Below are 44,200 nucleotides of genomic sequence, written 5' to 3'. Positions count from 1 at the left end.
CTGGGGGACCCCCCCTTCCCTCACCCCCCACCCAAACCGCCTGCCCGACGAACGGCACTGGGGGGAAAACGCCCTTCTTCCCCCCCCCTCCCCCCGTCCGTGCGGGCGTATCGGTGTCAGCGGATCTGCTCGTCGACCGGGGTGGTCTCCTCGGCGGTCCGCGGAGCCGGCACGGCCACGGGCTCCGGCGTCTTCATCGGGAAGAGCCGCTGAGCGAGCGGCTGCGTGTACCGCGCGGTGAGCGGTCCGATGATGACGAGGATCAGTACGTACGCGGTCGCCAGCGGGCCGAGCCGGGGCTCGATGCCCGACGTCACGGCGAGGCCGGCGATGACGATCGAGAACTCGCCGCGCGCCACGAGCGCGCCGCCGGCCCGCCACCGGCCCTTCAGCGAGATACCGGCCCGCCGTGCGGCCCAGTACCCGGTGAAGATCTTCGTGCAGGCCGTCACCACGGCCAGCAGCAGCGCGGGCAGCAGCACCGGCGGAATGCTCGCCGGATCGGTGTGCAGTCCGAAGAAGACGAAGAAGACGGCCGCGAACAGGTCGCGCAGCGGCAGCAGCAACTGGTGCGCGCCCTCGGCCACTTCACCGGACAGTGCGATACCCACGAGGAAGGCGCCCACGGCGGCGGACACCTGCAACTGCTGGGCGAGACCGGCCACGAGAATGGTCAGACCGAGGACGACCAGGAGCAGCTTCTCCGGATCGTCGCTCGACACGAACCGCGATATCTGCCGGCCGAACCGTACGGCGACGAACAGCACCAGGCCCGCCGCGCCCAGCGCGATCGCGAGGGTGACTCCGCCGGTCGCCCAGCCGACTCCGGCCAGCAGGGCGGTGATGATGGGCAGATACACGGCCATCGCCAGGTCCTCGAGCACGAGAATGCTCAGGATCACCGGCGTCTCACGGTTGCCGAGCCGTCCGAGGTCGCCGAGCACCTTGGCGATGACGCCGCTCGACGAGATCCAGGTGACACCGGCGAGCACCACGGCCGCGACCGGCCCCCAGCCCATGATGAGCGCGGCGGCCGCGCCGGGCAGGGCGTTGAACGTCATGTCGACGAGGCCCGCCGGGTACTGCGTCTTGAGATTGTTGACGAGGTCGCTCGCCGTGTACTCGAGCCCGAGCATCAGCAGCAGGAGGATGACCCCGATCTCGGAGCCGATCTCCACGAACTCCTCGCTCGCGCCGAGCGGCAGCAGCCCGCCCTCGCCGAACGCGAGACCGGCCAGCAGATAGAGCGGGATCGGCGAGAAGCTCAGCCGGCCGGCCAGCCTCCCGAGCAGCCCGAGGGCCAGGATGATCGCACCGAACTCGATGAGGAAAACAGCGGAATGCATCCGATCACTCCCGACCCAGGATCGCGGCCGCCGCCTCGACACCCTCACGGGTACCGATGACGATGACGGTGTCCCCGCCGGCGAGCCGGAAGTCCGGGGCCGGCGACGGTATCGCCTCGGCGCGGCGCAGCACGGCCACGATCGACGCGCCGGTCTCGGTCCGCATCGCCGTCTCACCGAGCAGGCGGCCGTTCCAGTGCGAGGCCCCCGGTATCTCGATACGTTCGGCGACCAGACCCAGATCGGTGGTGTGGAGCAGATTCGGGCTGTGGTGCGAGGGCATCAGCGCATCGATGAGATACGCCGCTTCACCCGAGGTCAGCTTCATCGACAGGGCGCACGCGTCCGGGTCGTCGGCCTGGTACGCGCTGAGCGTACGGCCCCCGTTCCGGTGCGCGACGATCGACAGAAGCCGCTGTTCGCGGGTGGTGAGGTCGTAGCGATGGCCGATCCCTGGCAGTGGTGTCCGGCTGAGCCGTGAAGCGGGCACGTCTCTCCCCTTGTCCGTGCGTGCATCGTGTCCGGGCTGCGCCCCCGGCGCCCATTAATTGGCGAATGCATCTTTCAATGTCGCAGTCACCTTATACGGCTCATCTTTTGGCAAAGAAAAAGTCAGGTGTGCCTGGTCCGCCGTGGGCGTCAGGGGACGAGACGCGGGTGCGCGGCGAGCACGGTGTCGACCGTGTCGGCCTCCCCGGCCGTCTTGTCGTCGCGGTAGCGCAGGACGCGCGCGAACCGCAGGGTGACCCCCGCCGGGTAGCGCGTCGACCGCTGCAACCCGTCGTAGGCGATCTCGACGACCAGTTCCGGGCGCACGGTGACGACATGACCGTCGTCGCCGACGGCCAGCTCTTGCAGCCGCACGGTCTGCCACGCCAGCAGCGCGTCCGTGAGCCCCTTGAACGTCTTGCCGAGCATCGCGTACGAGCCGTCCTCGCGCCGGGCCCCCAGGTGCAGGTTGGAGAGCTTGCCGGTGCGCCGTCCGTGCCCCCACTCGGCGGCGAGCACCACCAGGTCCAGGGTGTGCACCGGCTTCACCTTCAGCCAGGAAGCGCCCCGGCGGCCCGCGCTGTACGGGGCGTCCACCCCTTTGACCACGACACCCTCGTGCCCCCGGTCGATGGTGTCGGCGAAGAACTGTTCGGCCGCGGCGCGCTGTCGCCCGTCGGAGCCGTCCTCGACGACGTACCGGCGCACCCGCATCGGCTCCGGCACCAGCCGCACCAGGTGCGCGTGCCGCTCGGTGAACGGCAGGTCCAGCAGATCGGGCCCGCCCGTCCCGTCCTGGCCGGCCCCTTCCGCGTAGAGCACGTCGAAGAAGACGGGGGAGAGGGGGAGCGCCTCGGCGGCGCGGGCCACGTCGACCCGCGAGCCGACCCGCCCGGCCACTTCCTGGAAGGCGCGCGGTCTTCCCGTGTCGTCGAGGGCGATGACCTCGCCGTCGAGAATGAACCGCTCACCCGCGAACTCCCGTACCGCGGACGTCACTTCGGGCAGCCGCTCAGTGATGTCGTCGAGCGTGCGGGTGTACACGTGGACGTCGTCCCCGTCCCGGTGCACCTGGACCCGGATGCCGTCGAGCTTCTCCTCGACGGCGCACGTCCCGAGCTTGTCGAGCGCGTCCCCGACCGCGGCCGCGGTGTGCGCGAGCATCGGCAGCACCGGTCGGCCCACGGTCAGCCGGAACCCGTCGAGCGCGCCGGGGCCGCCCGCGAGCAGCGCCTGCGCCACCGGCTGGAGTCCGCCCGCGAGCATCGCCGCGCGCCGCACGTCCGCCGGGGGCGTGTCCGTCGCCCGGGCGAGCCCTTCGAGCGCCACCGCCTCCAGCGCGCCCTGGCGCACCTCACCGGTGACCAGACCGACGAGGAACCGCTGCTCGTCCGCGGTGGCCGCGCCCATCAACTCCGCGACCAGGCGCTTGCGTTCGGCCTGTGAGCCGGAACCGGAGACGTCTCCGACGGCGCTCAGCGCGGCGTCCACGTCCTGCACGCTCAGTCGCGGCCGCTCGGCGGGCGCCACCGGGTCGGCGAGCACCCGCCAGCCGATCCCGAGCCGTCCCTGCGGCAGGCGTCCCGCCAGATAGGGGATGACGATCGGTACGTCGTCGGGCGAGGCGTCCCGGAACAACTCGGCGAGCAGCGCGATCTTCCGCGTCCGAGCCGAGGTGGCGGCGACGTCCTGGGACACCTGAGCGAGCCGGGCGAAGAGCATGGAGCCATCGTGCAACGAGGGACGGAGCGGCGCATCGCGCGCGCGGAGCCTTACCGGGGCAGGGCTGCCATCAGGTGCCAGAGGGATTTTGTGACGGTGGGCGACTTATGCCGGATGATGGAGGGGTGAGTGGCACAGGTCACACCGCTTTTTGTGCAACGCCGTAACGCGTCTCCCGGCGCCCCGTCGAACCGGCATCAGGGACACGCAGCGCAGCAGCAGAAAGGGAGCCCGCCATGCCGACCACCCTGCCCGTCACGCTGGAACAACCGACCCGCGCCCGGCTCGTCACCGCCGGGCCCACCGCACCGGAACGCGCCCTCACCGTCGCTCTCCGGTACGCCTCGGCCGACCCACTGGCGATCAGCCTGGTGTTCCCGGCCGCGGTCACGCTCACCGGCACCGAGGTGACCTGGGCCTTCGCCCGCTCGCTCCTGGACGAGGGCCTGCGCACGCCCGCGGGCGCCGGCGACGTCCATGTCTGGCCGTGCGGCCGGTCCCGCACCGTCATTGAGCTGCACGCGCCGGAGGGGCTGGCGGTGGTCCAGTTCGGCACCTCGCCCCTGCGGCGCTTCCTGCGTCGTACGTACGCGCTCGTGCCGCCCGGCGACGAGGACCTGACGGATCAGGTCCATCGCGCGCTCATGGCGTTTTTCGGCCCCGACGTCGGCGAGGACGTCACCTGAGGCCGACGCGGGTGAAGAGAGTCAGGCGGCGTCGAGTTCCTTCTCGATGGCGGCGATGACCTCGGGCGCGTCCGGGACGGTCTGCGGGGAGAAACGGGCCACGACATCACCGGACCGGCCGACGAGGAACTTCTCGAAGTTCCAGCGGATGTCACCGCTGTGCCCCTCGGCGTCCGCGGCCTGCACCAGGTTCGCGTACAGCGGGTGCCGGTCCGCGCCGTTGACGTCGACCTTCTCCGTCATCGGGAACGTGACGCCGTACGTCGCCGAGCAGAACTCGGCGATCTCGTCGGCACTGCCGGGCTCCTGCCCCATGAACTGGTTGCTGGGCACACCGAGCACGCTGAAGCCCCGCGCCGCGTACTGCTTCTGGAGTTCTTCGAGCGCGGTGTACTGCGGGGTGAGGCCGCACTTGGAAGCGACGTTGACGATCAGGACGGCCTGGCCCTCGTACCGCGCGAGGCCGGCGTCGCCGCCCTGTAGCGAAGCGATCTGGATGCTCTCGTAGACAGACATGATCGGAGCGTACGCCGTCGTGTCCGGGTGATCGCTTCCCGGCCCGGCGGTGGCCTCGGCAGGGCGACGTCGCCGGGCGGACTCAGCCGGTGCGGTCGGTCAGGTACACCGAGCGCAGTGTGAGCCGGTCCGTGGCGGCGGTCCCGTGCGGACGCAGGGTCCAGGAGTCGCCGGTGCAGTCGGGCTCGCTGAACACCATGACCCAGGTGTCGGTGTCGTTGTGCGGTGCGAAGGCGGGCTCGGAGGAGTCCGGGTCCACCGTCTCCGGCAGAGTGATGCAGGCGGGGCTCTCCGGGTCGTGCAGCGTGATCGACTGCGGATGGCCGTCGAGGCCGACGAACTTGTACGAGAAGTCGCCGGTGGCGGCGCTCGCGGACGCCGACTGTGTGCAGACGAGAGCGAGCGCGCCGAGTGCGGCGGCAGCGGTGTGGCGAAGGCGCATGAGACCCATTTCTTGCTGATGGCCGGGATCTGTTGTCTGTCGCGCTCTCCCCGGGCGTCCGTGCCCTGACGCGCGCCGTCACCCGCGTGTGGGCTGATGTATCGATCCTCCTTGCGCTGTGTGGGTCAACCGGGTCCTGCTCATGACGGCGCTCCGCCCCGCCTCCCCAGGTGGACGACCGCGCTGCGCGTCGGCTTGCACGGAAAATCGAACACGTGCTCTATTGAGGGTATGCGGAACTCCGTCACCGATGACCTTGTCCAGACACAGCGGGAGTGGACCGAGACCTACGAGCGACTCGCGCGGGAGCCCGGCCGTACCGCGTTGCGGCGGCGACTGCTGTACCTGTCCCGGGTGCTGGCCGGTGAGCGGCTCAGCCCGGGGGAGCAGGCCGAGCTGCGGCGCCGGGCGCGGCAGGGAACCGGTCGTTCATGACGGGGGCGGGGGCCGACAGCCTTGGCGGCGGTGCGGCGGACGACGGGTATCCCGAGATAGTCGTGCAGCGGCCGGCGCCGGGCGGGGGCCGCGGGGTCACCGTCGGTGCCGTGCGGCTCGGGCTCGCGCACAGCGACCGCGACGTGATCGAGTTCCTGCGGCGCGCCGGGCTCGACGACGCCGATCAGCTCGTGCTCGGGGACTCGCCGGTCGTCCAGTGGCGCGGCGGGCGCGCACACGAGTACGGGGCGGCCTGACGGGGCCTCCCGCTCCCGGAACCGCAACGTCGATTCCGCGGTGAGCGTCTGCCCGTCGGCCGCGAAGGGGTAGGCCCAGCGGAACGTCACCAGGGGTGGGCTCGGGCGGCCGGCGAATTCCGGTGTCGGGCTACGCGGCCGCCGGGCGTCGCAGCCGGCCCCGCGCGACCAGCTCCACCGTCGTCGCCACCGCGATCGCCTGCACCGCCATCAGGGCCACCAGCACGAACAGTTGCACCGCGCCCGCCATCACCGGCGACGCACCGCCCAGGAGCATGCCGACGAACGCGCCGGGCAGCGTGACCAGGCCCACCGTGCGCGTCTGGTCGAGACCGGGGAGCAGCGCGTCCGACGCCGCCGGGCGGGCTATCTCCAGGCGTGCCTCCTGCGGGAGCAGCCCGAGGGCCAGACACGCCTCCACCTCGCCCTTGCGGGCCGTCAGCTCGTCGAGGGCGCGCCGGCCCGCCAGAACCGTCGCCGTGAGCGCGCCGCCGATGAGGATGCCGGTGATCGGGATCAGCGCGATTCCCTGCACCGGGACAAGTCCGCAGACGACCAGGGCGCCGACGACGGGCGCCACCGGCACCGCGATCGGCAGCGCCGCCCAGGCCCAGCCGCGGCCCGCGGTGATGCGGCGCCCCGCCGTGCGCGCGGCCACCGCGAACATGAGCAGAACGAAACCGATCAGCGCCGCGCCGTGCTGCACCACCCAGCCGATCACCAGCGACACCACACCCAGCTGCACGGCGGCCCGCACCCCCGCGACCGCGATGTCGCGCGCGCGGCGCCACGAGGCGTCGGGCGCGAGCCGGAAGACCGCGGCCACCGTGACGGCGACCAGCATCAGGGCGACGAGGACCACCGCCAAGGTGGCGTTGACGGGCAGCAGCGTGGACGCGGCGAGGGCGGGGGCAGACAGCACTTGGGCGGCCTAGAACGGCCGTGCCCGCGCACCGGAACTGTGCCGCATCATGATCATGGGTGAGGATGGGGGACGTAAGAACGTGTGCGGGAACCGCGAAGAGAAAGAAGGCTGACCGTCATGGCGCAGCAGGTGCAGGGCGTGATCGCACGGACGAAGGGTGCTCCGGTGACGATCGAGACGATCACCGTGCCGGACCCCGGGCCCGGCGAGGCCGTGGTGAAGGTCCAGGCGTGCGGGGTCTGCCACACCGACCTGCACTACCGGGAGGGCGGGATCAACGACGAGTTCCCGTTCCTCCTCGGGCACGAGGCGGCGGGCGTCGTCGAATCGGTGGGGGAGGGAGTGACCGAGGTCGAGCCCGGTGACTTCGTGATCCTCAACTGGCGTGCGGTGTGCGGGCAGTGCCGGGCCTGTCTGCGGGGCCGCCCGCAGTACTGCTTCAACACCCACAACGCGAAGCAGAAGATGACCCTCGCGGACGGCACCGAGCTCAGCCCGGCGCTCGGCATCGGCGCCTTCGCCGAGAAGACCCTGGTCGCCGCGGGCCAGTGCACCAAGGTCGACCCGTCCGCCTCGCCCGCGGCCGCGGGACTGCTCGGCTGCGGCGTGATGGCCGGGATCGGCGCCGCCATCAACACCGGCAACGTCGGCCGCGGTGACTCCGTCGCCGTCATCGGCTGCGGCGGCGTGGGCAACGCGTCGGTGGTCGGCTCCCAGCTGGCCGGTGCCTCGAAGATCATCGCCGTCGACGTCGACGACAAGAAGCTGGAGACGGCCCGCAAGCTCGGCGCCACGCACACCGTGAACTCGCGCACCACCGATGCGGTCGAGGCCGTGCGCCAGCTCACCGGCGGCTTCGGCGCGGACGTCGTCATCGAGGCGGTCGGCCGCCCCGAGACGTACGAACAGGCCTTCTACGCGCGCGACCTGGCGGGCACCGTGGTCCTCGTCGGCGTGCCCACCCCCGAGATGCGCATCGACCTTCCCCTGCTGGACGTGTTCGGGCGCGGCGGCGCGCTCAAGTCGTCCTGGTACGGCGACTGTCTGCCCTCGCGCGACTTCCCGATGCTCATCGACCTGTATCTGCAGGGCCGCCTCGACCTGGACGCGTTCGTCACCGAGACCATCGCGCTCGAGGACGTGGAGAAGGCGTTCGAGCGGATGCACCACGGTGACGTGCTGCGCTCGGTGGTGGTGTTCTGATGGCCGACGGCAACGCCACCGGCGCGCGCATCGAGCACCTGGTCACCTCGGGGACGTTCTCCCTGGACGGCGGGACCTGGGACGTCGACAACAACGTATGGCTCGTGGGTGACGACGAGGAGGTCCTCGTCGTCGACGCCGCGCACGACGCCGACGCCATCGCCAATGCGGTCGGCGACCGGCGACTCGTCGCCGTCGTGTGCACGCACGCCCACGACGACCACATCGACGCCGCGCCCGCACTGGCCGAGCGCACCGGCGCCCCGATCCTGCTGCACCCCGCGGACACCGAGCTGTGGAAGCGCACGCACCCGGATCGCGGCCCCGACGGCGACCTCGCCGACGGTCAGCAACTCACCGTCGCGGGCGTCGAGTTGACTGTCCTGCACACCCCGGGGCACTGCCACGGCGCGGTCAGCCTGTACGCGCCGGCGCTCGGCACGGTCTTCACCGGCGACACCCTCTTCAAGGGCGGACCGGGAGCGACGGGCCGTACGTTCAGCGACTTCCCGACGATCGTCGACTCGATCCGCGAGCGGCTGCTCACACTGCCGCCCGAGACCGTCGTCCGCACCGGACACGGTGACAGCACGACGATCGGGGCGGAGGCGCCCGACCTCGACGACTGGATCACGCGAGGTCACTGAGGGGCCGGTCGCACAGAAGGCGACGTCCGCGGGCGGTGCTCAGCAGGGTGCGAGTACCGCCCGCACCGTCTTGCCGCCCTGCGGATGCGGCTCCACGCTCCAGCGCCGCGCCAGCGCCCGCACCAGCGTGATCCCGCGGCCCGACTCGGCGGACTGCGACGCGGGCTTCATGCGGGGCAGCCCCGGCCCGTCGTCGTGCACCGCCACCGTCAGCTCGTCCGCGTCGATGCGCAGGCTCATCCGGCAGCACCCGTCGGAGGCCCGGGTGGCGTTGGTGACCAGTTCAGAGACCACCAGTTCCGCGTCCGCCGCCGTGTCGTCGGTGCGTCCGGCCAGGAACGACCGGGTCAGCCGCCGGGCCAGACGAGGGGCTCCGGACCCCTGCGGCATCAGATACTCCACGCGTGCGGTACGCCCCTGGGCGTCCGTGAACGCACGCATGACGATCACTCCCTTTCTCTACGAGCCTTTGTAGGCCTCTATGTCTTCTTCTGCGGCTTTTTCTGCGTCTTCTTCGGGGCCGTCTTCTGTGCCCCCTGCCGCGTCTTCTGCTGGGTTTTCTTCTGGGTTTTCTTCTGCGGTTTCTGCTGTGTCTTCTTCTGTCCTGCCGGGGCCTTGCCCGCCTGCGGCCTGCTCCGGTAACGAGGCCCATTCCCCGGGAACTTGATCCCCATGCCGGTTCGTTTCGAAGGCTCGGCCAAGGTGTGGTAGCGGCGCCCGATGAGACGGCCGATCAAGGCGTACGCGATGAGGGCGCCCGCCGTGTTGAGCAGGACGTCGTCCACGTCGAAGGCCCGGCCCTCCACCAGCGCGCCCTGCGCCAGCTCCACCAGCACCATGACGAGCGCCGTCACGACGAGCACCCGCAGCATCCGCATGCGGCGCTCCACCAGGACCGGCAGCAGCAGACCGAACGGTGCGCCGAGCAGAAGGTTTCCGCCGACCTGTTTGCAGGCACCCGCGAAGCTGTACGTGTCCGCGTACTGCCTGAGGCTGGCGCCCGGCCGCAGATTCGACCCCGCGATCCCCTCGGACGCCGGGGACGGGGTGAGCGTCAGCCGGGCCAGCACCGCGGAGAACGCCACCAGGGCGAGGAAGGCGACGATCGCCATCAACGCGCGTACACCCACCCGCCACCATCGGCCGGTCGGCTGCTTGCTGCGTCGTGTCGTCGCCGTTGTCATGTACGTCCACTGCCCCGGTCACGGGGAATCAGACGGCGTCACCCGCCCTCGGTGGGGTGGGCCAGCGCGTCGAGGAAACGCTCCAGGGCCGGCGAGGACGCGCCGTCACCGCAGCGGGCCCGCTCCACCTGCGGTATCGACGGCTTGCCCAGCTGGAGGGCCTGCGCCTCGATGGCCTCGGTCAGGTGCAGCCGCTCCAGGGCCCGTTCCGCGGCCGAGCGGCGAACGTACTCGATGACTGTCACACCCAGATGATCCGCGTGTCTGCTGACCGCGTCGTACTCGTCGGGCGTGAAGAGCTCCCGCAGGAGCGCGGTACCGTCCATGGCGGCATGATGCCGGTCAGGTTCCGGCCGTGTGGGCGGATGGCATATTCACCCCCCGTTCGCGTGGAGTTGGTGCATCCCGGTGGCGCGCGGGATCAGAACCGGTCGGGGTCGGCGACCGCCCAGTCGGACGCCCAGGCCGGGGGCGGTCCCGCGGTCAGCTCGTGCGGTTCCAGCCAGTCGTAGAGATCCGCGTAGGGGAGCAGTTCGTGGGGCGCGATGCGCCGGATCAGCTGGTGCGGTCCGAGCCCGCTCGGGTCGCGTACGCCCATCGCGGCCATGATCTGGCTCGCACTGCGCACGGTGGCCCGCTGGAAGTGGTGGACCCGCACCGACTTGTCGGCCACGTCCAGCGCGCGGGCCCGGCGCGGGTCCTGGGTCGCCACGCCGACCGGGCAGGTGTTGGTGTGGCAGCGCTGGGCCTGGATGCAGCCGACGGCGAACATCATGGCGCGGGCCGCGTTCGTGAAGTCCGCGCCCTGGATCAGTCGTTTGACGATGTCGGCGCCCGTGGCGACCTTGCCGCTCGCGCCGATCCGGACCCGGTCGCGCAGACCCGTGCCGACGAGGGCGTTGTGCACGGTGATCAGACCCTCCGTGAGGGGCATGCCGAGGTGATCGGCGAACTCCAGCGGGGCCGCGCCCGTGCCGCCCTCCGCACCGTCCACGATCACGAAGTCCGGGGTGACCCCCTCGGCGAGCATCGCCTTGCAGACCGCGAGGAACTGCGTCCGCGAGCCCACGCACAGCTTGAAACCGACCGGCTTGCCGCCCGCGAGTGTCCGCAACTCGGCCAGGAAAAGCACCAGTTGGCGTGGCGTGTCGAACGCACGGTGGTACGGCGGAGACACCACCGTCTCGCCCTCGGGCACCTCGCGCACGCGGGCGATCTCCGCGTTCACCTTGCTGCCCGGCAACACCCCGCCGATGCCCGGCTTCGCCCCCTGCGACAGCTTCACGGACACACACTTGACCTGTTCACGCGCGGCCTTGTCGGCGAACTCGCCGCGGTCGAAGCCGCCGTCGCCGGTGCGGCAGCCGAAGTAGCCGGTGCCGATCTCCCACACCAGGTCGCCGCCGTGCACGAGATGGTGCTCGGACAGGCCGCCCTCACCGGTGTCGTGCGCGAAACCGCCGAGCGCCGCCCCCTTGTTGAGCGCGCGGATCGCGGGCCCCGACAGGGCGCCGAAGCTCATCGCGGAGACGTTCAGGAGCGCCATGTCGTACGGGCGTGAGCAGTCGGGGCCGCCGATGCTCACCGTCGGCGGACGCTCGGGCGGGTCCATGGGCCGCAGCGACGGCACCAGGAACTCGTAGCCCTGCTCGTACACGTCCCGCTCGGTGCCGAACGGCTCCTCGGCCGAACGGTTCTCCGCGTACTTCGCCCGCTGGTAGACGATGTCGCGCACATCGCGGTCGTAGGGGCGCCCGTCGTAGTTGCGCTCGATGAAGTACTGCTGCATCTCCGGCCGCAGCGCCTCCATGAGGAAGCGGAGGTGCCCCAGGATCGGATAGTTGCGCAGGACGGAGTGACGGGCCTGGACGAGGTCCCACGCGCCCAGCGCGGCGAGCGCGAGCAGCGGGCCCGCCGCGCACCACCACCAGGGGGAGACGAGCAGCGACAGAGCCAGGGCCCCGGCCGCACCGGCGGCGACGAGGACGAACAGGAGGTAACGGCGCACGGTCCGAGTCAAACGCACGCGACGCCGATCCGGCCGCGCCGACACAGCGCGGTGGGGTGGACCCTCGGCGACGATCTCCGCTAAGTTAGGTGAGGCTTACCTAAGGGAGGTTCGGATGGGTGTCCGACAGATCGCTACCGCCGTCCCCACCGCGGCGGCCCGCGCGCGCTCCGTGCTCGCCGCCGCGTGGACCTGCGGTGTCACCACCGATGTGGGGCAGGACGACCTCGTCGGCGCCCATCGCGTCGCCGAGACGGACGGCACGGTGCGGATCAGCCCGCCGCCGGACAGCGTGCTCGCCGCGGCCGTGCTGTGCGCACCGCACGGACGGCCCACGACCCTCCTGGAGTTCGCCGACGCGGCCCCCGTCCCGGTCCGCGACCGGGTCCGCGCCCGCCTCTGGCTCTCCGGCGAGCTGGTCCCGGACGGCGAGGAGTTGCTGCTGCGCCCCGAACGGGCGGTCCTGCAGACCCGCTCCGAACGCATCGGCATCGACCTCGCCGACCTCGCCGCGACCGCCCCCGACCCCCTCGCCCTCGCCGAGCCGCGCCTGCTCACCCATCTCGCCGAGTCCCACCCCGAGGCCGTCGAACAGCTCACCCGGCTGATCGAGCCCGACAGTCTGCACGGTGTCGTGCGCGTGCAGCCTCTCGCCGTCGACCGGCACGGACTGACGCTGCGTCTGGAGCGGGCGCGCGGCCAGGCCGACGTGCGCATCCCCTTCCACACCCCCGCCGACGACATGGGCGCGCTCACCGAGCGCATGCACTGCCTGCTCGCCTCGGCGCAGTCCGTCAGCCGCCGGATGAGGTGACCCGCTCGCGCGGGGTCTGCTGACCGGGCGGAGCCTTCGGCCGGGGCCTGCGGAACGCCCACTCCATGCGCGGCTCGACGACGGGCCGGAACACACGCCGCACCGGCTCCGTGCAGAGCACGGTGATCAGGGCGACGGCCGCCACGGTGACGGCCAGTTCACCCACCGGGGTGTGCAGCCGCGGGTGGGCGTACCAGTCCCCGAACCGGGAGGCCTTGATGACGAACCCGTGCAGCAGGTACGCGTAGATCGTCCCGGTGCCGAGCGTCGTGAACCACAGACGGCGGCCCGGCACCCAGGCCAGGAAGCAGACGGTGAGGACGAGCGCGAGGACGAACAGGGCGGGCGTCGCCCACAGGCCCGCCCACGCGGGCACCCCGCGTCCCACCACGCTGCCGCGGTGGTAGAACCAGCCCGCGTCGAACCACGGCGCCACCCAGTACGCCGCCACCACGGCCGCGAGCAGCACCGGCAAGGCGGCCAGCCGGACCCGCCAGGTGCGCACCCACGAGAAGTGCTCGGGCCGCAGCACCAGGCCCACCACGAAGAACGGCAGGAACTGCAGCACCCGTTGCAGCGCCAGGTCGCCGCCCGCACCCGGCCACATCGACACGGCCGTGCCCACGGCCAGCGCGACCGGCACCGGATGGCGCAGTTGCAGCCAGAGCGGCGTGGACAGCCGCCAGATGAACAGCGCGGCCAGGAACCACATCAGATACCAGGGATCCAGCAGGCTGATCGGATATCCCGGATCGTCCTGCGCCCACCGGTAGAACAGCGTGTACGCGACCTCGAACACGACGTACGGCACGACGACCCCGGTGACCAGCCGTTTCAGACGCCGGGGCGCCATGTCGAAACTGCGCGAGAAATAGCCGGAGATCAGTGCGAACGCCGGCATGTGGAAGGCGTACACGGTGAGGTAGAGCGCCGTGACCGCCCGGGAGCCGTAGGTCAGGGGTTCCCAGGCGTGCCCGCACACGACGAGCACGATCGTCAGGTACTTCACGTTGTCGAAGTACGACTCGCGCGCCCTGCCTCCGGTGGCTGTGGCCTGTGCTGCCTGCTGTCGCATCGCGGTCCCGCGCCCCTCCTGCCGCATGGGTCAAGTCCCCCGCCTGCCCAGCAGGGACCGTTCCATGACTGCGGACGGGCCGGGACATGGAAAGGGCCCCCGGCGACGAGAGACGGAAAACGTCGCCGGGGGCCCTGCACAGGGGGTGGTGCCGCGGGATCAGACGGCGGTGTAGGCGCCGTCGACCAGGTGGTAGCTGCCCGCGATGAACGAGGCGCGGTCCGACAGCAGGAACACGATCAGCTCCGCGACCTCCTCGGACGTGCCCAGGCGGCCCACCGGGTGCAGCGCGACCAGACCGTCGTGGGCGGCCTTGTCCATCTGCGCGAGCAGCGGGGTCTCGATGAAGCCCGGGCCCACCGCGTTGACCCGGATGCCCTTGGCGGAGTACTCGGCCGCGGCCGTCTTCGTCAGACCCACGACACCGTGCTTCGCCGCCACGTAGGCGGGGGAGCCGGCGAAGCCGACCGAGCCGAGGATCGACGCGACGTTCACGATCGCGCCGCCCTTTCCGGCCGCCTCGATGACGGGCAGCTCGTAACGCAGCGAGTAGAAGACGCCGTCCAGGTTCGTGCGGATCACGCGGTTGTACGCGTCGATGTCGTACGTGCCCGTGGGGGTGCTCGGGCCGCCGATGCCGGCGTTGTTCACGGCCAGGTCGAGTCCGCCGAAGGTGTCGACGGTGAACTGGACGGCGGCCTCGACGGACGCGGGCTGCGTCACGTCCAGGGCGACGGCGGCGGCCTCGATGCCCTCGGCGACGAGGGTCTCGGCGGCCTCCTTGGCGCCCTGCTCGTTGAAGTCGGCGATGACGACACTGGCGCCGCCACGGCCCAGACGGCGGGCGGTGGCCAGACCGATGCCCGAGGCGGAGCCGGTGACCAGGGCGGTCTTCCCGGCGAACTCGGTGGCGTAGTCGGTCGATGCGGAGGCGGGGGTGGTGCTCATGGTGCGTGTCACTCTCTGGTTGCTTCCTCGGAGGTCGCCGCCGATCGGGCGGCCTCCCCTGTGAGGGCGTCGTAGGCCCGCGCCACCAGATCGGCGAGGTCCTCGGCGTCCGTGCCGTCGTCGCGTGCCCAGGTGCGCAGCGCGGCGGTCAGCACGCCGGCCGCGGCGCCGACCACGACCTCGGGGCGCAGGTCCCGGGCCGGATCGGTGCCGAGCCGGTCGGCGATGATGCGTACGGACTCGTCCTGGGCGTCGACCCGGATCCGCTCGTACGCGGCGAACAGGGCGGGCTCGCGGTCCACGGCCGCGTACAGCAGGCGCTGCTCGGGCCGGTGGTGCCAGCCCGGGACCGCCCGGTCGGCGAGCCAGTCGGCGACCGCCCTGCGGTAGGCGAGCAGCGGGGGCTCGGACGCGGGGCGCTCGCGCAGCGCCGCGTTGATCCTGGCGCCGTCGGCGCGGGTGAAGTCGAGCGCCGCGTCCTCCTTGCCGGAGAAGTGCCGGCTGAAGGTGCGGCGCGTGACGTCCGCGCGCTCGGCGATCGCCTCGACGGTGACCTCCGCGAGGCCCCGCTCGAGCACCAGGGCCACGGCCGCCTCGGCAAGCGCCTCGCGGGTCCGCCGGGCCTTCAGCTGCCGGCGGTCCGCGGGGGGCGGGGTGGTGGGCTCGTTCGCCTTCATGCCTCCGAGGGTACACCTTCATGTCCCGATGGGACATGAGTCCCGGAGGGACATCTTTGGGCCGCAGGGGTCACTCGTGCCAGTGGCCGTGGAGAGCGGCGGTGGTGAAGCCGGGACCGTAGGCGACCATCGTGCCTCGGGCGCCGGCGGGTGGGGGCTCCGCGTGGGTGCGCTCCAGGACGCGGAGCACGCTCACTCCGCCCAGGTTGCCCTCTTCGCTGAGGGTGTCCGTGGAGTGCCGGGCGTCCTCGGCTTCGAGGCCGAGCAGGTCGACGGTGTCCGAGATGATGCGGGGGCTGCCCGGGTGGATCACGGCGAAGTCCGAGGAGCGGGAACCCAGCCAGTCGCGCAGCACCGGGACGACTTCGACGCTGGAGTTGCGGCCGCGTTTGGTGGCGTCGAAGTGCAGTCCGTCGGCCCCGACGCGCCCTGCGAGGCGCTCCGCCGTCCCGGGGAGCACGTACTCGAAGTCGTCCTCGATCACGAATCCGGGGCTCAGCGGTTCGTCGCTGACCACTGCCGCTGCCGCCGAGTCGCCGAACAGCGCTTTGTAGATCATCGACTCGATGCCGGTGTCGCTGTGGTGATAGACGGTGGAGAGGATTTCCGCGGCGACGACGAGCACCTTGCTGCCCGGCCGCGCGGCCACCATCTCGGTGGCTCGGATCAGGGCCTTCACCCCGCCGGTGCAGGCGGCCGAGGTGATGGCCAGGCCGCGGGCCGACGGGCTCATGCCGAGCCGTGTCATGAGGTGCACATCCAGGTTGGGCACCGCCCAGCCGGTGGAGTGAGTGGTGACGATGCCGTCGAGGTCCGTGGCGTCGAGACCCGCCGATCTCAGCGCGTCGAGCGCGGCCTGGCCGCCGAGTTCGGCGGCGTCTGCGAAGTCGGTGCGAACCCGCTCCTCGATGCCGGCCTCACCCGCGACGGACGCGTCGCCGAGCGGACGGCTGAAGTACCGCGTGTCCACGCCGCATCCGGCTACGGCGCGGACGAGGGCGTTGAGCCGGGGGTGGTGCGCGTGATGGGTGCGTATGTCGTCGACTATCTCGGCCGTTGTGACCTTGTGGGCACCGAGGGCCGTTCTGGGCAAGGAGACATGAGCAGGCATGTGGAGGCTCCCACGGAGGCTTAGGGGGGCTGTGGGGGGCCGCTCCAACCTATGTCACCGGCATGTCTCCCAGAAGAGCGGAACGTCAGCCCGCGCGCAGTGCGGCCATGCGGGGATGGGCCTCTCGGGCGCCCAGATGAAAGACGATGATCATCAGTCGTGCCCCGGGAGTCGTGAGTGGCTGCGCCGCGCACATCGTGGCCCAGCCGCGTCCCAACCGGTGGTGATGCAGGGGCCGTTCGTCGCCGTCCGGATGCATCGCGGTGCCGCCCGCTTCGTAGAGCGTGGCACTCTCGCGCTCCGCCAGAACCTCCTTCTCGATCTGCCGCAGCGTCTCGTCGTCCGGCCGGGCGGCCAGTGCCGCGCGCAACTGGGGCATCACCAAAGGCGCCCACGATCCGTGCCAGTCCGCCAGGACGGTCCGTGCCTCGGGATCCAGAAGCATCCAGCGCATGGTGTTCTCCGGCGGCCTGCCGCTCGGGAAGAGATCGACGAACTCCTGGTTCCATGCCAGGAGATCCCACGAGGCGTCCGACACATAGGCGATGTGCCGCATACCGTCGACGGCCTCCTGCCAGATGCCCGGTACGGCCTTGCCCGACGACGAGTACAGCGGCCCCGGCGGATCCTGCAACAGCGCGTACCGGCACAACAGCACCCACTCCTGCTCATTGAGCCCGAACAACCGGGCCACATCGCGCAGCAGTTCGGCCGGCGGGTTCGGGTAACTCCCCGATTCCAGCCGGTGATACGTCCCCAGCGTCCGGTGCAGCAGCTGATCGACCTGGTGCTGGGAGAGGCCGGGGGCGCGGCGGCCCTGGCCCGTGGGGCGGGTGAAGCCGTGGGACTCGGGGGCTATGAGGGCGCGCCGTTCACGGAGCAGGGCGCGGAGCGCCTTCTTGTTCATGTGGGTAATCCCCATTCGTACACGCTGAGTTGAGCGTCAGCAGTCTAAATACTCCCATCACCTTTGGTAATAAACATTGCCCGAAGAAAACGATCAGACGGTCCGTCATGATGGACCGTGCAGGGTTGCTCACCTGGCAGTTTCATCGACTGTGTGCAGGTAGGCACAGTGATGCGGCACCTGTGCCGGGCGGCTCGAAAATGGCCGAAATTTCCTGGCGGAGAGTAACCCTCGAGCCTCCGGGCCGACTGACGAAGAGAGAGCTGGACCGGGCCACGTATTGAGTGTGATGTGGCCGGAAAATGCGTTGTACGACGCACGTCCCGCGCTCGACCGCAGGCCGAACCGGAGGTCACTGGCTGCGGCCGGTGCCGTCACTCGCCATTACGTAGCGGCCACGGCACCGGCCGCGCCCGGTCATCACCCGGCGCTTTTCGGCCCCTGCCCTCACTTCTCCGGCTTGCCGACCTGCCGCACGTAGTCCTCCGCCGCCGCGTCCAGGCCGATGTCGTGCTGCGCCCGCTCGGACAAGTACCAGCGGTGTTCCAGGAGTTCGTGGTACAGCTCGGCCGGGTCCATGGGGGTGGGCAGGCGGTCGCGGATCGCGCGGACCGTCGGCCGGAACACGTCGCGCACCCAGCGGTGGGCGAGGACCTCGGGCCGGGCGTCGGGGGCGTCGTCCTGGGTCGCCATCCAGCTCTCCAGGTCGTTGAGGAGCCGGCGTGCCTGGTTCTCCTCCGCGTCCATTCCGGTCAGCCGCAGCAGCTGCCGCTGGTGGTGGCCCGCGTCGACGACCTTGGGGACGAAGGTGACCTCGTCGCCGCGCGGGGAGCGCGAGATCTGCATCTCGGCCACGTCGAACCCGAGATCGTTCAGCCGCCGGATGCGCCGCTCCATGTAGTGGTGCTTGCCCGCCGGGTACACCGAGGTGCGGGTCAGCTCGCTCCACAGGTTCGTATAGCGCTGCTCGATCTCCGTGCCGAACTCGATCGGGTCGATCGAGGGGTGCAGCGCGCCCGAGGCCTCCAGGTCGAGCATCTCGCCGCTGATGTTGACCCGGGCCAGCTCGATGTCGTACTCCCGCTGCCCCTGGCTCAGCTTCGGGTGCAGCTCGCCCGTCTCGGCGTCCACGAGATAGGCGGCGTACGCGCCCGCGTCCCGGCGGAAGAGCGTGTTCGACAGGGAACAGTCGCCCCACGCGAAACCCGAGAGGTGGAGGCGGACCAGGAGAACCGCCAGCGCGTCCATCAGACGGTGGACCGTCGTCGGGCGCATCGTCGTCTCGAACATCGACCGGTAAGGCTGTGAACCGCCCAGGTGCCGGGTGATCAGCACCGGTTCCAGAGGCGCGCCGTCCGGCTGCTCCCGGCCGGTGACCACGGCCAGCGGGTCCACCGCGGGTATCCCCATCCGGTCCAGCGTGCGCAGCATCTCGTACTCGCGCAGCGCCGGACGCTCGGCGAGTTCCTTCACGGCGACGACCACGTCACCGGCGCGCGCATAGCGCACCACGTGCCGGGAGATACCGCGCGGAAGCGGCACAAGGTACTCCTCGGGCCATTCCTCCAGGGGAATGTGCCAGGGGAGGGCGAGCAGGAGCACCGGGTGCTCGGGGTTGGTGGCGCTGATCTCGAGCGGCATGCCCACAGGGTATTAAGTCGGTTGGCGGTGCTGCCGGGGCGGCCTACCCTGCCGATCATGCTGCCTCTCGTGGACACCGACGAAGCCTGGCGCCGCGTCGTCCCGGACGACGCGGCGCTGCGGCCCGGCGTGCTCGATCTCTGCACCCGGCTCGGGTTCGCGGGCGCCGATCCGGTGCGCTTCACCGAGGGCAGCCAGCCGGTCTACGCGATCGACGCCGCGCACGTCCTGAAGCTGTTCCCGGCCATGGCGGCCGGGGACGGGGTGCGTGAGACCCGGGCGCTGGGATTCCTGCACGGCAGGCTGCCCGTCGCCACGCCGGAGCCGCTCGCCTCGGGCACGTACGAGAACGGCTGGCACTACGTCCTCATGTCCCGGCTGCCCGGCCGGGACCTCGCCGCGGACTGGCCCGGCCTGCCGTCCGCCGAACAGGACGGCCTCGTCGAAGCCGCGGGCGAGACGCTCGCCGCGCTGCACGCCCTCGACCCCGCATCGCTCGCGGACGACCTTGGTCCCGGCGACTGGGACGGCTTCGTCGCCGCGCAGCGCGCCGGGGCCGTGCGGCGGCAGCGCGAGCGCGGGCTCGCCGAGGAGTGGTGCGGGCAGATCGAGGGGTTCCTCGACACGGCGGCACCGCGGGCGGGGGACCGGCGGGCGCTGCTGCACACGGAGTTCATGCGGCAGCACCTGCTCGTCGCCCCCGACGGCGCGGGCCGTGCCCGGCTCAGCGGGCTGCTCGACTTCGAGCCCGCGATGACCGGAGACCCGGACTACGACTTCGTGGCCGTCGGGCTCTTCGTCACCCGCGGCGACCGACGGCTCATGACCCGCTTCACGAAGACGTACGGCCGCCCGCCCGACCCGCGCGCCGTCATGGCGTACACACTCCTGCACGTATACAGCAATCTCCCCTGGTACCTACGGGAATTGCCGCCGGCCGACGGGGTGCGCGACCTCGCGTCACTCGCCGGGACCTGGTTCGGCACCGGCTGACGGCAGGGCGCGTTCGGCGGCGCTGAGGATCTCCGTGAGCCGCAGGCCGAACCGCGCGTCGCACGGGGCGGGGACCCCGGTGCGCGCCGACTCCAGCAGGACGTCGATCGCCACGGCGAGGGACTCCTGCGCGGTGCCGTGGCCGGACGGCATCGTCGACACTCCGGCCGTGCCCCGCAGTTCGACCGTGACCCCGGCCGCGTCCGGGGGAGTGGTCAGGCTCAGTGCCGCGGTGCTCGACGCGCCGGAATCGTGCCGCAGCAGCAGATGCACCGTGTCGCCGGGACCGCGTCCGGCCGTCACCGACGTCACGTCGCCCAGCAGCGGCAGCAGTACGGACAGGGCGTGCGGGCCCACGTCCCACAGGGCGCCCCGCTCCGCCCGCCACGGAGTCGTGGCCCGGATCTCCGCGTCGTCGCCCGGGGTGTACAGCGCTCCGTACCAGTCGGCGCGGCCGGTGAACCAGCCCTCCACGGCGGCCTGTTCGGCGATCCAGGCCGCCGTGGCGGGTGCGTAGCGCATCGTGCAGAACACCACGGACGCCACCCCCGCGGCGTCCACGGCGTCGACGACCGCGCGCGCCGCCACCGGCTCCGTGGCGAGGGGCTTGTCGAGCAGCAGATGGCAGCCCGCCGCGGCGGCCCGCGCCGCCAGCGGCGCCTGGACGTCCGGCGGCACGGCGAACGCCACCGCGTCGCACGCCGCGAACAGCGCGTCCACGTCGTCGTACGCCGTCGTGGCCTGCGCGGCCGCGAGATCGGCGGCCGCCTCGGGTCGGCGCCCCCATACGCCGACGAGTTCCGTGTTCTTGTGGTTCCGCAGGGCCGGGGCATGAGTGCGGCCGGCCCAGGAGCCGGTGCCGACAAGTCCGCAGCGCAGGACGTCTGGTGAGGTCATTGCGGCAGTATGACCCGGCCGGCGCGGATCCGCGCGGGGCGAGGGGTGGCGACAGGCGGACGCTCGTTGGTGAATACTGATTCACCCACCGGGTGAATGGGGATTCACCCGCATCGTCAGCCCGGCGCCGCGCCACTCGCGACGCGCCCGCGCACCCCGCAGGAGTCCCATGGACCACGTCCCGATACCGACGCTGCCCGAACGAGCCGTCCGCCCCCGCCTGCGGGAGCGGCTCACCATCCCCGTCCTCGCCTTCGGCGGCATCCTCATGGCCGTCATGCAGACGGTCGTGGTCCCGCTCCTGCCCGACCTGCCCAGGCTCACCGGCGCGTCCCCGTCGGCCGTCTCCTGGATGGTCACCGCCACCCTCCTGGCGGGCGCCGTCCTCACCCCCGTGCTCGGCCGGGCCGGTGACATGTACGGCAAGCGCCGCGTGCTGCTGATCGCCCTCGCCCTGATGACCGCCGGATCCGTGCTGTGCGCGCTGACCTCCGACATCCGCGTCCTCATCGCGGCCCGCGCGCTCCAGGGCGCCGCCGCGGCCGTCGTGCCGCTGTCCATCAGCATCCTGCGCGACGAACTCCCGCCCCACCGCACCGGATCCGCCGTCGCCCTGATGAGCTCCACCGTCGGCATCGGCGCCGCCCTCGGCCTGCCGCTCGCCGCGCTCATCGTCCAGTACGCCAACTGGCACGTGATGTTCTGGGCGACCGCCGCCCTGGGCGCCCTCGGCCTGGCCGCCGCCTGGTGGGCCGTGCGCGAATCGCCGGTGCGCAACCCCGGCCGCTTCGACGTCCTCGGCACGCTCGGCCTCGCCACCGGACTGGTCTGCCTGCTGCTCGGCGTCTCGCAGGGCGGGCAGCGGGGCTGGGGCAGCGCGCGGATCCTGAGCCTGTTCGCGGGGGCCGTCGTGGTCCTCGCCCTGTGGTCCTGGCAGCAACTCCGGTCCGCGCGACCCCTGGTGGACCTGCGGCTCGCCGTCGGCCGCCGGGTCGGCCTGCCGCACGTCGCGGCCCTGTTCACCGGCTTCGCGTTCTACGCCAATTCGCTGGTCACCGCGCAACTCGTGCAGGCGCCCGTGGAAACCGGCTACGGCCTCGGCCTGTCGATCGTGGCGACCGGCCTGTGCATGCTGCCCAGCGGCATCATCATGCTCCTCTTCTCACCCGTGTCGGCCCGCATCTCCGCCTCCCGCGGCCCGCGCGTCACCCTCGCCGTCGGCGGCGGCGTCCTCGCCCTCGGCTACGCGATACGGGTCGTCGACAGCACCGACCTGTGGGTCATCCTCGTCGGCGCCGCCGTCGTCTCCACCGGGACCACCCTCGCGTACTCCGCCCTGCCCACCCTGATCCTGCGCGCCGTCCCGTCCGGCGCGACCGCCTCCGCCAACGGCGTCAACGTGCTGATGCGGACCATCGGACAGTCCGTGTCCAGCGCCGCCGTCACCGCGATCCTCGTCCACCACACGATGCGGCTCGGCGGCGCCGAGGTATCGACCCTGCACGGCTACCGGCTGGCCTTCGTCATGGCCGGTGCGGTCGCCCTGGTGGCCGCCGCCGTCGCCCTGTGCGTACCGTCCGACAGAGGGGCCGAGCGGAGCGGCACGGGCGCACCGGCCCCGCTGGCGACGGCGAAGGGAGCATGAGGCGATGACCACGGCGCGGCCCGCCGTCCGGCGCGACGCGGAGGCGACCAAGGCCGCCATCGTGAAGGCCGCGCGGCATCTGCTGGCCCGGCACGCGCACGGCGACATCACGCTCCGGGCGATCGCCGACCGGGCCGGCGTCAGCCCGCCGCTGATCCTCAAGTACTTCGGCAACAAGGACGCCCTGTTCTCCCGCGTCATGGACTTCGAGGCCGACGTCGACGTCCTGCTCGACGCGCCCCTCGACGACCTGGGCCGCCACATGGTCCGCTGCGTCCTCACCGGCCAGGCCGAGCGCGGCGCCGACCCGATCCTGCGCATCGTCTTCGCCCCGCTGCACGGCGCGCAGGGCGACATCCTGCGCGCCAACTTCCGTACGCAGGTCAGCGAACGCCTGGCGGCCCGCATCCCCGGCGCGGACGCCGCGCTGCGGGCGGAACTCGCGGTGTCGCTGCTGCTCGGCCTCGGCGTGATGTACGGCATCGCCCGCGGCCCGCAGGTGCGGGCCGCGGACATCGAGACGGTCGTGGACCGCTACGCCCCGGCGGTGGAGGCCCAGCTGGGCCTCACACCGTGAGCCGCGCCGTCGGTCAGCCGCAGCGCACGCTCAGCGACTCGCCGAACGTCACCACCGTCTCGAACCCGTCGGCCCACCGCACGGTCAGCTCGTCGTCCGTGACGCGCGTCTCGGCGACGGCCCCGTCGAGGTCCGTATCGGAGTCGGCCGCGCCGAGCAGGGCCAGCGCCGCGAACACCACCGTCCCCTCGGCCTGCGCCGACAGCCGCGGCACCCGCACCCAGGGCTCGTACGCCGTGCCCTGAGGAGCCCGGACCCGGTCCTGCGCACCCCAGCCGTGCAGCCCGGTCAGCTCCGAGCGGAGCGCGTCCGTCGCCCAGCCGGTCAGCGTGACCCGCGCCCCGTGCGGCGCCCCGACGACCCGGTGCACCCGCAGCTCGTGGGCGCCCCGCACCACGGTCACGCTCTCGACGCGCAGTCCCGGAACCATCGGCGGCCCCGACGCGAACACCGGCCGGTGCCAGGACGCCGCCCAGCCCCAGCCGTCACCGTGCCCGGCGCCGAGCGGATGGAGGCGCCGGCGCACGCTGCCGACCCCGCCGACCTCGACGGACAGATGGTTGTCGGCGACGTTCGTGAGCGAGGTCGGGCCGGTGTGCGTGGAGTACGCCTGACGGCCGTAGAGCGCGTCGTTCTGCGCGGCGAACTCGCCCTCGTGCGGGCGGACATGGTCGCTGCCGTGGTTGTGCAGCCGCACGATCCCGTCGGCCTGCGTGGACTGCACCAGCAGGCCCGGCGCGGGCAGCGCGAGCACCCGGTCGGGGCCCTCGCCGGGCTGGGCCTCCTCCGGCGCCGTCCACAGCGGGTCGCCCTCCGGGGCGAGCAGTGCCACGAACCCCTTCGACGCCCAGTACGGCGACGCCGGGCCCGAGTAGTGCTGGAGGGTCGCGTCGTGCGGGCCGTGCCAGCCGAGACTCAGCAGACCCTCGTCCGTGACCGCGCCGCGCTCCAGGAAGTAGCGCAGGTTGCCGCTGATGAGACGCCGTGACGCCCCCGGCGACAGCGGCGTGTGCCCGGTGACAGCGCCGACGCCGACCGCCGCCGACGCGGCGAAGCGGTAGGCGAGCGAGCGGCCGAAGTGGATCGGGGCGCCGTCGCCGCCGAACAGCAGGGAGAAGCCCTCCAGGTGCTCGCGCAGCCGCGGCCCGAAGCGCGCGGAAAGCGCCGAGTCGCCCGACAGGTGGGCGTGCAGCAGCGGATACAGGTGCAGCGCCCAGCCGTTGTAGTGGTCGAAGGCGCGGCCGTCACCGTCCGCGTACCAGCCGTCGCCCCGGTACCAGGTCTCCATCAGTTCCAGGGCCCGGTCCATGGCGCGGGCGGTCGCCGCGTCACCGCGACCGACCTCCTCCAGGAACGACGCCACCATGAAGGGGAAGAGGTACCAGTTGTTCGGTGCGGGCGTGTGGTCGATCGCGCCGCGCAGCCACTTCTCCGCCCGGTCCTGCACCGCGTCGTCGAGCCGGTCCCACAGCCACGGCCGGGTCAGCTTCAGGCCGAGCGCCACGGACGCCGACTCCACCATCGGCTGGCCCTGCACATGGTGGTCGAGGATCAGCGGCCAGGACTCCGCGTCGTCGCGGCCGGGGGCGGCGGTGCCCGCCGTCAGGCCCCGCGCGTACCGCTCCAGCCAGTTGTGCGGGTCCTTGCCGTCGGCGCCCGCGACCCGGAAACCGGCCGCGAGGAACGTCCGCGCGTACCCCTCCAGGCCGTCCGAGCGGACCCCGGACCCGGAGGGACGGCCCGGCAGGTCCAGGAAGGCTCCCTCGGGGGTCGCCCAGCGCCAGGCGGCACCGAGCAGGCCGTCCGCGACGGCCTCCCAGTGGGCGCGGGTGTAGCCGGTGAACGGGCTCAGCTCGCGGTTCTCTTCGGGCAGTTCGAACGGGATGGTCATGCCAGGAACGCCAGCCTCTCGCGTCGTACGGGATGGGCGAAACCGTCGCCCGCGGCCCAGCGCGCCACCTCGGCCACGGCCGTGTCCGCCAGCCGCTCCCACTCATTGCCCTGGGAGCCGGCGAGGTGCGGGGTGATCAGCGCGTTCGGGCGGTCCCAGAGCGGGTGCTCCGGAGGAAGGACCTCGGGGTCCGTCACGTCGAGGACCGCCCGGACGCGGCCCGCGCACACCACGTCGGTGAGCGCGTCCTGGTCGATGACGGCGCCGCGCGCGGTGTTGATCAGGACGGCGTCCTGGCGCAGCGAGTCGAGCAGGGCGCGGCCGACGAGTCCGCGGGTGGCCGGGAGCAGCGGGGTGTGCACGCTCAGCACGTCGCTGTGGGTGAACAACTCGGGCAGCTCGACCCAGGTGACGCCGAGCTCGGCGGCCTCGGCCGGAGACACGTACGGGTCGTGCAGCAGCACCTCGAAGTCGAACGGCTTCAGCAGCTCGATGACCCGGCGCCCGACCATCGAGGCGGACAGGATGCCCACGGTGCGGCGGTAGTTGCCCACATGGCCGGTCGTGACCAGCCAGTTGTCCCGCGCGCGGACCGCACGGAAGTCGCGGGCCCGCTCCAGGACGTGCTTGCCGTGCAGCAGGATCATCGCCAGGGTGTACTCGGCGACCGGCAGCGCGTTCGCCGCCGCCGCCGAGGACACCGCGATGCCCCGCTCCCAGCAGGCGTCGGTGACATGGCCGCGCACCGAACCGGCCGCGTGCACCACCGCCTTGAGCCGGGGCGCCCGCGCGAGCACGTCCGCGTCGAGCTTCGGACAGCCCCAGCCGGTGACGAGGATCTCAGCGTCGGCCAGCACCTCCGTCGCCCGGTCCGTCGACAGGTCGGCCAGGGCGGGCGGCGGCGCGACGTCGGCGACCTCGGTGAGCGAGGCCAGCGACCGCGGCGTGAAGACGGCCGCCGCGGCCTGTGGGGACATGGCCAACGCCACGCGGGGCAGGGTCACTTGACCGCCCCCGCCGTCAGGCCGGCCTTCCAGAACCGCTGGAGGAGGATGAACGCGAGGACAAGGGGGAGCACCGCGAGAAGCGAGCCCATGATCACCACCGGGTAGTACTCGGGAGAGACGGTCGCCTGGCTGTTCCACTGGAACAGGCCCAGGCTGACGGGGTACAGGTTCTGATTGGACAGCATCACCATCGGCAGGAAGAAGTTGTTCCAGATCGTGGTGAGCTGGAAGAGGAAGACAGTGACCAGACCGGGCGCGAGCATCCGCAGGGAGAGCCGCGCGTACGTCGTCAGCTCGCCGGCGCCGTCGACGCGGGCCGCCTCCAGGACCTCGTTCGGCACATAGCCCTGGGAGAAGATGCGGCCCAGATACACGCCGAACGGGTTGAACAGGACCGGGATGAACACCGACCAGAAGGTGTTCACGATGCCGACCTCGGACGCGATCAGGTACAGCGGCAGCGCCAGGACGGTCTGCGGCACCATGACGGCCGCGAGGACCAGACCGAACAGCTTCTCCTTGTGCCGGAAGTGGTACTTGTCGAAGGCGTAGCCGCAGGCGACGGAGACCATCGAGCCGATGGCCGCGCCGAGCACCGCGTACAGCAGGCTGTTGCCGTACCAGCGGCTGTAGAGGCCGCCGTCCATCGCGAACAGGTCCTTGAGGTTCTGGATCAGGGAGAAGTCGCTGAGGGAGAAGATGCTGCTCTGGAAGAGCGCGTCACGGGTCTTGGTCGAGGCGAGGACCAGCCACAGTGCCGGCAGCACGGTGTACAGCACGGAGATCGCGACGACGACGTTGACCACGGCGCGGCCGAGGAAGCGCGGACGCAGCAGGGAAGAACTGCTCAACTCGGCTGTGGTCATCGGGCGTTCTCCTCTGCGGCCTCGACACGGTTGGTCCAGCGGGTGACGCCGTACGACACGGCGATGGTGATGATCAGGAGGATCACCGAGGCGGCCGCCGCGAGTGAGTAGTTGTTCCGGCTGAAGGCGGCGTCGTAGATGTACATGCTCGGCGAGAACCGGGCGCCCACCATCGCCGACGACTGGTGCAGCAGCGCCGGTTCGGTGAACAGTTGCAGGGCCCAGATCAGCGTGAACATCGCGACCATGACGATCGAGGACCGCACCAGCGGCGTCTTCACCTGGAGCGCGGTGCGCACCGGTCCCGCCCCGTCGACGACCGACGCCTCCAGGACCTCGCGGGGGACGGCCTGCAGGGCCGCGTAGAAGACGACCATGTTGTAGCCGAGGTTGGACCACAGCGCGATGTTCACGATCGACGGGACCGTGGTGTGCAGGCCCAGGAAGTCGATGGTGATGTCGCCCTTGGCGAACGCCTCGATGATCGGGCTGATGCCCGGCGTGTACAGATACAGCCAGATCAGCGCGGCGATGATGCCGGGCACCGCGTGCGGCAGGAACAGCCCGAGCTGCACCCAGGCGCGCAGCCGTACGACCCCTGAGTCGAGCAGCAGCGCCAGCGCGAGCGAGCCGATCACCATCAGCGGGATGTAGATCAGGCAGTACAGGCCGACGGTGGCGAGCCCGGACAGGAACGACGGGTCGGTGAGCACGGCCGCGTAACTGCGCAGGCCCACGAAGACCGTGCGCTCCGGGCCGAAGCCCAGGCCCGGCTGGTCGTCGCTGAAGAAGCTCAGCCACACCGCCGTCGCCACCGGGATCAGGAAGACGAGGACGAGCAGGATGAAGAAGGGGGCCATCAGGACGCCCGCTGCGCCGCCTCGACGGCGGCCCGCCGTGCGCTGCGCCTTGCGTCCGGCGGCGTCCTGGCCGCGCGGCGGCGCGGACGCCGTCGCGGGGGCATGGGTGGTCGCGGTCATGGGAGTCACCTGCCTTTCGGAGTGCGGGCGTTCATGTCGTGTGCTGGGTGGTCTTGAGGCCGAGCGCCTTCAGGTCGGGCATCGTGCCGTCCTGGGTCGCGCGCATCGACGATTCGAGAGTGCCGGATCCGGCCGCGGCGCGGGTGAAGGCGTCCTGCATGACCTGCGCGGTCGCGGTCATCCGCGGCCCCCACACCCAGCCGTCGCGGATCTTGTGGGCCTCCTGCTCGAACAGCGTGTAGATGTCCTGGCCGCCGTAGTACGTGCGGTCGAACGCGGCGCGGCCGACCGGGATCAGTTCGGAGACGGCCGGGTACTGGCTGCTGGCGCCGCTGGAGAGGCGGGCCTTGAGCGCGGCCGGGCTGGAGACCTGCCACTCGATGAACTCCATGGCGGCCTCGGGGTGGGCGCTGTCCTTGGTCACGGCGAACGTCGAGCCGCCGTTGGTGCCGAGGGCCGGCCGGTCCGGGTCCCACTGGGGCTGCGGGGCGATGCGCCACAGACCCTTCTGCTCCGGGCGGGCGTTCATCTGCGCTCCCGCGTCCCAGGCGCCGCTGTGCCGGGTGAGCGACAGACCGTTGCCGATCTGGGCATCATTGGCGCGGCTGTTGGGGTTGTTGGCGTAGACGAGGTCCTCGTCGATGAGGCGCTGCCAGTACTTCGACACGCGCCGGGTGGGCGCGTCGGCCAGCGAGACGTTCCACGCGCCCTTCGACGTGTCGAACCACTGCGCGCCCGCCTGCCAGCAGAGGCCGGAGTACAGGCCCATGTCGAGGGGGAAGATGCACACCTTGCGCTTCCCGCCGGTGCGGCGCACGGCGCGGGCGAGATCGGCGTACTCGTCCCAGGTGGTCGGCACCTCGAAGCCGTACTTGTCGAACAGGTCCTTGCGGTAGTGCAGCACAGTCGGCTCGACGTCGAGCGGCACGCTGTACGTGCGCCCCTCGAACGTCGTCTGGCCGAGCGCCTGCGGCAGCAGCTTCTTCCGCAGGTCGTCGCTGAGGAGCGAGGTGAGGTCGCGGGTGACGCCGTCGATCGCGAACCCCGGCACCTGCGGGTACTCGATGGTGGCGACGTCGGGGGCGTTCCCCGCCCGCGCGGCGTTGCTCAGCTTGAGGTAGCCGCCCGCGTTGCCGGAGGGTATCTGCTCGAAGCGGACCTGGATGTGGTCGTGCGTCTTGTTGAACTCGTCCACCACTTCCTGGCTGCCGCGCAACGCGGACCAGAACGTGATGGTGGTCGTGCCTTTGGTACCGGTCTTGCTGCTGCTCCGCGACGTCGCGCTGTCCGATCCGCTGCAGGCGCCGAGGGCGCCCGTCAGCGGCAGCGCGGTGATCGCGGCGAGCATGGATCGACGGCTCTGTCGACCAGGCATGGGCGCCTCCCGCGGCTCCTGCGTGTTCGAGTCACGGGAATCCTGATCGGCTGAGCGGTCTCGGTCAATAGATCGATCAGAAGAAAATGAAGCGGTCAAACGATCGTCTTCGGACGTCAGTTGGGCGGGACCTCGGAAGCCGGGACGGGGGCGGCCTGCTGCGTGGAACCGCGCACCTTCAGATCGGGCAGCACCTCCATGCGCCGGGCCGGCCCGGACGACGCCCCCCGCTCCAGGCGGCGCAGCAACAGCTCGGCCGCCGCCCGGCCCACCTCGGCCTTGGGCGGTGACACGGCTGTCAGGGGCGTGCTCCCGAGCCCGGCGACCACGTCGTCGTACGCGATCGCCGAACAGTCCTCCGGCACCCGCACCCCGCTGTCCCGCAACTTCTGTACGAGCATCAGCGCATCCACGTCACCGTGCAGAAGGGCTGCCGTCGCTCCCAACTCCGAGATCAGCGAGGGCAGTTCGACGGGGACCGCGGCGGCGGCCGCGTCCGGGTCGGGAGCCGCGCCCGGGGCGCTGAGCACGACCGCCCACTTGTCGATGTCCGGGTGCGCGGCGGCGATCTCGGTGAACGCGGAGCGCAGGGCGCGCGCCGTCGGGCTGTCGTCGCGTGCGGCGAGCACGATGCGCCGGTGACCGAGGCCGGCGAGGTGGTCGAGCGCGAGATGGACGCCGTACCAGTGATCCGTGCACACCGTGTCGACGGCATGCAGCGCGCTGCCCGCGCGTGGCCTGCGCTCCATCAGGACCGCCGGGACGGACAGCCGGGCCAGCCAGGTGTAGTCCGCCTCTTCCGTGGCCCGGCTGCGCCAGCGCGGGGCGATCAGCAGCCCCCGCGCGCCGTCCGCCAACGCCCGCTCCACGATGGGCTGTTCCGCCCCCGCGACGGGCGGCGCGATGTGCAGGCCGATGCGGATGCCGGCCTCCTCGAACGTGGTCCGCGCGCCGTGCAGCATCTCGTACAGGTAGGCGTGCCGCTCCGGCACCACCACCGCGACCGGGCCGCCGTCGGGCAGCGGGTCGGGCGGCGGGGCGGCCTGCGCGGTCTCCGGCAGCATCGGGCGCGCGACACCGTGGCCGCGGCGCAGCTTGCCCTCGCGGGCGAGTTCCTCCACGTCACGGCGGAGTGTCACCACCGACACCGCGAGTTCCGCGGCGAGGTCGCTGACCCGTGTCGCGCCGCGTGACTGCACCACGGCGAGAATCCGCTGCCGCCTGAGATCGACCGGTTCGCGCATGCTGATGGCCCCCTCGCAACCCGCTGTTCGTTTGAGCGCTTTACTGAACGGTTCGGCGGCAGCATAACCAGCGGACGGCGTGCCGGGTCAGTCTTCGGTGCTCTCGGGTTCGGGCGGGAGGGTGTCGAGGACGATGCCGAAGTGCTGGTCGTACGCGGCGAGGACGGCGGCGTCCGAGTCGAGGGTGTGCTGGGTGCGCTGCCCGGCGGCCGTCGTCGTGAGCGTATGACCGCTCAAGGTGATCCGTCCGTCCTCGGTGGAGCGTGAGCAGACCAGGGACTTGGTGAAGTGCGAGGCGGGCGAGGTGCGGTGGTACCAGGAGCCCGCCTCGAAGTCCCGCAGCTCGCGCGGGCGCCGGTCGAGCAGGTACTGCGGCCGGCCGTCCTGGAGCACGAGCAGATCGCCGTGCTCGGCGTCCTCGATCCGGAAGGCCCCGGCCGGGTCCCGCTGCTCGCCGCGCTCGTCGTACGCCAGCGGCTCCGCGCAGAACGCGCCGAAGCCGACGTCCGCGAGCCGCTCCCCACCGTCCACCGTGCGCACCCGCAGCGCCATGTGGTCGTACGGGATGCCGGGCCGTCCGTCCTTGCCGACCACGCGCGCCTGCAGCGTGGTCACCTCGAAACCGAGGGCGTCGAGGAGCGCCGCGAACGCCCCGTTCAGTTCGTAGCAGAAGCCGCCGCGGCGCCGGTCGACCACCTTGGCCACCAGCGCCGCCGACTCAAGCACGACCTCCTCACCGAAGTGCACCGACAGGTTCTCGAACGGCACCGCTCGCAGATGTGCCCGGTGCAGCGCGCGCAGCGCCTCGGCGGTGGGTGCGGCGGGGCGCTCGACCCCGATGCGGTGAAGGTAGGCGTCGACCCGGCTGTGATCCATACGGCCAGTGTGGCGGACGGCTCCGGCGCCGCGGGGCCCTCACCTCGACGAGCGGTGGCGCGTCAAGGCGATGTGTCCTCCGGCCTCAGATCGTAGATCCGCTCCAGCAGCCACGCCTCGTTGCCCGCGAGACCCGCCTTGCGCAGCGCTTCGTCCGCCTCGGCGATCGGCACGGCGAGGACCGACGCGGTCGCCGGTGGCTCCGTGCCGGAGAGCGCGGCGCGCGCCGTCTGCAGCAGCCGCAGACAGGCCTGCGCCGCCGCCAGCTCGTGGTGCTTCGCCGGTCGGTCGTGTGTGTCGAGATTCCTGGTTACCTGCATGACCCCACTCTTGCGCACGGGTCTGACAATCCGTCGCCAATGGGGCGGCGGGACTAGGCTCGGGTGGTTGAAGTGTCCAACGAGGACCTCACGGGACAAGGAGGAACGCACTCGTGTCATCGCACGCACTGCCGCTGTTTGATCCCGCGGCGGGGCAAGGCGCCCGGCAGTTCGCCGAGTTGGGGCTCGCGCTCGTCCTGTCCACGCTGATCGGCGCCGAGCGCGCCGTCCAGCAGAAGAGCGCGGGACTGCGCACACACACGCTCGTCGGTGTGGGCAGCGCCCTGTTCATGGAAGTCTCCCAGCACGGATTCAACTCCATGCTGGGCATCGACGGTGTCGCCCTCGACCCGTCACGGGTCGCGGCGCAGATCGTCTCCGGCATCGGATTCATCGGCGGCGGACTGATCTTCGTGCGACGGGACGCCGTCCGCGGCCTGACCACCGCCGCGACCGTCTGGCTGACCTGCGCCATAGGGATGGCCTGCGGCGGCGGACTCCCACTCCTCGCGATCGCCGCGACCGCCTGTCACTTCCTCGTGGTCCGCGGCTATCCCTGGGTGAGCCGCCGCGTCCCCGCCCTGGCCACCGAGCGGCGCACAGGGCTGCATCTCGCGTACGAGGTGGGCAGCAGCGTGCTGACGCGGGTGCTGGAGGAGTGCACGGGCCGGGGTTTCCGCGTCCTCGAAGTGCGCACCGACCGCACCGACTGGGACGGCGGCGCGGGCCGGCGCGGCACCATCGCCGTACGGATGGAGATCGAGGGCGCGGCGGAGGTGCCGTCCCTCGTGGCCGTGCTCGCCGAGCTGGACGGAGTGCTCGACGTGGCGTCGCTGGAGACCGCGGCGGACGAATAGCCGGCCTCAGGACCCCGAGGACGAGGGACTCATGAGCCGGTCCCGCCCTGCCACGAGCGCCACAGCGCCGCGTACGCCCCGTCGGCCGCCACGAGTTCGTCGTGCGGTCCGAGTTCGGTGATCCGGCCGTCCTCCATCACGGCGACCCGGTCGGCGTCGTGCGCGGTGTGCAGCCGGTGGGCGACCGCGATGACGGTACGGCCGTGCAGAACGGCGGCCAGGGCGCGCTCGGTGTGCCGGGCGGCAGTCGGGTCGAGCAGCGCGGTCGCCTCGTCCAGGACGACCGTGTGCGGATCCGCGAGCACGACGCGCGCGAGCGAGAGCTGCTGAGAGCGGGGCCCGTCCAGGCGCAGGCCGCCCGCGCCGACCTCGGTGTCCAGACCCTGCGGCAGGGTCTCCGCCCAGTGCGCGCCGACCGCGGTGAGCGCGGACAGCAGCCGGTCGTCGTCGGCGTCCGGCGCCGCGAGCCGCAGGTTGTCGCGGACGGAGCCGAGGAACACATGGTGCTCCTGCGTGACGAGGGCGATGTGCCGGCGCAGCCGTTCGGGTCCGAGCGCGGTCACCGGCGCGCCGCCCACGGTGACGGTCCCGGAGTGCGGTGCGTCGATCCCCGCGAGCAGCTTGCCCAGCGTGGTCTTGCCCGCCCCCGACGGCCCGACCAGCGCCAGCCGTTCGCCGGGCCGCACGCTCAGGTCGACGCCCCGCACCACCTCGCGCCCGCCCTCGTACGCGTAGCGCACTCCGCGCAGTTCGACGGTGTCACCGGTCGGCTCCACGGCCTCGTACGTCGGTACGGGCGCGGCCCCGCCGATGCCCTCCACGCGGGCGAACGAGGCGCCGCTGCTCTGGAGTTGCTCCATCCACAGCAGGATCGTGTCCAGCGGCCCCGACAACTGCCGCAGATACAGGGCACAGGTGACGACCGCGCCCAGGCTGAGCACTCCGTGCGTGTGCAGGGTGCCGCCCACCAGGAGGACGGCGACGACCGGGAGCATGTAGGAGAAGTCCACCGACGGGAGCAGCACGGTGCGCAGGTACAGGGTGTGCATCCGGGTGCGGTGGCTGTGCCGGATGGCCCGCTCGGACGCCGCGACGCGCCGGTCCTGCAGTCCGAACGCCTCCACGGTGCGGGCCCCCGCGGCGGTCGCCGCGAACTGCTCGGCCCGGTGCGAGTCGGCCTCGCCCTGGGCGAGATACGCGGTGCGGGCGCGGCGCAGATACCAGCGCACCGCGACCGGGATGCCGGCCAGGGCGAGCAGCGCGACCGCGCCGAGCCACGGCGCGACCACCCACACCGCTCCGGCCAGGAAGAGGACTTGGGCGAGGGACACGGACACCTCGGGTCCCGCGTCGCGCAGAGTCGTCGCGACGGTGGAGATGTCCTCCGTGCCGCGATTGGTGAGGTCGCCGGGCCCGACCCGGTCCACCACCCGGGCGGGCAGATCCAGGGCCCGCTCCACGAACCGGTCCCGGATCCGGGCCGCGGCCCGCTCCCCGAACCGGTGCCCGACCAGGCGCGCCCAGCGGGCGCACAGCAACTGCACCACGGCGAAGCAGAGGATCGCCGACGCCACCCGGTCGACGTGCCCCACCGTGGTGCCCGCGCGCACGTCGTCGATGATCCGGCCGAGGAGATACGGGCCCACGATGCCGGCGCCGGCGGCGAGACAGTTCAGCAGCACGACGCCTCCGAAGGCGCCGCGGTCGGCCCGGATCAAATCGAGGGCGGCGCGGCGCACGGCGGCCCGTCCGGCGACGGGGAGCGAGGGCGGGGTACTCATGCGGGGCCTCCTTGCACGGGCACGGTGTGGCCGTCCGGAGCCGGAGCCGGGGCGGAGTCGGGATCGGTGTCGGGGGCGGAATCGGGGTCGGGGTCCGGGCCGTCGGCCCCGGTCCCGCGTGCCACGAGCGCGCGGTACGTGCCGTCGCGGGCGAGCAGTTCGCGGTGCGTGCCCACGGCCCGGACCGTCCCGTTGACGAGGAAGCACACGGCGTCGGCCCGGTCGAGCAGCAGCGGGGACGTGCCGGTGAGCAGGGTGGTGCGGCCCTGCCGGGCGGAGCGCAGCCGGTCGGCGACCCTGGCCTCGGTGTGGGCGTCGAGCGCGGAGGTGGGCTCGACGGCGAGCAGGATCTCCGGGTCGGCCAGCAGGGCCCGTGCCAGGCGCATCCGTTGACGCTGGCCGCCCGACAGATTGCGTCCCTGGGCGAACAGTTCGGCGTCGGCGCCGGCGGGCAGCCCCGCGATCACATCGTCGGCGGCCGCGGCGTGCAGGGCGTGCGCCACCGCTTCGTCGTCCGGCGTGTGCCGTCCCGCGACGGTCTCACGGACCGATCCGGAGAACAGGTCCGCCTCCGGGTCGGCCACCAGCACACGGCGCCGCACCTCCGCCAACTCGACTCTTTCCAGCGATATTTCGCCCCAGGTGACCGCCGACGGTGCGAACCGGCCGAGCCGGTCCACGACCTCCGCCGCGTCCCCGGGCCGTGCCGTCGCCAGCACGGTCAGCCGGCCCGGCGCCACCCGCACCCCGGAGACCGGATCGTGCAGCGCGGCGCCGACGGGCGGCCCGGCGACGGGGGAGCGGTGCCCGGGCGTCCGGGGTTCGAGCGCCAGAAACCGCAGGACGCGGCGTGCGGCGACCAGCCCGCGCCCCAGGTCGTAGCCGCCCTCGACGAAGAACTGCACCGGGACCACCAGCATCGCCACATAGCCGTACACGGCCACCAACTGGCCCACGCTGATCTCGCCCCGGGCCGCCATCCGCGCGCCGAGCCAGGTGACACAGGCGAGGAAGAGCGCGGGCAGACCGACGGCGAGGGCCTGGATCCAGCTGCTCACCCGGGCCACGCGGTAGCCCTCGTCGCGCAGCCGGACGGTGTCGTGGTGCAGGCGGCGCGCGTACACGTCCTTGCCGCCGAGCCCGCCGAGCACCCCCAGTCCGCCGACGAGGTCGGCGAGCCGCGCGGCCAGCACGCCCTGCTGCTCGCGGTACCCCGACTCGGCGCCCTGGAGCCGGGTCAGCAGCGGCCCGAGGCAACCGGCGATCAGCGGCACACCGAGCAGGATCACCACCGCGAGCAGCCCCGATATCGACAACAGCAGCGCGGCGACCACGATGTACGCCACGATGGCGCCGACGCCGGGCCCGGCCATCGTCAGGGTCTGGCTGATCCGGGCGACGTCACCGACGCCGATGGTGACGACCTCCCCGGCCGCGACCCGGCGCGGCAGCACCGCGCCCAGGACGGTGGCGTGCCGGGTCACCAGGCGCGTCGTGCGGAACGTCGCGTCGAGCCGGAGCCGGGTCATGGTGCGATGCCGCATGATCGCCAACCAGGCGGTGCCCGCGCCGACCGCGAGCAGCACCCCGCACCAGCCGTACAGGGCACGGGAGTCGGCGGTCAGCAGCCCCTCGTCGATCGCCCGCGACAGCACGTACGGGGGCAGCGTCAGCGCCACCATCCAGGCGCTGCCGAGCAGCGCGCCCGCCGCGACCCGTCCGGGCTGGCGCGCTATGAGCCACCACAAGTAGCGCACGGGACCGCGGAGATCGGGCGTGCCGGGATCACCGCCGAAAGGTGCCTCGTCCGCGTCGCCCGGGCCCGGATACGTGTCAGGGTCACTCATGTGCGCACCCTAGGACGTGTGAGGCGGGTGGCCTATCGGCGGGTGAGGTCGAGCCGCAGGTCCTGCGGCATCAGCGTCAGCCGCTCGGTCACCTTCAGGCGGTAGGCGGGCTCGGGCCGAAGGTCGTAGCGGCGCAGCAGCAGGCCGAGCACCAGCGTGGCCTCGTGCAGCGCGAACTGCCGCCCGATGCAGGCCCGCGCACCCGTCCCGAACGGCTTGAAGACGTGTCCCGGGCGAGCCCGCACCGCCTGCGGCGCGAACCGGTCCGGGTCGAAGGACTCCGGATCGTCGCCCCACGCCGCCGGGTCCCGGTGCAGCATCGTCGTCAGGACGAGCGTCCAGGCGCCGCGCCGCATCGGATGGGTGCCGCCGAGCGTGGTGTCGGCGACCGCCTCGCGCGCGAACGCGGGCGCCGTCGGCCACAGCCGCAGCGATTCGTCCAGGACCCGCCGCAGATAGCGGAGTTTGGCCACCTGCTCGTACGCGGGTACGTCCACGTCGCCCCAGACCCGGTCGACCTCCTCCTGCGCCTTCGCCAGCACCTCGCGGTTCTGCGCGAGATAGTGCAGGGCGAAGGAGAGCGCGCCGGAGGTCGTCTCGTGCCCGGCCACCAGGAACGTGATGACCTGACGGCGGATGTTCTCGGGCGCGAGCCGCTCGCCCGTCTCCGGGTGCGCCACCTCCAGCATCCGGTCGAGCAGATCACCGGGGCCGCCGCCGGAGGCGCGGCGCGTGGCGATCACGTCGTCGACGGTGCGGTTCAGATAGGCGCGGTCCGCCGCGTTGCGCTTCTCGGCGCCGCGCAGCAGCGCCGACAGCAGCGGCGGCACCACGTTGCGGCGCTGCGCGAACGAGAGCGCGCCGACCATCGCCGTCACGAACGGATGCGGCCGCTCCCGCTCGAAGGACTGGAAGTCGTGCCCGAACCCGGTGCGCGCGATCGTCTCCAGCGTCAGCTTGGTCATGTCGGCGGGGACGTCCACCGGGCGGCCCGCGGTCTCGCTCGCGTCCCACGCCGCCATCAGCTGCCCCGCCACGTCGAGCATCAGCGGGTGATAGCCCTCCATCGCCTCGCGGCTGAACCCGGGCGCCAGAATGTCGTGCGCGAGCTGCCAGTTGGGTTCGTGGTTGTACGCGGTGAACAGACCGTCCCCGGCGACCGGGCGCAGATTGGCGACGCCGAGCCCGACGTGCTTGGCGAACCGCGACTCGTCGGCCAGCTCCGCCGCGAGGTCGGCCCCCCACACGAACACGATCTCCTTGCCGAACGCCTTGCGCCGGAAGATCGGGCCGAGCTCGGCGGCCATCCGCATGGAGTCCTGCAACGGCGTACGGACATTGGCGCCCACGACGTCACCGATCAGCGGCACCCGGCGCGGCGGGTGCGGGATCCGGTCCAGGCGCGGCCAGCCCTGCTCGGCACTGCGAAAGCCCCGCGGCAGCGTGGCGCCGGCCGCCTGTGTCATCTGAGCCATCGAGCCCATCTCCCCTGCGCCACCGATGGGTTGGTGCACCGGGGGCTGCTTGTTAGACGTGGATTCAATAATGCGCCTCAGTGTGCGGCTGTTATTGAACTCACGTCAAGTAAGACGGTGTCCGTCCAGTAGGGTCGGGCCATGACGGCAGAGCGGACGACCCGGCGCAGAATGAGCACGGAGCAGCGCAGGGAGCAACTCCTCTCCGTCGGAGCCAAGTTGTTCGCCCAGAGTCCGTACGACGATGTGTGGATCGAGCGGGTCGCGGAGATCGCGGGTGTCTCCCGCGGGCTCCTCTACCACTACTTTCCGAACAAACGGGATTTTTTCTCGGCGGTCGTGCGCCGGGAGAGCGAGCGGATGCTGCGGCTGACCGCCGCCGTCCCCGGCATCCCGGTGCGCGAGCAGATCGGGGCGGGACTCGACACCTTCCTCGGCTATGTCGCCGCGCACGCCGAGGGCTTCCGTGCCTTCCATCGCGCCGAGTCCGCGGGCGACCCCACTGTGCGCACCGTCTACCGCGACGGGCTCGCCGCGCAGGAGCAGCAGATCCTGGCAGCCCTCGCCGCCGACCCCGAGATCACCGGCCGGCTCCCGGAACCGGCCGCGCTGCGCCTGGCCGTGCGCGGCTGGCTCGCCTTCCTCGTCGCCGTTTGCCTCGACTGGCTCGACGCACCGGAACTCACCCGTGAACAGGTACGGGACCTGTGTGCGCGGGCTTTGCTGGGGGCGCTCTCCGGCTAGGGGCGCTCTCCGGCTAGGGGGTGCTCTGCGGTTCGGTGGCGCTCTCCGGTGAGGGGGCGAGCACGGCGAGGACGGCGGCGCGCACCCGCTCGGGCAGCGCGTCCTGCGGCGCCAGGTCGAACTTGCCGTCCAGGTGCAGGAAGGCCAGTCCGTGGACCAGTCCCAGCACTCCCCATGACAGGGCCTGCGGGTCCGCGGCCGGGAAGATCCTGCGGATGCTCTCCGTCAGGTACTCGAAGATCGCGGCGGTGGCCTCGGTCCGCTCCTCGCTGCCGGGTGCGCACGGGTCGGCGAACATCAGCCGGAACATCCCCGGGTGGTCCAGCGCGAACCGCACGTAGACGACCGCCGTGGCCGCCAGATCCTCCGGCGTCGACGGCTCGGGGTGCGCGTCGGCCAGTTTCCGGGTGAGCTCCCGGTAGCCCTGTGCGGCGATCGCGTGCACCAGGGCCTCTCGGTCCAGGTAGTGGCGGTAGGGAGCCGCGGGGGAGACCCCCGCACGTCGTGCCACCGCCCGGATCGACAGCGCGCTGCTGCCGTCCTCCTCGAGCAGCTCCCGAGCGGCGCGCAGGCATGCGGCACGCAGGTCACCGTGGTGGTAGGCGTCCTTCGTCCTGGTCATTCAGGCGCTCCGTATGTAGGCAACATTTACATCGTAGTGGAAAGCCACGGAAAGTCCGCGCGGAAGTTGACGGTGTTTACATGCCTCCCTAATGTAATCGGCATATACATGAGAGGCGCGCAGCGCTTCAGAACCGAAAGGCCTCCGATGCCCCTGACCAGCGATCTCGCGCGCCCTCGTGCCGGCGTGCCGACGGAACGACAGCGCCGCTGGTGGATCCTCGCCCTGGTCGGACTCGCGCAGCTGATGGTGATGCTGGACGGCACGATCGTGAACATCGCCCTCCCGTCCGCCCAGGCCGATCTGCACTTCGGCGACGGTGACCGGCAGTGGGTCATCACCGCCTATGCCCTGGCGTTCGGCAGTCTTCTGCTGCTCGGTGGACGGATCTCCGACATGTTCGGCCGCCGCAAGGTGTTCCTGGTGGGCCTCATCGGTTTCACCGCGGCCTCGGCGCTGGGCGGCACGGCGCACACCTTCGGCCTGCTGATCGCGGCGCGGGCGCTGCAGGGCGTGTTCGCCGCGCTGCTGGCACCGTCCGCCCGCTCGCTGCTGGTCACCACCTTCACGGACGCCGGCGAACGGGCCAAGGCCTTCGGGGTGTTCGGCGGCATCGCGGGGGCGGGCGGCGCGATCGGACTCCTCCTCGGCGGCGTCCTCACCCAGCAGTTCAGCTGGCGCTGGACCCTGTACGTCAATGTCGTGCTGGCCGTCGTCGCCCTCGGCGCCGCCCTGGTGCTGCTTCCCCGTGAGGGGCGCGACCGTACGGTGCGACTGGACGTACCCGGCGTGCTGCTGGTCTCGACCGCGCTGTTCGGCCTCGTCTACGGACTGAGCAACGCCAACGCGCATTCCTGGAGCGCCCCGCTCACCTGGGGTTCCATAGCCGCCGGCGGTCTGCTCCTCGCCGTGTTCACGTGGTGGCAGACGCGCGCCGAGCAGCCGCTCCTGCCGCTGCGCATCCTCCTGGACCGCTCCCGCGCGGCCTCCTACCTCACCGTCCTGGTCTCCGGCGCGGGCGTCTTCGGCGTCTTCCTCTTCGTCACCTACTACCTGCAGGACACGCTGGGATACAGCCCCACCCGCACCGGCCTCGCCTTCCTGCCCATGGTCGCGGTCACGATGGTCGTCTCGGTCGTCGCCGCCGCGGCGCTCGTCCCGCGCGTGGGGCCGCGCCCCGTCGTCCCCCTCGGGCTCGCCGTGTCCGCCGTCGCCGTCGCGTGGATGACGGAGCTGAACGTCGACACGGGCTACGCGGCGCACATCCTGTCGCCGCTCCTGCTGGCGGGGCTCGGCATGGGGCTCTCCACGGCCCCCGCCATCGGCCTGGCCACCTACGGGGTCGGCGCGCGCGACGCGGGAGTCTCCTCGGCGGCGGTCAGCACCATGCAGCAGATCGGCGGATCGGTCGGCACGGCACTGTTCAACACCATGGCCACCACCGCGGCCACCCACTACCTGACCACCCACCCCGCCCGGACGCCGCGGACCCTCGAACAGGCCGCCGTCCACGGCTACAGCACCGCCTACTGGTGGGCCGCCGGCGTCTTCACCCTCGGGGCGGTGGTGACCCTCGCCCTGTACCCCGGTGGTGCGCGCAAAGAGGCCGAGTCGTAAGGAAAACTTGCAAGGCTTCCTGTCTATCTCCTACGGTGGAGCCATGTCAGGAACGCAGGGACCCGCAGCCCAGGAGCCGCCCGGCGAGCGCGTCGCCGCCGACCTCGCCACCGTCGTCGGCCGGCTCTCACGGCGGCTGCGCACCGCGTCGCCGGACAGTCTGCTCACCCCGACCCAGCGCACCGTGCTGGCCCGCCTCGACACGGAGGGCCCCGACACCACGGCGGCGCTCGCCCGCGCCGAGTACGTGAAGCCGCAGTCGATGCGGCTCACGCTCGGCGCCCTGGAGGAGCGCGGCTTCGTCGCCCGCACCCCGGACCCGAACGACGGGCGGCAGTCCGTCGTCTCCATCACCGACGACGGCCGTGCCACCCTCGACGCCGTCCGCGCGGCCAAGCACAGCTGGCTCGCCCAGGCCATCGACGCCGAGTTCGACCCCGCCGAGCGCCGCCTCGTCGCCGAGGCGACCGTGCTGCTCGGACGGCTGGTGGAGCGGTGAGCGGTGACATAACGGCGACGGTCACCACCGCACCCGCCCCGACGGGCGGCGGCTTCCGCGCCCGGCTCACCGCCCCCCTCCTGCTCGGTTCGGTCCTCAACCCGCTCAACACCACGATGATCTCCACCGGCCTGGTGGCGATCGGGCACCACTTCGGGGTGGGCGCCGCCGACACCGCCTGGCTCATCTCCGTGCTCTACCTCGCCAGCGCCGTCGCCCAGCCCGTCCTCGGCAAGCTCGCCGACGCGCTCGGCCCGCGCCGGGTGTTCCTCGCCGGCCTCGTCGTGGTCTGCGCCTCCGGCCTCGTCGGCATGTTCGCCTCCGCGTTCGGCTGGCTCGTCGTCTCCCGGCTGCTGCTCGGCATCGGCACCTCGGCCGCGTACCCCGCCGCGATGGCCGTCCTGCGCGACGAGGGCCGCCGGGTCGGCCGCCGCCCGCCGCGGCCCGTCATGGCCCGGCTCTCCTTCGCGGCGCTCGGCAGCGCCGCCGTCGGCCCCACGCTCGGCGGGCTGCTCGTCACGGTCGTCGGCTGGCGCGGCATCTTCGCGGTCAACGTGCCGGTGTCCGTGATCGCGTTCTGCTGCGCCGTGCTGTGGATCCCCGCCGATCCGCCCCGCGCCGCGGCAGGCGAACCCGCCCCGAAGCTCGCCCTCGACCCGCTCGGCATCGGCCTGTTCTCCACAGCCCTGACCGTCCTGGTCTTCTTCCTCCTCGACCTGGCCCACCCCCTGTGGTGGCTGCTCGCCCCGTTCGCCGTGCTCACCGCAGGCCTGCTGTGGTGGCAACTGCGCTGCCGCACGCCCTTCATCGACGTACGGATGCTCGCCGGGAACGGCCCGCTCGCCCGCACCTACCTGCGCCACGGCCTCAGCTATCTGCTCATCTACTGCGTCATGTACGGCTTCACCCAATGGCTGGAGGAAGGCCGCGGCTACTCCTCAGGGCACACCGGACTCCTGATGCTCCCCATGTCGCTGGCCGCCCTGGTCTGCTCCCTGATCGGGGCCCGCACCAAGGGGATCCGCGTCCCGCTGATCGTCGCCAGTGCGCTGCTGACCGCGGGCGCGGCACTGCTCGCCTTCGTCTCGGGCTCCACACCGCTGGCCGTGCTGCTCCTCGCGGGCGCCTGCTTCGGCATCCCGCAGGGCCTCATCGGCACCAGCAACCAGGCAGCGGTGCAGGAGTACGCGCCCGCCGCCGACATCGGCGCCGCCGCGGGTCTCCAGCGCACGGCCCAGTACATCGGCGCCATCACCGCGTCGAGCCTGATCGCCCTCGCCTACGGGCAGAGCGCCGACGACGCGGGACTGCATCTGATGGCGACGGTCTCGGCCGTCCTCGGCGTGCTGCTCGTCGCCCTGACCGTCACGGACCGGGCGCTGCGCAGACAGCACTGAGCCGCGCGGCTTCCGAGGTCGTCACCGGGTGAAGAAGAGGTCGCCCGCCGGCTCCTGGTGTCCGTCGGCCTGATGCCAGTAGTCGCGCGTCTCCACCACGAGCCCGTCCGCCCGGAACCGTACGAACACGCACCCGGCCAGCGTCGTGGGCCTGCCGTCCTCCTCGGAGAGCACCCGGAACTCGGCGACCGCGACCGGCCCGGGACCCACCACCGGCGCCGCGAACCGCACGTCCACCGGCCGCTCCTGCGCGAACGACCAGCGCAGATACGCGGCGAGCGCGTCCCGCCCGCGGTGCGGCTCCCGGAACGGCATCGACCGGTGCACGCAGTCCGGCGCGTACAGGGCGACCAGCGCCTCCACGTCGTGCCGCGCCCATCCGTCCTGCCACACGTCGACGAACCGTCGCGCGGCGTCCCCGGCGCTCTCGGTGTCCATGCGCTGCTCCCGGTGTCGCGCTCTCGTCGTTCCATCGCGCGTCAGGGTAGCGGGGGAGCAGGGGGAACAGGAGCGCCAGCGGGTGCCGGGATGCCGTCCCGCGCCGGGTCCGGTGAGGTAGTGTGACCGGGCCCCACAGCGCCACGAGGGAACGAGGAGGTGAGCCCGATCTTCGCTGTACCAGGTCAGGTGCTCCCTGCTCGCGCCGTGCGCCACGACCGCTCGCGCTGAGCCGGTCGGCGGTCGCGCGACGGCCGGGAGCCCCGTCGGCGTCCCGAGAGGTCACACCACGCCCATGCCGCTCCTTCCGACATCCGTACCGCCCCCACCCGACTTCCTCGTGTCCGCGCTGCGCGCCGCCGGCTGTGTCTTCGCCGAGGACGAGGCCCGGATCCTGCACGCCTCCGCCCGCGACCAGGCCGAACTGACCGCGATGGTCGAGCGGCGCGCCGCCGGACTCCCGCTGGAGCACGTCGTCGGCTGGGCCGAGTTCTGCGGGCTGCGGATCGCCGTCGACCCCGGGGTCTTCGTGCCGCGCCGCCGCACCGAGTTCCTCGCCCGCCAGGCCCTCGCGCGCACCCGCCCCGGCGCCACCGTCGTCGATCTGTGCTGCGGCACCGGAGCCGTCGCCGCCGTCCTCGCCGCCCGCGCCCCGGGCCGGCTGCACGCCGCCGACCTGGACCCGGCCGCCGTGGACTGCGCCCGCCGCAACCTCGCCCCGCTCGGCGGCGAGGTCCACGAGGGTGACCTGTACGACCCGCTGCCCGCGGACCTGGCGGGCCGGGTCGACATCCTCATCGCCAACGGCCCCTACGTTCCCACCGGTGACCTGCCGCTGCTGCCGTCCGAGGCCCGCGACCACGAGCGGCTGATCGCGCTCGACGGCGGCAAGGACGGCCTCGACGTGCTGCGCCGGGTCGCCGAGCAGGCGCCGCGCTGGCTCGCGCCGGGCGGCCGGCTCTTCGTGGAGACCAGCGAGCGGCAGGCCGACACGGCGCTGGCGGCCGTACGCGCTTCCGGCCTCTCGGCCCGCCTGGTGGAGGACGACGACCTGTACGCCACGGTCGTCGTCGGTACGCGTCCGGCGCGCTGAGACAGACATCGGATACGGATGTGGTCCCGGGGGGGGGGGGGGGGCCGGAGAAAAAGAAAAAAAGGGGGGGGAGGGGGGGCTCCTCCTCTCCCCCCCCCCATCCAACTCCCCCGCAGAACCCACCCC

Annotated in this window: 45 protein-coding genes; 15 read left to right on the top strand and 30 right to left on the bottom strand. The window is 72.0% G+C overall.

Translation table 11 applies throughout. The features are described 5' to 3' along the window. Positions 1 to 116 precede the first annotated feature (116 nt). The 3 genes from ACFVDP_RS02250 to ACFVDP_RS02240 all read right to left on the bottom strand — a co-directional run bounded on the left by ACFVDP_RS02250 (position 117) and on the right by ACFVDP_RS02240 (position 3,557). Positions 117 to 1,346 (bottom strand): cation:proton antiporter, encoded by a 1,230-nt coding sequence (locus ACFVDP_RS02250; protein ID WP_383481852.1) that lies wholly within the window; start codon positions 1,344 to 1,346, stop codon positions 117 to 119. 4 nt (positions 1,347 to 1,350) lie between these two features. Continuing rightward, positions 1,351 to 1,836, bottom strand: a complete 486-nt coding sequence (locus ACFVDP_RS02245) for a cation:proton antiporter regulatory subunit (protein ID WP_383481849.1) — start codon at positions 1,834 to 1,836, stop codon at positions 1,351 to 1,353. A gap of 149 nt (positions 1,837 to 1,985) precedes the next feature. Continuing rightward, positions 1,986 to 3,557, bottom strand: coding sequence for an ATP-dependent DNA ligase (locus tag ACFVDP_RS02240; protein ID WP_383481847.1), 1,572 nt, complete (start codon positions 3,555 to 3,557; stop codon positions 1,986 to 1,988). 236 nt (positions 3,558 to 3,793) lie between these two features. Between ACFVDP_RS02240 and ACFVDP_RS02235 the strand changes: the two genes are divergently transcribed. Next, a complete protein-coding gene (locus ACFVDP_RS02235) occupies positions 3,794 to 4,243 on the top strand; it encodes an SsgA family sporulation/cell division regulator (protein ID WP_383481844.1) in 450 nt (149 codons plus the stop codon). 21 nt (positions 4,244 to 4,264) lie between these two features. Here ACFVDP_RS02235 and ACFVDP_RS02230 read toward each other — a convergent pair whose 3' ends face one another. Together ACFVDP_RS02230 and ACFVDP_RS02225 are read right to left on the bottom strand one after the other, a co-directional pair. Further along, positions 4,265 to 4,759, bottom strand: a complete 495-nt coding sequence (locus tag ACFVDP_RS02230; protein ID WP_383481841.1) for a glutathione peroxidase — start codon at positions 4,757 to 4,759, stop codon at positions 4,265 to 4,267. Positions 4,760 to 4,841: 82 nt separating this feature from the next. Next, the gene (locus ACFVDP_RS02225; protein WP_383481838.1) at positions 4,842 to 5,201 is read right to left on the bottom strand and encodes a hypothetical protein; all 360 of its coding nucleotides are present in this window, start codon (positions 5,199 to 5,201) and stop codon (positions 4,842 to 4,844) included. Between the two features lie 231 nt (positions 5,202 to 5,432). Between ACFVDP_RS02225 and ACFVDP_RS02220 the strand changes: the two genes are divergently transcribed. Continuing rightward, a complete protein-coding gene (locus ACFVDP_RS02220) occupies positions 5,433 to 5,636 on the top strand; it encodes a hypothetical protein (RefSeq protein WP_383481835.1) in 204 nt (67 codons plus the stop codon). After that, positions 5,633 to 5,893, top strand: a complete 261-nt coding sequence (locus tag ACFVDP_RS02215) for a hypothetical protein (protein WP_383481833.1) — start codon at positions 5,633 to 5,635, stop codon at positions 5,891 to 5,893. The genes ACFVDP_RS02220 and ACFVDP_RS02215 overlap by 4 nt, the downstream gene beginning before the upstream one ends. A 130-nt stretch (positions 5,894 to 6,023) precedes the next feature. Here ACFVDP_RS02215 and ACFVDP_RS02210 read toward each other — a convergent pair whose 3' ends face one another. Next, positions 6,024 to 6,737, bottom strand: coding sequence for an ABC transporter permease (locus ACFVDP_RS02210; protein ID WP_383484269.1), 714 nt, complete (start codon positions 6,735 to 6,737; stop codon positions 6,024 to 6,026). A gap of 198 nt (positions 6,738 to 6,935) precedes the next feature. Between ACFVDP_RS02210 and ACFVDP_RS02205 the strand changes: the two genes are divergently transcribed. Both ACFVDP_RS02205 and ACFVDP_RS02200 read left to right on the top strand, forming a co-directional pair. Continuing rightward, a complete protein-coding gene (locus ACFVDP_RS02205; RefSeq protein ID WP_383481830.1) occupies positions 6,936 to 8,021 on the top strand; it encodes an S-(hydroxymethyl)mycothiol dehydrogenase in 1,086 nt (361 codons plus the stop codon). Next, positions 8,021 to 8,668, top strand: a complete 648-nt coding sequence (locus ACFVDP_RS02200) for an MBL fold metallo-hydrolase (protein ID WP_383481828.1) — start codon at positions 8,021 to 8,023, stop codon at positions 8,666 to 8,668. Before ACFVDP_RS02205 ends, ACFVDP_RS02200 begins: the two co-directional genes overlap by 1 nt. A 39-nt stretch (positions 8,669 to 8,707) precedes the next feature. Here the strand turns inward: ACFVDP_RS02200 and ACFVDP_RS02195 are convergent, their stop codons facing one another. The 4 genes from ACFVDP_RS02195 to ACFVDP_RS02180 all read right to left on the bottom strand — a co-directional run bounded on the left by ACFVDP_RS02195 (position 8,708) and on the right by ACFVDP_RS02180 (position 11,860). Beyond that, entirely contained in the window at positions 8,708 to 9,109 is a 402-nt protein-coding gene (locus tag ACFVDP_RS02195) for an ATP-binding protein (RefSeq protein WP_383481825.1), read from the bottom strand. Between the two features lie 38 nt (positions 9,110 to 9,147). Beyond that, positions 9,148 to 9,780 carry a VanZ family protein gene (locus ACFVDP_RS02190; RefSeq protein WP_383484266.1) on the bottom strand — a complete coding sequence of 211 codons (633 nt, stop codon included), beginning with the start codon at positions 9,778 to 9,780 and terminating at the stop codon, positions 9,148 to 9,150. Between the two features lie 110 nt (positions 9,781 to 9,890). Next, positions 9,891 to 10,178: a hypothetical protein gene (locus ACFVDP_RS02185; protein WP_383481822.1), complete on the bottom strand. Its 288-nt coding sequence runs from the start codon at positions 10,176 to 10,178 to the stop codon at positions 9,891 to 9,893. A gap of 95 nt (positions 10,179 to 10,273) precedes the next feature. Continuing rightward, on the bottom strand, positions 10,274 to 11,860 hold the full coding sequence (locus ACFVDP_RS02180) for an FMN-binding glutamate synthase family protein (RefSeq protein WP_383481819.1): 1,587 nt from the start codon (positions 11,858 to 11,860) through the stop codon (positions 10,274 to 10,276). A 115-nt stretch (positions 11,861 to 11,975) separates the two neighbouring features. Here ACFVDP_RS02180 and ACFVDP_RS02175 point away from each other — a divergent pair, with 115 nt between their 5' ends. Beyond that, positions 11,976 to 12,674 (top strand): DUF2470 domain-containing protein, encoded by a 699-nt coding sequence (locus tag ACFVDP_RS02175; protein WP_383481816.1) that lies wholly within the window; start codon positions 11,976 to 11,978, stop codon positions 12,672 to 12,674. On the opposite strand, the gene ACFVDP_RS02170 is transcribed toward ACFVDP_RS02175, so the two are convergent. From ACFVDP_RS02170 to ACFVDP_RS02145, 6 genes are all read right to left on the bottom strand, one after another. After that, entirely contained in the window at positions 12,655 to 13,749 is a 1,095-nt protein-coding gene (locus ACFVDP_RS02170; RefSeq protein WP_383481813.1) for an acyltransferase family protein, read from the bottom strand. The genes ACFVDP_RS02175 and ACFVDP_RS02170 overlap by 20 nt on opposite strands. 159 nt (positions 13,750 to 13,908) lie before the next feature. Then, positions 13,909 to 14,697 (bottom strand): SDR family NAD(P)-dependent oxidoreductase, encoded by a 789-nt coding sequence (locus tag ACFVDP_RS02165; RefSeq protein ID WP_383481810.1) that lies wholly within the window; start codon positions 14,695 to 14,697, stop codon positions 13,909 to 13,911. An 8-nt stretch (positions 14,698 to 14,705) separates the two neighbouring features. Beyond that, positions 14,706 to 15,374 (bottom strand): TetR/AcrR family transcriptional regulator, encoded by a 669-nt coding sequence (locus tag ACFVDP_RS02160; RefSeq protein WP_383481806.1) that lies wholly within the window; start codon positions 15,372 to 15,374, stop codon positions 14,706 to 14,708. A gap of 70 nt (positions 15,375 to 15,444) precedes the next feature. Further along, positions 15,445 to 16,485, bottom strand: coding sequence for a PhlD (locus ACFVDP_RS02155; protein ID WP_383481803.1), 1,041 nt, complete (start codon positions 16,483 to 16,485; stop codon positions 15,445 to 15,447). A gap of 85 nt (positions 16,486 to 16,570) precedes the next feature. Continuing rightward, positions 16,571 to 17,407 carry a helix-turn-helix domain-containing protein gene (locus ACFVDP_RS02150; protein WP_383481800.1) on the bottom strand — a complete coding sequence of 279 codons (837 nt, stop codon included), beginning with the start codon at positions 17,405 to 17,407 and terminating at the stop codon, positions 16,571 to 16,573. A gap of 432 nt (positions 17,408 to 17,839) precedes the next feature. Next, complete coding sequence (locus tag ACFVDP_RS02145) at positions 17,840 to 19,033, bottom strand: DUF4032 domain-containing protein (protein WP_383481797.1); 1,194 nt, start codon at positions 19,031 to 19,033, stop codon at positions 17,840 to 17,842. A gap of 57 nt (positions 19,034 to 19,090) precedes the next feature. On the opposite strand from ACFVDP_RS02145, the gene ACFVDP_RS02140 reads away from it, so the two are divergent. Continuing rightward, positions 19,091 to 20,026 (top strand): phosphotransferase family protein, encoded by a 936-nt coding sequence (locus ACFVDP_RS02140; protein ID WP_383481794.1) that lies wholly within the window; start codon positions 19,091 to 19,093, stop codon positions 20,024 to 20,026. Here ACFVDP_RS02140 and ACFVDP_RS02135 read toward each other — a convergent pair. After that, positions 19,994 to 20,923, bottom strand: coding sequence for a Gfo/Idh/MocA family protein (locus ACFVDP_RS02135; RefSeq protein ID WP_383481791.1), 930 nt, complete (start codon positions 20,921 to 20,923; stop codon positions 19,994 to 19,996). The genes ACFVDP_RS02140 and ACFVDP_RS02135 overlap by 33 nt on opposite strands. A 169-nt stretch (positions 20,924 to 21,092) precedes the next feature. Between ACFVDP_RS02135 and ACFVDP_RS02130 the strand changes: the two genes are divergently transcribed. Beyond that, positions 21,093 to 22,568 (top strand): MFS transporter, encoded by a 1,476-nt coding sequence (locus tag ACFVDP_RS02130; protein ID WP_383481788.1) that lies wholly within the window; start codon positions 21,093 to 21,095, stop codon positions 22,566 to 22,568. Positions 22,569 to 22,572: 4 nt separating this feature from the next. Then, entirely contained in the window at positions 22,573 to 23,145 is a 573-nt protein-coding gene (locus ACFVDP_RS02125; protein WP_383481785.1) for a TetR family transcriptional regulator, read from the top strand. A gap of 13 nt (positions 23,146 to 23,158) precedes the next feature. Here the strand turns inward: ACFVDP_RS02125 and ACFVDP_RS02120 are convergent, their stop codons facing one another. The 8 genes from ACFVDP_RS02120 to ACFVDP_RS02085 all read right to left on the bottom strand — a co-directional run bounded on the left by ACFVDP_RS02120 (position 23,159) and on the right by ACFVDP_RS02085 (position 31,704). Next, positions 23,159 to 25,036, bottom strand: coding sequence for a DUF2264 domain-containing protein (locus ACFVDP_RS02120; protein ID WP_383481782.1), 1,878 nt, complete (start codon positions 25,034 to 25,036; stop codon positions 23,159 to 23,161). Next, on the bottom strand, positions 25,033 to 26,013 hold the full coding sequence (locus tag ACFVDP_RS02115; RefSeq protein WP_383484263.1) for a hydroxyacid dehydrogenase: 981 nt from the start codon (positions 26,011 to 26,013) through the stop codon (positions 25,033 to 25,035). The genes ACFVDP_RS02120 and ACFVDP_RS02115 overlap by 4 nt, the downstream gene beginning before the upstream one ends. Before the next feature lie 23 nt (positions 26,014 to 26,036). After that, positions 26,037 to 26,909 (bottom strand): carbohydrate ABC transporter permease, encoded by an 873-nt coding sequence (locus tag ACFVDP_RS02110; RefSeq protein WP_383481779.1) that lies wholly within the window; start codon positions 26,907 to 26,909, stop codon positions 26,037 to 26,039. Further along, positions 26,906 to 27,889, bottom strand: a complete 984-nt coding sequence (locus ACFVDP_RS02105) for a carbohydrate ABC transporter permease (protein ID WP_383481776.1) — start codon at positions 27,887 to 27,889, stop codon at positions 26,906 to 26,908. The genes ACFVDP_RS02110 and ACFVDP_RS02105 overlap by 4 nt, the downstream gene beginning before the upstream one ends. 31 nt (positions 27,890 to 27,920) lie before the next feature. Then, positions 27,921 to 29,264 carry an ABC transporter substrate-binding protein gene (locus tag ACFVDP_RS02100; RefSeq protein ID WP_383481773.1) on the bottom strand — a complete coding sequence of 448 codons (1,344 nt, stop codon included), beginning with the start codon at positions 29,262 to 29,264 and terminating at the stop codon, positions 27,921 to 27,923. Positions 29,265 to 29,380: 116 nt separating this feature from the next. After that, positions 29,381 to 30,508 carry a substrate-binding domain-containing protein gene (locus tag ACFVDP_RS02095; protein WP_383481770.1) on the bottom strand — a complete coding sequence of 376 codons (1,128 nt, stop codon included), beginning with the start codon at positions 30,506 to 30,508 and terminating at the stop codon, positions 29,381 to 29,383. A gap of 87 nt (positions 30,509 to 30,595) precedes the next feature. Next, positions 30,596 to 31,384: an arylamine N-acetyltransferase gene (locus ACFVDP_RS02090; RefSeq protein ID WP_383481768.1), complete on the bottom strand. Its 789-nt coding sequence runs from the start codon at positions 31,382 to 31,384 to the stop codon at positions 30,596 to 30,598. 62 nt (positions 31,385 to 31,446) lie between these two features. Next, on the bottom strand, positions 31,447 to 31,704 hold the full coding sequence (locus ACFVDP_RS02085) for a hypothetical protein (RefSeq protein ID WP_383481766.1): 258 nt from the start codon (positions 31,702 to 31,704) through the stop codon (positions 31,447 to 31,449). A 113-nt stretch (positions 31,705 to 31,817) separates the two neighbouring features. Here ACFVDP_RS02085 and ACFVDP_RS02080 point away from each other — a divergent pair, with 113 nt between their 5' ends. Continuing rightward, positions 31,818 to 32,561, top strand: coding sequence for an MgtC/SapB family protein (locus tag ACFVDP_RS02080; RefSeq protein WP_383481763.1), 744 nt, complete (start codon positions 31,818 to 31,820; stop codon positions 32,559 to 32,561). A gap of 29 nt (positions 32,562 to 32,590) precedes the next feature. On the opposite strand, the gene ACFVDP_RS02075 is transcribed toward ACFVDP_RS02080, so the two are convergent. From ACFVDP_RS02075 to ACFVDP_RS02065, 3 genes are read right to left on the bottom strand one after another with little or no spacing between them, the layout of a single operon-like run. After that, positions 32,591 to 34,342, bottom strand: coding sequence for an ABC transporter ATP-binding protein (locus ACFVDP_RS02075; protein ID WP_383481760.1), 1,752 nt, complete (start codon positions 34,340 to 34,342; stop codon positions 32,591 to 32,593). Next, entirely contained in the window at positions 34,339 to 36,189 is a 1,851-nt protein-coding gene (locus ACFVDP_RS02070; RefSeq protein WP_383481757.1) for an ABC transporter transmembrane domain-containing protein, read from the bottom strand. Before ACFVDP_RS02070 ends, ACFVDP_RS02075 begins: the two co-directional genes overlap by 4 nt. A gap of 32 nt (positions 36,190 to 36,221) precedes the next feature. After that, positions 36,222 to 37,664 (bottom strand): cytochrome P450, encoded by a 1,443-nt coding sequence (locus ACFVDP_RS02065; RefSeq protein WP_383481754.1) that lies wholly within the window; start codon positions 37,662 to 37,664, stop codon positions 36,222 to 36,224. A gap of 141 nt (positions 37,665 to 37,805) precedes the next feature. Here ACFVDP_RS02065 and ACFVDP_RS02060 point away from each other — a divergent pair, with 141 nt between their 5' ends. Beyond that, the gene (locus tag ACFVDP_RS02060; protein WP_383481752.1) at positions 37,806 to 38,408 is read left to right on the top strand and encodes a TetR/AcrR family transcriptional regulator; all 603 of its coding nucleotides are present in this window, start codon (positions 37,806 to 37,808) and stop codon (positions 38,406 to 38,408) included. A 13-nt stretch (positions 38,409 to 38,421) separates the two neighbouring features. Here the strand turns inward: ACFVDP_RS02060 and ACFVDP_RS02055 are convergent, their stop codons facing one another. Next, on the bottom strand, positions 38,422 to 39,030 hold the full coding sequence (locus ACFVDP_RS02055) for a TetR/AcrR family transcriptional regulator (RefSeq protein WP_383481749.1): 609 nt from the start codon (positions 39,028 to 39,030) through the stop codon (positions 38,422 to 38,424). A gap of 147 nt (positions 39,031 to 39,177) precedes the next feature. Between ACFVDP_RS02055 and ACFVDP_RS02050 the strand changes: the two genes are divergently transcribed. Genes ACFVDP_RS02050 through ACFVDP_RS02040 form a run of 3 tightly spaced genes read left to right on the top strand, consistent with a single transcriptional unit; the run spans position 39,178 to position 42,543 of the window. Next, positions 39,178 to 40,647 (top strand): MFS transporter, encoded by a 1,470-nt coding sequence (locus ACFVDP_RS02050; RefSeq protein ID WP_383481746.1) that lies wholly within the window; start codon positions 39,178 to 39,180, stop codon positions 40,645 to 40,647. Between the two features lie 43 nt (positions 40,648 to 40,690). Then, positions 40,691 to 41,146, top strand: a complete 456-nt coding sequence (locus tag ACFVDP_RS02045) for a MarR family winged helix-turn-helix transcriptional regulator (RefSeq protein ID WP_383481743.1) — start codon at positions 40,691 to 40,693, stop codon at positions 41,144 to 41,146. Further along, positions 41,143 to 42,543, top strand: a complete 1,401-nt coding sequence (locus ACFVDP_RS02040) for an MFS transporter (RefSeq protein WP_383481740.1) — start codon at positions 41,143 to 41,145, stop codon at positions 42,541 to 42,543. The genes ACFVDP_RS02045 and ACFVDP_RS02040 overlap by 4 nt, the downstream gene beginning before the upstream one ends. 21 nt (positions 42,544 to 42,564) lie before the next feature. Here the strand turns inward: ACFVDP_RS02040 and ACFVDP_RS02035 are convergent, their stop codons facing one another. Then, positions 42,565 to 42,981: a nuclear transport factor 2 family protein gene (locus ACFVDP_RS02035; RefSeq protein WP_383481738.1), complete on the bottom strand. Its 417-nt coding sequence runs from the start codon at positions 42,979 to 42,981 to the stop codon at positions 42,565 to 42,567. Between the two features lie 295 nt (positions 42,982 to 43,276). Between ACFVDP_RS02035 and ACFVDP_RS02030 the strand changes: the two genes are divergently transcribed. Continuing rightward, a complete protein-coding gene (locus ACFVDP_RS02030) occupies positions 43,277 to 44,074 on the top strand; it encodes a putative protein N(5)-glutamine methyltransferase (protein WP_383481735.1) in 798 nt (265 codons plus the stop codon). Positions 44,075 to 44,200: the final 126 nt, after the last annotated feature.

The sequence above is a fragment of the Streptomyces sp. NPDC057694 genome (assembly GCF_042799415.1).
Lineage (GTDB): Bacteria > Actinomycetota > Actinomycetes > Streptomycetales > Streptomycetaceae > Streptomyces.
Note: the sequence above shows the minus strand (reverse complement) of the source record. Positions and strands in the feature narration are given on the sequence as shown.

Excerpts from the sequence above, each read along its gene's own strand:
- ACFVDP_RS02250 (WP_383481852.1), bottom strand. The coding sequence starts at position 1,346 with ATGCATTCCGCTGTTTTCCTCATCGAGTTCGGTGCGATCATCCTGGCC.
- ACFVDP_RS02240 (WP_383481847.1), bottom strand. The coding sequence starts at position 3,557 with ATGCTCTTCGCCCGGCTCGCTCAGGTGTCCCAGGACGTCGCCGCCACC.
- ACFVDP_RS02235 (WP_383481844.1), top strand. The coding sequence starts at position 3,794 with ATGCCGACCACCCTGCCCGTCACGCTGGAACAACCGACCCGCGCCCGG.
- ACFVDP_RS02230 (WP_383481841.1), bottom strand. The coding sequence starts at position 4,759 with ATGTCTGTCTACGAGAGCATCCAGATCGCTTCGCTACAGGGCGGCGAC.
- ACFVDP_RS02225 (WP_383481838.1), bottom strand. The coding sequence starts at position 5,201 with ATGCGCCTTCGCCACACCGCTGCCGCCGCACTCGGCGCGCTCGCTCTC.
- ACFVDP_RS02220 (WP_383481835.1), top strand. The coding sequence starts at position 5,433 with ATGCGGAACTCCGTCACCGATGACCTTGTCCAGACACAGCGGGAGTGG.
- ACFVDP_RS02215 (WP_383481833.1), top strand. The coding sequence starts at position 5,633 with ATGACGGGGGCGGGGGCCGACAGCCTTGGCGGCGGTGCGGCGGACGAC.
- ACFVDP_RS02210 (WP_383484269.1), bottom strand. The coding sequence starts at position 6,737 with ATGCTGGTCGCCGTCACGGTGGCCGCGGTCTTCCGGCTCGCGCCCGAC.
- ACFVDP_RS02205 (WP_383481830.1), top strand. The coding sequence starts at position 6,936 with ATGGCGCAGCAGGTGCAGGGCGTGATCGCACGGACGAAGGGTGCTCCG.
- ACFVDP_RS02200 (WP_383481828.1), top strand. The coding sequence starts at position 8,021 with ATGGCCGACGGCAACGCCACCGGCGCGCGCATCGAGCACCTGGTCACC.
- ACFVDP_RS02195 (WP_383481825.1), bottom strand. The coding sequence starts at position 9,109 with ATGCGTGCGTTCACGGACGCCCAGGGGCGTACCGCACGCGTGGAGTAT.
- ACFVDP_RS02190 (WP_383484266.1), bottom strand. The coding sequence starts at position 9,780 with ATGGCGATCGTCGCCTTCCTCGCCCTGGTGGCGTTCTCCGCGGTGCTG.
- ACFVDP_RS02185 (WP_383481822.1), bottom strand. The coding sequence starts at position 10,178 with ATGGACGGTACCGCGCTCCTGCGGGAGCTCTTCACGCCCGACGAGTAC.
- ACFVDP_RS02175 (WP_383481816.1), top strand. The coding sequence starts at position 11,976 with ATGGGTGTCCGACAGATCGCTACCGCCGTCCCCACCGCGGCGGCCCGC.
- ACFVDP_RS02170 (WP_383481813.1), bottom strand. The coding sequence starts at position 13,749 with ATGCGACAGCAGGCAGCACAGGCCACAGCCACCGGAGGCAGGGCGCGC.
- ACFVDP_RS02165 (WP_383481810.1), bottom strand. The coding sequence starts at position 14,697 with ATGAGCACCACCCCCGCCTCCGCATCGACCGACTACGCCACCGAGTTC.
- ACFVDP_RS02160 (WP_383481806.1), bottom strand. The coding sequence starts at position 15,374 with ATGAAGGCGAACGAGCCCACCACCCCGCCCCCCGCGGACCGCCGGCAG.
- ACFVDP_RS02155 (WP_383481803.1), bottom strand. The coding sequence starts at position 16,485 with ATGCCTGCTCATGTCTCCTTGCCCAGAACGGCCCTCGGTGCCCACAAG.
- ACFVDP_RS02150 (WP_383481800.1), bottom strand. The coding sequence starts at position 17,407 with ATGGGGATTACCCACATGAACAAGAAGGCGCTCCGCGCCCTGCTCCGT.
- ACFVDP_RS02145 (WP_383481797.1), bottom strand. The coding sequence starts at position 19,033 with ATGCCGCTCGAGATCAGCGCCACCAACCCCGAGCACCCGGTGCTCCTG.
- ACFVDP_RS02140 (WP_383481794.1), top strand. The coding sequence starts at position 19,091 with ATGCTGCCTCTCGTGGACACCGACGAAGCCTGGCGCCGCGTCGTCCCG.
- ACFVDP_RS02135 (WP_383481791.1), bottom strand. The coding sequence starts at position 20,923 with ATGACCTCACCAGACGTCCTGCGCTGCGGACTTGTCGGCACCGGCTCC.
- ACFVDP_RS02130 (WP_383481788.1), top strand. The coding sequence starts at position 21,093 with ATGGACCACGTCCCGATACCGACGCTGCCCGAACGAGCCGTCCGCCCC.
- ACFVDP_RS02125 (WP_383481785.1), top strand. The coding sequence starts at position 22,573 with ATGACCACGGCGCGGCCCGCCGTCCGGCGCGACGCGGAGGCGACCAAG.
- ACFVDP_RS02120 (WP_383481782.1), bottom strand. The coding sequence starts at position 25,036 with ATGACCATCCCGTTCGAACTGCCCGAAGAGAACCGCGAGCTGAGCCCG.
- ACFVDP_RS02115 (WP_383484263.1), bottom strand. The coding sequence starts at position 26,013 with ATGTCCCCACAGGCCGCGGCGGCCGTCTTCACGCCGCGGTCGCTGGCC.
- ACFVDP_RS02110 (WP_383481779.1), bottom strand. The coding sequence starts at position 26,909 with ATGACCACAGCCGAGTTGAGCAGTTCTTCCCTGCTGCGTCCGCGCTTC.
- ACFVDP_RS02105 (WP_383481776.1), bottom strand. The coding sequence starts at position 27,889 with ATGACCGCGACCACCCATGCCCCCGCGACGGCGTCCGCGCCGCCGCGC.
- ACFVDP_RS02100 (WP_383481773.1), bottom strand. The coding sequence starts at position 29,264 with ATGCCTGGTCGACAGAGCCGTCGATCCATGCTCGCCGCGATCACCGCG.
- ACFVDP_RS02095 (WP_383481770.1), bottom strand. The coding sequence starts at position 30,508 with ATGCGCGAACCGGTCGATCTCAGGCGGCAGCGGATTCTCGCCGTGGTG.
- ACFVDP_RS02090 (WP_383481768.1), bottom strand. The coding sequence starts at position 31,384 with ATGGATCACAGCCGGGTCGACGCCTACCTTCACCGCATCGGGGTCGAG.
- ACFVDP_RS02085 (WP_383481766.1), bottom strand. The coding sequence starts at position 31,704 with ATGCAGGTAACCAGGAATCTCGACACACACGACCGACCGGCGAAGCAC.
- ACFVDP_RS02075 (WP_383481760.1), bottom strand. The coding sequence starts at position 34,342 with ATGAGTACCCCGCCCTCGCTCCCCGTCGCCGGACGGGCCGCCGTGCGC.
- ACFVDP_RS02070 (WP_383481757.1), bottom strand. The coding sequence starts at position 36,189 with ATGAGTGACCCTGACACGTATCCGGGCCCGGGCGACGCGGACGAGGCA.
- ACFVDP_RS02065 (WP_383481754.1), bottom strand. The coding sequence starts at position 37,664 with ATGGCTCAGATGACACAGGCGGCCGGCGCCACGCTGCCGCGGGGCTTT.
- ACFVDP_RS02060 (WP_383481752.1), top strand. The coding sequence starts at position 37,806 with ATGACGGCAGAGCGGACGACCCGGCGCAGAATGAGCACGGAGCAGCGC.
- ACFVDP_RS02055 (WP_383481749.1), bottom strand. The coding sequence starts at position 39,030 with ATGACCAGGACGAAGGACGCCTACCACCACGGTGACCTGCGTGCCGCA.
- ACFVDP_RS02050 (WP_383481746.1), top strand. The coding sequence starts at position 39,178 with ATGCCCCTGACCAGCGATCTCGCGCGCCCTCGTGCCGGCGTGCCGACG.
- ACFVDP_RS02045 (WP_383481743.1), top strand. The coding sequence starts at position 40,691 with ATGTCAGGAACGCAGGGACCCGCAGCCCAGGAGCCGCCCGGCGAGCGC.
- ACFVDP_RS02035 (WP_383481738.1), bottom strand. The coding sequence starts at position 42,981 with ATGGACACCGAGAGCGCCGGGGACGCCGCGCGACGGTTCGTCGACGTG.
- ACFVDP_RS02030 (WP_383481735.1), top strand. The coding sequence starts at position 43,277 with ATGCCGCTCCTTCCGACATCCGTACCGCCCCCACCCGACTTCCTCGTG.